The organism is Salmonella sp. SAL04214, assembly GCF_046550615.1.
In the GTDB taxonomy this organism is placed as follows: domain Bacteria; phylum Pseudomonadota; class Gammaproteobacteria; order Enterobacterales; family Enterobacteriaceae; genus Salmonella; species Salmonella enterica.
Genome location: NZ_JBGDXT010000002.1, coordinates 402,877 through 460,547, shown reverse-complemented (window position 1 = coordinate 460,547; position 57,671 = coordinate 402,877). Strand labels below are relative to the sequence as shown.

The following is a 57,671-nucleotide window of genomic DNA, read 5'->3' as shown; positions in this document are numbered from 1 at the left end:
TATTCACGGCGGTCCACGTAAAATCATCGCGACACTACAAGGGGAATGATAATGACCATTTCGGAATTACTGCAATACTGCATGGCAAAACCTGGCGCAGAGCAGAGCGTCCACAGCGACTGGAAAGCGACGCAAATTAAAGTGGAAGATGTACTTTTCGCGATGGTAAAAGAAGTTGAAGGACGCCCGGCAGCCTCTCTCAAAACCAGCCCGGAACTGGCAGAGTTGTTACGTCAGCAGCACAGCGATGTACGACCGAGTCGGCACCTTAATAAAGCGCACTGGAGCACGGTCTATCTGGACGGATCGCTGCCGGATTCACAACTCTATTATCTGGTCGATGCCTCTTATCAACAGGCGGTAAATGCGCTGCCGGAAGATAAACGCAAGCAGTTGCCGCAGTCCTGATTATAGCGCGCCGACCAACAACGCCAGGGCGATATCAATGAGGCGGATAACCGTAGACCGGATACGGCTGCCGAGGGCGATTTGCGCATTATTGGCGCGTAGCCTGGCGAGGTCCCGCTGTCCTTCCAGCAGAATAATCATATCATCGTCGTCCAGCCAGCCGCGAGCATGTTCCTGAAGCGCGCGGGCGATAAACGCGGCGGACTCGCGGATACCGTCGTCGCTGTCTTCTCTTGCCTGCTTATACGCCTGGATAAACTCGGCAATCGCCGAGGAGGCTACAGGATGTTCGGCCCGGGCGGTGGTCATCAGGTAATGTATTTCGTTAATAGACGCCATTTTCCTCTCCCTGACTGCAGCGGGCGCCCCAATGCAGACACTCGCCCTGTATGGCTAATTTCCAGACCTGATTATTTTGCTGTTGGTATCTCTCAGTCTGGATGTAAGTAAGTGGTTGCTTACGTTGCATAACCCGCGCATAAAGACGCAAATAGTGATTTTTCAGCAGCGCCAGATTATCGAGTCGGTGTTTATCCCCACCTTGACGGGCGACCCGTTCAGCCTGAAAAAATGTCTGGCGGATATCGCGGTCATCCTTGAGCAGTGTCTCTTTTTGCCACGGTATTCGCGCCGCGTCCTGCAGGAAGCGGGTTGAGCGCGCTTGTAATAGCGTCAGTTGTTGAAAAGCCACGGCGCTAAAGCGGTCAGGCAGCGTACAGGCGGATAAAAACAGGCACAGCAGTAGTGTGATTGCGTAGGGCAACTTCATGGTGTTTTCCATAACAGACCGTTTGCGCTATCACATGTCAGAGCGAGGCGGCACGCAAATCACAAATGCTCAACACGGATACAATGAGGTGGGATGAGGAAAAATGATGCCGCTTCCCGGCGAATCGGAAAGCGGCGTGAAGGTTATTTGAGCATAGGTTTAAGGAAGCGGGCGGTATGCGACGCCTCGCACTCCACCACGGTTTCCGGCGTACCGGAGACGAGAATTTCGCCGCCGCCGCTGCCGCCTTCCGGGCCGAGGTCGACAATCCAGTCCGCCGTTTTAATGACGTCCAGGTTGTGTTCGATCACCACGATGGTGTTGCCCTGATCGCGCAACTGATGCAGAACGTCAAGCAACTGCTGAATATCGGCAAAGTGCAGGCCGGTAGTCGGCTCGTCGAGAATATACAGCGTCTGCCCGGTGCCGCGCTTCGACAGTTCGCGCGCCAGCTTCACGCGCTGGGCCTCGCCGCCGGAAAGCGTCGTCGCCGACTGACCAAGACGGATATAGGTCAGCCCCACGTCCATCAGCGTCTGCAGCTTACGCGCCAGCGCCGGAACCGCATCAAAGAACTCACGCGCTTCTTCAATGGTCATATCCAGCACTTCGTGGATGGTCTTGCCTTTGTACTTAATCTCCAGCGTTTCCCGGTTATAGCGCTTGCCTTTGCACTGGTCGCACGGCACGTAAATATCCGGCAGAAAGTGCATTTCGACTTTAATGACGCCATCGCCCTGGCACGCTTCGCAGCGACCGCCGCGCACGTTGAAGCTGAATCGCCCTGGCGTATAGCCGCGCGAGCGAGATTCCGGCACGCCAGCAAAAAGTTCGCGAACCGGGGTAAAGACGCCCGTATAGGTCGCCGGGTTGGAACGCGGGGTGCGCCCGATCGGGCTCTGGTCGATATCGATCACTTTATCGAAATGTTCCAGCCCTTGAATATCCCGATACGGCGCCGGTTCGGCGATAGTCGCCCCGTTTAACTGACGCTGGGCGATGGGGAACAGCGTGTCGTTAATCAGCGTCGATTTACCGGAACCCGAGACGCCGGTGATACAGGTAAACAGCCCTACCGGTAGCGTAAGGGTCACATCTTTCAGGTTGTTGCCGCGCGCGCCGGTGAGTTTGAGCACTTTTTCTGGATTTGCCGGCACGCGTTGTTTCGGCACTTCAATTTTGCGTTTACCGCTCATGTACTGGCCGGTCAGCGATTCCGGTACCGCCATAATGGCTTCCAGCGGGCCTTCCGCCACCACCTCGCCGCCGTGAACGCCCGCGCCGGGGCCAATATCAATCACATGGTCGGCGGCGCGGATGGCGTCTTCATCGTGTTCCACGACAATCACGGTATTGCCAAGATTGCGCAGATGAATCAGCGTACCCAGCAGCCGTTCGTTATCGCGCTGGTGCAGACCGATGGACGGCTCATCCAGCACATACATCACGCCGACTAACCCGGCGCCTATCTGGCTCGCCAGACGAATACGCTGGGCTTCGCCGCCGGAAAGCGTCTCTGCCGAGCGGGAGAGCGTGAGATAGTTCAGGCCGACGTTCACCAGAAACTTGAGGCGATCGCCGATCTCTTTTAGCACTTTTTCGGCGATTTTCGCTCGTTGCCCGGAAAGCTTGAGATTAGTGAAAAAATCCATCGCATGGCCAATGCTCATATCGGAAATAGCAGGCAGCGGCGTATTTTCCACAAATACATGGCGCGCTTCGCGATTCAGTCGCGTTCCTTCACAGCTGGCGCAGGGGCGATTACTGATGAACTTCGCCAGCTCTTCGCGCACCGCGCTGGATTCCGTCTCTTTATAACGGCGCTCCATATTATGCAGCACGCCTTCGAACGGATGGCGGCGCACGGAAGTATCGCCGCGATCGTTCATATATTTAAATTCGATGTTCTCTTTGCCGGAACCGTACAGCACGACTTTGTGTACGTTGGCGCTGAGGCTTGCCCACGGCGCATCCACGTCGAACTTATAGTGTTCCGCCAGCGACTTGAGCATTTGAAAGTAGTAAAAATTGCGACGATCCCAACCACGAATCGCGCCGCCTGCCAGCGACAGGTCGGGATTCTGGATCACGCGGTCCGGATCGAAATATTGCTGAACGCCGAGGCCGTCACAGGTCGGGCAGGCGCCTGCCGGGTTGTTGAACGAGAACAGACGCGGTTCCAGCTCGCGCATACTGTAGCCGCAAATCGGGCAGGCAAAATTGGCGGAGAACAGAAGCTCCTCCGCTTTCTCATCGTCCATATCGGCAACAACCGCCGTGCCGCCGGATAATTCCAGCGCCGTTTCGAACGACTCCGCCAGGCGTTGGGAAAGATCGTTGCGAACTTTGAAGCGATCGATCACCACCTCAATGGTATGTTTCTTTTGCAGCTCCAGCTTCGGCGGATCGGAGAGATCGCAGACTTCGCCGTCAATACGGGCGCGAATGTAACCCTGGCTTGCCAGATTTTCCAGCGTTTTGGTGTGTTCGCCTTTACGCTCTTTAATAATCGGCGCGAGCAGCATCAGACGTTTGCCTTCCGGCTGCGACAGCACGTTATCGACCATCTGGCTAACGGTTTGCGCCGCCAGCGGCACGTCATGGTCCGGACAACGCGGCTCGCCCACGCGGGCAAACAGCAGGCGCAGGTAGTCGTGGATCTCGGTAATAGTACCCACCGTAGAGCGCGGGTTGTGCGATGTCGATTTCTGTTCAATTGAGATCGCGGGTGATAGCCCCTCAATATGGTCGACATCCGGTTTTTCCATGAGCGACAAAAACTGCCGCGCGTAAGCGGAGAGCGATTCAACGTAACGACGCTGCCCTTCGGCATACAGAGTGTCGAAAGCCAGTGAGGATTTGCCTGAACCCGAAAGCCCGGTCACGACAATCAGTTTGTCGCGGGGGATGACGAGGTTAATATTTTTGAGATTATGGGTGCGGGCGCCCCGAACTTCGATCTTATCCATTCACCTTTCCCGGTAGAGACTCGGATGCCTGGTTTGTTTGAAGGACAAACGGCAGAAACGGCTAATTATGACACAATTTAACCTGTTTGAATATACAGTATTGGAATGCATCTTCAGCTAAAGTATGCAACAATATGAGGTTCGCGCGAGTGACCTGGAACCTGCATCGCAGCTATTAAAATGCTACGTGGAAATGGTACACTCACGCGTTTACACTATTTATGAAACGTATTCAGGAGACTCAATTATGGCCAGCAGAGGCGTAAACAAGGTGATTCTCGTTGGTAATCTGGGCCAGGACCCGGAAGTACGCTATATGCCGAGTGGCGGCGCTGTCGCCAACTTAACGCTGGCTACTTCTGAATCCTGGCGCGATAAGCAGACCGGCGAAATGAAAGAGCAGACTGAATGGCACCGGGTGGTGATGTTCGGCAAACTGGCGGAAGTGGCCGGCGAATATCTGCGTAAAGGTTCTCAGGTGTATATCGAAGGTCAATTGCGTACCCGCAAGTGGACCGATCAGAGTGGCCAGGAACGCTATACGACTGAAATTAACGTTCCGCAGATCGGCGGCGTGATGCAGATGCTGGGTGGTCGCCAGGGCGGCGGCGCACCGGCAGGCGGTCAGCAGCAGGGGGGTTGGGGTCAGCCGCAACAACCTCAGCAGCCGCAGGGCGGCAACCAGTTCAGCGGCGGCGCGCAGTCGCGTCCACAGCAATCCGCGCCAGCGCCGTCTAACGAACCGCCAATGGATTTTGACGACGACATTCCGTTCTGATTTTTGGTAAAAAACTCAAAGCGTTATTTGCATTTTCGCTATAGTTCTCGTCTGCTGAAATGCCTGGTGTAAACCAGGCATTTTCTTACCTGGTATTATTGTCTTTGTATCCCTTTCAAAAAAGAGAAGCGCATATCTTACGGAAAAATGTCGCTTATCGCCTCTGGCCGACTCGCCTCGGCACATCATTATCCAGCCGAAGTTCATAAATGTACTGCAATAACCCGGATTGTCTTAAATATGAAAGAGAAAACTCATCTGCAAAATATATAATTTATAGCCATTTTTTGACAACAAAAAGATATTATAAAATAACGTTAGAGAATGGTCAGTATTATCAATAGTTAATTAAATGTTTGCTTTAGCTTGTGATGAGCTCAAATATGATATGTGCATCTTGCTTTATTTTTAATTGCTGAAGATAAAGTTGTTACTTATAGCTGGCTTTATATAAAAAATGGTTTTATTTGTGTGTGTTTTTACGCAATTCTGATTTTTTACTCTCCACTTATTATATTTTTAATAATTTAAGTTATATTGAAGTCCCTATGACCCTATGTTTTAATTGTGAAAATTCATTTTATCCTCTGGAGGCAAATTTATTAAATACGTATGGTTATAACGCGTATTAAAAAGAAATATGTCCTTAAAATGATTTAGAGTTTCAATGATTAGCTAACAAATCTATTTATCGGCGGGTGGTTTTAATTTGCTGATGACTATTTTTTATTTATGAGCTGAGAGCTTATGCGATACCTATTATTGAGGAAGATATAGTTAGTGCAATAATTGATGTCTACCTAATTAAAAAATGAAGAGTGTTTTTAATTAAAGCACTCATCTTTGTTGTGGGCGCATAAAAATGGCGTCGTTGTTTTTATTTTTCTGATTACGAGATGTAAGAAAACTGAAATCTATAAAGCGTATTGGTAGCAGGAAGCCAAGGGCGGTAGCGTTCACTTTCTGAATAAGTTGAGCATCCTTTATTCTTTCTAATCCACAAAAACATTTTATTCACAATGTAATATCAGGAGACAACATGGAAGACGAAAGTAATCCGTGGCCTAGTTTTGTTGATACATTCTCTACGGTATTGTGCATTTTTATATTTCTTATGTTGGTGTTTGCACTTAATAATATGATTATTATGTATGACAACTCAATTAAAGTTTATAAAGCAAATATAGAGAGTAAGACTAAATCTACTGCTCAAAATAGCGGAGCCAATGACAATTCAAATGCTAATGAAATAGATAATAAGGAAGTGAATACACAAGATGTGTCGGACGGAATGACTACAATGTCAGGTAAGGAGGTTGGAGTATACGATATCGCCGATGGTCAGAAAATTGATATAACATCTACAAAAAATGAGCTTGTTATTACGTATCATGGCAGGCTGAGAAGCTTTTCAGAAGAGGACACTCATAAAATAGAGGCTTGGTTAGAAGACAAAACCAATAGTAATTTATTGATAGAAATGGTTATTCCTCAGGCAGACATCTCTTTCTCTGACTCTCTACGACTGGGATATGAACGGGGAATTATTTTAATGAAAGAGATTAAGAAGATATATCCTGATGTAGTTATTGACATGAGTGTTAACTCCGCAGCATCAAGTACAACGAGTAAAGCTATTATCACGACTATTAATAAAAAGGTGTCAGAGTGAAATATATAAATCATTACCGCTATTTGTTTGTCTGTTTTTTCCTTGCCATACTCCCTTTTTTCGCTTTATCTTTTCCCGGTATAAGAGAGTATGTCTTTGATAACTTCATGGTTTCTGCAATTTACAATGGAGTCATTATTGCCATTTATATTACAGGTTCTTTGTGTGCATTATTCACTATTCTTAAAAACATTTCAGCAAAAGACATATTAATAGCTCAGGACGCCAGTAGAAAAAATAGCATTCTTTCTAACCTCAATCAGGTTTTGTTTGCCGGGGAGCCCAAACAGTGTGATTTCAATTTACTGATGGAATTAGATGACAATGTGTCTACCGCCCGTAACCAACGATTGTCATTTATTATGAGCTGTAGCAATGTGTCGACGCTTGTTGGCCTGTTGGGGACGTTTGCGGGTCTGTCTATTACGATTGGTTCAATCGGGAACTTATTGAGCTCGCCATCAGATGTTGGCGGTGATAATGCAAGTAATACACTCAATATGATCGTGACAATGGTAGCGTCGCTTTCTGAACCATTGAAAGGGATGAATACCGCATTTGTATCTTCTATCTATGGTGTTGTTTGCGCCATACTCCTGACCTCACAAAGTGTTTTTGTTCGCAGCTCCTATTCCCTTGTTTCTACGGAAATCAAAAAATTAAAAATCATAAGCAACAGATCCAATAATAAACAACGAAGCCTGCGGGTTGAATCAGAGACGCTTGTAGAATTTAAAGAGTTGTTTAAAGCGTTTTTTGATAACTACCTGACAGTTGAAAACTTACGGGCGCAGGATGAAGAAAAGAAACGAGTGATGCTATCAGATAGCTTTGTCACTTTGCAAAACCGAATATTGGATAACTCAGCAAAACTGGAACAACTTTCTACGCTGATTGATGGTTATCTGGTAAGCAGTAACGAAAATCTCAAAAAATTATCTGACGGTGTAATAACAATTACCTCTCGTTTATCTGAAGGTAATATCCTGCTTGCTGATAATAATGCACGACTGGAGGCAATGAGTACAATACAAAATATTATAGATAAAAAGAATGATTCAATAATGGCATCAGTTGATAAATGTTATCAGGAATCTCTTTCACATGGTAAGACCATAAACGATATTGCCGCTGGCAGTGCCGATATTTCCCATACTCTCGATGGGCTGAGAAAAGAAATGGATGAGGATATGAATAATGTTCATTTAGCGCTATCCGATCTATCGGCTACTGATAAAAAGATTATTACTAATACTAAAGAGATTAGTGCTGAAATGGTTAGCTACCGTGATACCTATATGCCATTAATGGAAAAAATAACATCTATGCATCAGGAAATAGTAAAGCAACGTTTGTTAAACAAGGAGGAAAAAAATGAAGATTAAGATGTTTTTTCTGACGACTGCTTTTATTACACAAAGCACATACGCCAGCGAGCTTCCGGTCATTCCTCTAAGAGATTTAGTTAATGCCGCATTAACACATCAGCCCTCTGTTGCTGTTTCATATTATGAGACTGAAAAGAAAAACAGTGACTTAGATCTTTCACGGGCAGCACTTTATCCTACCCTGGATCTAACATCTGGCCTTAATAATAACAGAAAGGAGTCGTCAGGTACCGAGAGGAACGTTGAAAATAAGGTGTCTTTATCATACCGAATAACGGATTTTGGAGTGAGGGGGGCTAATATCAGGAAATCTGAATATGAAAGAGATAATAGTAAAACTGACTATGAAAAAACAAAGAATATAGTGTCTCAGGAGGTTGTGACAACCTATTACAACATCAGTAAATATCGTGAAATGATTGATGGCGTAAATCTGGAGAAAGAGTTTTATAAAAAGATGCTGGAAACTTTTTCGTTGCTGGTATCTTCCGGTGTAGCGATGCAATCTGATATGCGTAAAGTACAAGTATCTATCGATGCATTAAATACCAGAAGCATTATGTATCAGTCGATGTTGGATGATGAAATGTATAAAATGCAGAATATGACTGGTCTGAATTTATCGCCAGTTCAGATTCAAAGCGATGAAAAATTCAACCTCTTCAAAAAATATATCTTTGTCGAAAGCCCTGAAAAACTTATGGACATGGTGATGAAATACAACGATGACTATAAGATGCTTGTCAATACCCGAAAAGCCGCGACCGAAGATATTAATGCCGCAAAATCATCCTATTTTCCGACTGTAGATCTCGTGTCCAGCTATGTACAGAATAACCCGAGCGGTAGTGCCAAAAAAAGTGATTATGAAGATGAATTTAAAACGGGTATCAATGTCAGTTTCAACATTTTTAATGGGTTCAGAAATTCAGCCCAGGAAAGAAAAATGGTGGCAAGTTACTCGCAGGCTAAGCTGCAAATTGACGATTTTTTGATTAAAACGCGTTATAACATTGATTCACAACTTTCAAGATACGCCGCTGCAAAAGAGACTTACTCAGTGGCGGAACGTTCACATACAAACGCGTTACAGCTTACTAAATTATATGAGCAGGAGTTTCAGTTAGGGCAAAAAAGTTTGCTTGATTTAATTTCAAGCCGTAATGAAGCATTTCAGGCATATGTAAGCATGATCGACAGCAAATATAGCCTGTATATTTTAAAGTTACAGCAACTCTCATTGATTTTTCATTTAATGGATTATTTAAAAGGAAATACTGAAAGTGAGTTAAATGTAATGAAATGAATAGAAGACAAAGCGATCATCTCATGATGATAATTATTTCTTTGACGATCTTAATTATTATCCTTACCTACTTTATAGAAATTAATTCAGTGGTTCATGGTCAGGGCGTTATCACTACTAAAGATAATGCTCAGTTAATATCTCTTTCTAAAGGAGGGACGATACAAGATATTTATGTGGCCGAGGGTGATACTGTAAAAAAAGGAGAACTCCTTGCAAAGGTCGTTAACCTTGATCTGCAAAAAGAATATCAAAGGTATAGAACTCAAAAAGGGTATCTGGATAAAGATGTTAACGAAATATCTTTCATTCTTGATAAAGAAAATGAGAGTGGGTTGATTACCCTGGATGGTACCCGTTCTTTAAGCAATAAAGAGGTAAAAGCGAATATTGAATTAGTGCATAGTCAGATAAGAGCTAAAGAGTTAAAAAAAACCTCTCTTGATTCTGAGATTAGCGGATTACAAGAGAAGCTGAGTTCGAAAGAAAAAGAACTTGCATTGCTTGCCGAAGAAATAAATATTCTTTCTCCACTGGTAAAAAAAGGAATTAGCCCATATACCAATTTTCTTAACAAGAAACAGGCGTATATAAAAGTTAAGTCTGAAATTAATGATATTGAAAGTAGCATCACTTTAAAAAAAGATGATATTGAGCTGGTTGTTAATGATATTGAGGCGCTTAATAATGAATTGCGCTTATCTTTATCTAAAATAATATCTAAAAATCTCCAGGAACTTGAGGTTGTTAACTCTACATTAAAAGTAATAGAGAAGCAGATAAATGAGGAGGATATCTATTCACCGGTTGACGGTGTAATTTATAAAATCAATAAAAGTGCCACTACTCATGGTGGTGTGATTCAGGCGGCAGACTTACTTTTTGAAATAAAACCAAAAGTAAGGACTATGCTGGCCGATGTGAAAATATTACCCAAATACCGTGACCAAATATATGTAGATGAAGCCGTTAAACTGGATGTGCAGTCAATTATCCAACCAAAGATAAAATCGTATAATGCGACTATCGATAATATTAGCCCTGATTCCTATGAGGAAAATACCGGAGGAACAATTCAGCGTTATTATAAAGTAATTATTGCATTCGATGTTAATGAAGATGATTTACGGTGGTTAAAACCAGGTATGACTGTTGACGCTAGTGTAATTACCGGAAAACACAGCATTATGGAATACCTGTTATCTCCCTTGATGAAAGGCGTGGACAAAGCCTTTTCAGAACCAGTTAATACTAAACGATTAGATACACCTTGAGAGTGAATATAATATTATGGGAAATAAAAGCATACAAAAGTTTTTTGCCGATCAAAATTCTGTAATTGATTTATCTTCTTTGGGTAATGCCAAAGGCGCAAAAGTTTCTCTTTCCGGGCCAGACATGAACATTACCACGCCGCGTGGTTCAGTGATCATTGTCAATGGCGCTCTTTATTCAAGTATCAAAGGCAATAACCTCGCTGTTAAATTTAAAGATAAGACTATTACCGGCGCTAAAATTCTGGGCAGCGTAGATTTAAAAGATATTCAACTGGAGAGAATTGACAGCTCATTGGTTGATTCTGCTCAGGTAGAAAAGAAAGGTAATGGCAAACGACGAAATAAGAAGGAAGAAGAGGAATTAAAAAAGCAGCTTGACGATGCTGAAAACGCAAAGAAAGAAGCTGATAAGGCGAAGGAAGAAGCAGAGAAAGCTAAGGAGGCTGCAGAAAAAGCGCTCAATGAAGCGTTTGAAGTACAGAACTCATCAAAGCAAATGGAAGAAATGCTGCAGGAATTTTTGGCTGACAATGTAGCAAAAGACAATCTGGCTCAGCAAAGCGATGCTTCCCAGCAAAATACACAGGCTAAAGCAACGCAGGCTTCTAAACAGAACGATGCTGAAAAAGTTCTTCCTCAACCTATTAATAAAAATACCAGCACTGGCAAAAGTAATAGCAGTAAAAATGAGGAAAATAAGCTCGATGCCGAGTCTGTTAAAGAGCCGCTTAAAGTCACATTAGCGCTTGCGGCCGAGAGTAACAGCGGTAGCAAAGATGATAGTATAACTAATTTTACCAAACCTCAGTTTGTAGGTAGCACTGCTCCCAATGCCACGGTTATTATTAAAATTAATGGTATTGCTGTCGGTCAGGCTGTAGCGGATAGTTTGGGTAACTTCACCTTTACAGCGCCTGAAACATTGACTGATGGAACATACAATCTGGAGGCAGAGGCCAAGACTGCTGATGGAAGCGGTAGCGCCAAACTTGTCATTACTATCGATTCCGTTACCGATAAGCCAACATTTGAACTTTCGCCTGAAAGTAGTGTGTCCGGTCATAAGGGCTTAACGCCGACCTTGACGCCTTCAATTGTTGGTACGGCGGAAGAGAATGCTAAGGTTGACATTTATGTAGATAATAAACTGGTTGCCAGCGTTGATGTCGATAAAGATGGAAACTGGAGTTATGAATTTAAAGATAATGAACTATCTGAGGGCGAAAATAGTATAAAAGTCGTTGCCGTAGATAAAGCAGGTAATAAAAACGAAACGACGGATAGTATCATAACCGACACCATTCCTCCGGAAAAGCCGACGATTGAGCTGGATGATAGTAGTGATTCCGGCATTAAAAATGACAACATTACTAATAGCACCCTGCCAACATTTATTGGTGTGGCGGAACCTGGTTCTACAGTCTCTATTTATCTTGGACTTAAACATCTTGGTGAGGTCATTGTTGCTAAAGATGGGACATGGAGCTATACGCTTACTACGCCGCTCAAGGATGGCGAATACAATATAACAGCAACTGCTACTGATATTGCCGGGCATACCTCAGCGACGGCAAATCTGCCTTTTACTATTGATACACGTATCAGCTATTTCAGCGCTGAGATTGAAACGACTGATGATAGCGGTATTGTCGGTGATAACGTTACTAACAATACTCGCCCAACCTTTACAGGTAAAACTGAGCCAAATGCTATTATCAGTGTCATAAATAGTGAGACTGGCGAAGAGGTTGTTTTTAAAGCGAATGACCAGGGTGAATGGACGTTCAATTTCACTTCAGACTCAGTGGAAGGGATTAACAATCTTACGTTCACTGTTGAAGATGTCGCTGGCAACAAAAAGGATTTTTCCTTTAGTTACGTTATTGATACTATTGCCCCTCTACCTCCGACGGTTTCTTTGGAAGATTATGTTGTTTTGCCGAATGGTATAATTTTATCAGGGAATGATTTACCGGCTTTAGTCGGTACGGCAGAGCCAAAGTCTACCATCTTATTGATGCGAGATGGTAAATTATATGACAGCATTGAGGTTGATTCAAACGGGACCTGGAATTATCAGTTTAGTAATAAATTTCTTCAGGGTGCCTATGATATTGAAATCATTTCTCAGGATGCCGCCGGTAATAAATCCTCTACTGTTAAATATTCTTTTACTATTCAAACTGAAGTTGTACCTCCAAAAGCGGAACTCGATGCCAGTGATGATTCCGGTGCAAAAGGCGACTGGATTACCAATAAACATAATGCTCTGACATTACTGGGAACAGCGGATAGGTTTGCTACCGTAAATATCCTTATCGATGGTAAAACGATAGGCGTGACGACTGCGGATGCAGACGGTAACTGGAATTTTGATATTTCCCGAAATCTGTCTGACAATGTTTATAAGATTACGGTTGAATCCATCGATCCTTTAGGAAGAACGTCATCTGTAGATTATCAGCTTACCATTGATAGCTTTACGCCGATCCCTACTGTTATGTTGCATGATAGCGCTGACTCTGGCGTTAAAGGCGATATGATTACTAAAATTAATACGCCGTTGTTTACCGGGATGGCTGAAGCTAATGCTAAGGTTTCCATCTATGTTGACGGTGTGTTAAGTGGCGAGGCTATTGCTGGCGATGATGGTGTATGGAATTTTCAATTTACCACAGCGTTATCCGATGGCTCGCATGACGTAACGGTAAAGGTAGAAGATATTGCCGGTAATACTGCCTCCTCATCAGCGTATAATTTCCAAATCGTAACACAAACGCAAAAACCAACAATAGAGTTGGTCAACGATACGGGGGTTGATAATACAGACCATATTATTAATGAAAAGAATCCTGCACTGACAGGGACCGCTGCACCCTATTCAACGGTTAAACTCTATGTTGATGGCGCACTGATCGCTGAGGTCAGAACAAATAAAGATGGCAGATGGGAGTATACCCTGAAAGCCGATCAAGGTTTGGTTGATGGCGATCATAGAATAACCGCTTCAGTTGAAGATATCGCTGGCAACATTGCCCATTCGGATCCTTTCTTAATTAGCGTCGATACTGCTATTTCAATACCGATAGTTTCATTGAGCCCGGATTCAGATTCGGGAATTTCAGATGATAATTTAACGAATATCGTTAAACCTACCTTGCACCTAAAAGATATTGATCCGGACATTATCAGTGTTCAGGTATGGGATGCCGCGTCTGATACGCAGATCGGTGTTGCCACGCAACAACCTGATGGTTCATGGGCCTATACCTTTACTTCAGATTTAACGGAAGGCTTGCATCAGGTTTATGTCAAGGTTGAGGACATTGCGGGTAATAAAGCGAACAGCGCGGTATTCGATTTTACTATCGATACCACAGTATCAACGCCGGTGATTTCCCTGCTTTCTAAGGATGATACGGGGGTTACAGGCGATAACCTGACCAACATCAATAAGCCAGGTTTTGCTATTTCCGGTGTTGATGCCGATGCGCATCGGGTCGTCGTACAGGTGATGCACAATGGCGTGAGCGAAGAGATCGAACTTTCCCACCACAACGGTAGCTGGTTATTTACACCAGGGAATACGTGGGCGGATGGCAGCTACACGTTAACGGTGAAAGTAGAAGATAAGGCAGGAAATACCAACTACTCAGCACCGCTGACGGTCGTTATCGATACCCAAATCGCCATTGATGGGGTGGAACTGGTCAACGATAGCGGCGTGAAAGGCGATAATATGACCAACGACGATCGTCCCCACTTTCGTGTGACGGTACCTACGGATGTCAATGAAGTCCGTCTGAGCATTGACGGTGGTAATTCGTGGGTTCAGGCAACTCCGGGCGTGGCAGGAAGCTGGGAGTATATCTGGCCGACAGACCTGGCAGATGGTCAATACACGCTAACGGTGGAAGCGACTGATAAAGCAGGCAATACCGTGACGAAGACCATCGATTTCGCGGTGGATACCACGCTGTCAGTGCCGGTCATCGTACTGAATAGCGCGGACGATACCGGTGTCCAGGGCGATAACATGACGAATCGCACCCAGCCGACATTTGCCCTGCAGCATATTGATGATGATGCCGTTCGCGTTACGGTCAGCGTGGAGCATGGCGGCGTCACCACCACATTTGACGCCACGAAAGGCACAGGCGGATGGACCTTTACGCCGCCAGCATTATGGGCGGATGGTGATTATACCCTGAGTGTGTCAGTCGAAGATAAAGCGGGGAACACCAGCCATTCTGCATCGCTGACGGTGACGGTGGACACGCAAATCGCCATTAATAACATTGAACTGGTCAATGACAGCGGTATTCCCGACGATAATCTGACTAATAATGTGCGTCCGCACTTCCAGGTGACGGTACCGACGGATGTTAACGAGGTACGCCTGAGCATTGACGGCGGCAAGACGTGGGTAACAGCGGCGCTGAAGGCAGCCGGGGTTTGGGAATATATCTGGCCGGATGATGTGACCGATGGCTCCCATACCGTGACGGTGGAAGCAATCGATGAGGCGGGAAATAAGGCAACACAGACGCTCGATTTCACCATCGATACCACTCTGTCTGTGCCGACCCTCTCGCTGGACAGCGCAGATGACAGCGGCATCGCGGGCGATAATATCACCAATGTTAAAACGCCGGGCTTTACCCTCAACAATATTGATACCGATGTCAGCCGGGTAACAGTGGAGGTAATGCACAATGGCATTAAACAGGAGGTGCCACTGGTTCAGACCGGCGGACAGTGGCGCTTTGCGCCGACCAGCGACTGGGCGGACGGCGACTATATCCTGACGGTGAAGGTAGAAGATAGGGCCGGAAATGTGAAGCAGTCCGCGCCGTTGACGGTGACAGTGGACACGCACATCGCCATTGACCGTATTGAACTGGTTAACGACAGCGGTATCCCCGACGATAATCTGACCAATGAAGCGCGCCCGCACTTTCAGGTGACAGTACCGGCGGATGTTAACGGTGTAAGACTGAGCATTGATGGCGGCAAAACGTGGTTTGACGCCACGCAGAGCGGGACGTCGGGCGTCTGGGATTACACCTGGCTGACGAATGTGGCTAACGGCCCTCACACCCTGATGGTGGAAGCGTCCGACAAGGCGGGAAACAAAACGACGCAGAAACTGGACTTCATCATCGATACCCTGCTGTCAGAACCGACGATTACCCTGGACAGTGCGGATGATAGCGCCGCTGGCGATAACATCACCAACGTTAAGATGCCAGGCTTTACCCTCGGTAATATCGACGCCGACGTGACCAAAGTGGTGGTGACGGTGGCGCATGATGGTAAGAACCAACAGATAGAGTTGATTAAGAACGGCGGTGTGTGGCGCTTTACGCCGGGCGCAGCCTGGACCGATGGCGACTATACGCTGACGGTAAAGGTAGAAGATAAGGCGGGTAATACAAATTATTCTGCGCCGCTGACGGTGACTATCGATACGCAAACGTCTATTGATCGCATTGAACTTCTTAATGACACGGGTATTGTTGGGGATAACCTGACCAATGAAGCACGTCCACAGTTTCATATTACGGTACCGACGGACGTGAACTCTGTGCAACTGAGTCTTGATGGCGGCATCAACTGGGTTAACGCAACGCTGACGTCTGACGGCGTTTGGGAGTATATATGGCCGACAGAACTGGTCGAAAATACGTATACCCTGACAGTGAAAGCAACCGATGTTGCAGGCAACACGGCGACGGAAACGCTCAATTTTACCATTGATACCACATTGTCGACACCGACCATCACGCTGGACAGCGCAGATGATAGCGGCACCGCCAACGATAATAAGACTAACGTTAAAACGCCGGGTTTTATTATCGGCGGTATTGATTCTGACGTGACTCAGGTCGTCGTGCAGGTGATGCGCGATGGTCACAGCGAGGAGGTGGAGCTGACGCAGACTAACGGGCAGTGGCGTTTTGTACCCGGCAGCGCGTGGACTGATGGCGACTATACGCTGACGGTAACGGTGAAAGATGAGGCGGGTAATATTCGCCACTCAGCGCCGTTGACGGTCACCATCGATACGCAAATCGCCATTGACCATATTGAACTGGTCAATGACAGCGGTATTCCCAACGATAATCTGACTAATAACGTGCGTCCGCAGTTCCAGGTGACGGTACCGACGGATGTCAACGTGGTGCGCCTGAGCATTGACGGCGGCAAAACGTGGTTTAACGCCACACAGAGCTCGACGTCGGGCGTCTGGGATTACACCTGGCTGACCGATGTGGCTAACGGTTCTCACACTCTGACGGTGGAAGCGACCGACGCGGCGGGAAACAAGGCAACACAGAACCTGGAGTTCAACATCGACACCCTACTGTCAGAGCCGACTATCGCTCTGGACAGCACGGACGACAGCGGAACAAAAGGCGATAACCTGACCAACGTGAATAAGCCGACGTTTATACTGGGCAATATTGACGCGGACGCACGGTATGTCACGGTTGAGGTACAGCATGGCGGCACGAAAGAGGTGCTGACGGCCACCAAAGGCGCGACCGGCATCTGGAGCGTGACACCGACCGGTATGTGGGCGGATGGCAGTCATACGCTTACGGTGAGGGTGGAGGATGATGCGGGTAACGTAAAATACTCATCGCCGCTGACGGTTACGGTCGATACCCAAATCACCATTGATGATATTGAACTGGTTAATGACAGCGGTACTAAGGGCGACAATCTAACTAACGACGCCAATCCACATTTCCGCATCACGGTGCCAGGGGATGTCAACGAAGTCAGTCTGAGCATTGACGGCGGTGTAACCTGGGTTAAGGCGATGCAAAGCTCGAAGTCGGGCGTCTGGAATTATACCTGGCCAAAGACATTGGCAGATGATGACTACACGTTAACGGTGAAAGCGACTGATAACGCAGGCAATACGGTGACCAGGACGCTCGACTTCACTATTGATACCACGCTGTCGACGCCGGTTATCGTACTGGATAGTGCGGACGATACCGGTGTCCAGGGCGATAACATGACCAATCGCACCCAGCCGACATTTAACCTGCAACATATTGATGATGATGCCGTTCGCGTTACGGTCAGCGTGGAGCATGGCGGCGGCGTCACCACATTTGACGCGACTAAAGACGCAGGCGGATGGACCTTTACGCCGCCGACATCATGGGGGGCGGGCGATTATACCCTGAGTGTGTCAGTCGAAGATAAAGCGGGGAACACCAGCCATTCTGCATCGCTGAAGGTCACTGTCGATACCCAAATCGGCATCGACAATATTGAACTGGTTAACGACAGTGGTATCCCCAATGACAACCAGACCAACAACGTGCGCCCGCAGTTCCAGGTGACGGTACCGACGGATGTCAACGTGGTGCGCCTGAGCATTGACGGCGGCAAAACGTGGTTTAACGCCACACAGAGCTCGACGTCGGGAGTCTGGGATTACACCTGGCTGGCTGATGTGGGAGAGGGGAAGCATACCCTGACAGTGGAGGCGACCGACAAGGCGGGAAACAAGGCAACACAGCAACTGGAGTTCACCATCGACACCCTACTGTCAGAGCCGACTATCGCTCTGGACAGCACGGACGACAGCGGAACAAAAGGCGATAATCTGACCAATGTGAATAAGCCGACGTTTATACTGGGCAATATTGACGCGGACGCACGGTATGTCACGGTTGAGGTACAGCATGGCGGCACGAAAGAGGTGCTGACGGCCACCAAAGGCGCGACCGGCATCTGGAGCGTGACACCGACCGGCACATGGGCAGATGGCAGTCATACGCTGACGGTGAGGGTGGAGGATGATGCGGGTAACGTAAAATACTCATCGCCGCTGACGGTTACGGTCGATACCCATATTGCCATTGATGATATTGAACTGGTTAATGATAACGGTATTCCCGGCGACAACCTGACCAATGACGTTCGTCCACACTTCCGCGTCACGGTGCCAGGGGATGTCAACGAGGTACGTCTGAGTATCGACGGCGGTAATACGTGGGTTCGTGCAACACAGGGCACGGCAGGGATCTGGGATTACACCTGGCCGAAAGATGTGACCGACGGGCTACATACCCTGACGGTAGAAGCGACCGATAAGGCGGGAAATAAGACGACGCAGACGCTCGATTTTACCATTGATACCCGGCTGTCAACGCCTACCATCACTATGGATAGCAGGGACGATACAGGCGCCATTGGCGATCATATTACGAGCGTCAAAACACCGGGCTTTACCATTGGCAATATTGACTCCGATGCGCACTCGGTCATTTTGCGGATCACGCAGGGCGGCAATAGCCAGGAAGTGAAACTGACCCAGGTCGGCGGTCAGTGGCGCTTTACGCCAGATGCTGACTGGGCGGACGGTAGCTATACGCTAACGGTAGAAGTCCAGGATAACGCGGGGAATGTCCGCCAGTCCACGCCGCTGATAGTGACGGTAGATACGCAAACCAGCATTACCGATATTACATTGGTCAATGATCATGGCGTGCCTGATGACAATCTAACTAACAGCACCCGTCCGCAGTTTGAGATCACGGTGCCGGCGGATGTGAATTCTGTGCAACTGAGCATTGATGGGGGCGCAAACTGGGTGAGCGCGGCGCAGGGTATCGAAGGCGTCTGGGGCTATACCTGGCCAACGGATATGGGCGATGGAAAACACACCCTTACCGTCATGGTCACCGACAGAGCGGGCAATACGGCGACGCAAACGCTTGAATTTTTCATCGACACCCGGTTGTCGACGCCGACCATTGCGCTGGATAGCACGGATGATACCGGTACGCCTGGCGATGATATGACCAATCGCACCCGACCGACCTTTATTCTGCAGAATATCGATTCGGATGTTATCAACGTTACAGTCAGCGTCACGCATAATGGAACGACAACCTCGTTTACCGCGACACAGGGGGCTGGAGGCTGGAGCTTTACACCGCCAGCGCCGTGGGGCGACGGTGATTATACGCTGACGGTGACAGTGGAGGATCGGGCGGGAAATACGCGTCCGTCTACGCCGCTGACGGTGACAGTGGATACGCAAATAGCCATTGATCATATTGAATTAGTCAACGATAGCGGCGTCCCTGGCGATAATGTGACAAAACATGTGCGTCCGCAGTTCCAGATCTCGGTACCGGATGATGTGGAAAAGGTTCTTCTGAGTATTGACGGCGGCACGACCTGGGTTACTGCAATCAAGAGTTCGACGGCTGGCATTTGGGATTACACCTGGCCGACGGATATGCCAGAGGGACAGCATACCCTGACCGTGGAAGTGACTGACGGTGCGGGTAATAAGATGACAGAGACGCTCAATTTCACTATCGACATCACGTTGTTAACGCCAACCATTGAGCTAGCGCCCGATCAGGATACCGGACAGAATAAGAACGATAATCTGACCAGCGTCACTCAGCCGGTATTTGTGTTGGGGAGTATCGATAAAGATGTTCGACACGTGGAATTGAGTATTGAGCATAACGGCACGTTTAAAACGGTGGTACTCACCGAATCAGCCGACGGCTGGCGCTATCGACCGGATGCTGCTTTGGCGGACGGTAGCTACACATTCACCGTGACGGTAACAGATGTGGCAGGCAACCAGCAAACATCCGCGCCTTTAAAGGTGACGATAGACGGTACGTTGACTACGCCGGTGATTGAACTGGCAGCTGGCGAAGATAGCGGTACTGTTGGCGATCGCCTCACCAAACACGATCGGCCTGTGTTCGACATACGCCAGGTTGATTCTGACGTTACGCGCGTGATGGTCAAAGTAACTTACAACGGTAAAACGCACGAGGAAGCGGCGGTATTCACCAATGGTCAATGGCGCTTTACGCCTTCTGCGAGCTGGGCTGATGGCTCATATCAGTTAGCCGTTGTGGTGGAAGATCTGGCGGGGAATGTAAAAGAGTCTGCGCCGTTAGAGGTGCGTATTGATACCACGACAACCATTAACAATATCGTATTGCTTAATGATACTGGCGTGCAGAATGATCAATTAACGAATGTTGCCAAACCGTCATTCAGAATTGACGTTCCCGGTGATGTCATCCAGGTACGCGTAACCCTGGATGGTGGCGCTAACTGGAATGTGATACGCAAAAATGCCGACGGACAGTGGATTTTTGAAAGTCCGAACACGTTGGGTGACGGTACTCATACCCTTCGCGTAGAGGCCACTGATGAGGCCGGTAATATTGCGAATAAAGATTTAGTATTTAATATCGATACTAATATACAGGTTCCGACTATTGCTTTAGACGCAGGACAAGATACCGGAGCGAATACCGCCGATAATATCACTAATATTTCACGACCCACCTTTACGATTGGTAATGTTGACCCCGATGTTATCAAAGTCGTGGTGACGATTGATGGTCATAATTATAACGCGACTAAGGTTGGGGCTGGTTGGCAATTTACACCAGGCAATGCCATTCCGGATGGTTCTTATAATATTACCGTTACGGTTGAAGATAAGGCAGGGAATACCGCGACATCGAAACCATTACCTGTTGTGATAGATACGACGGCTGAAATTGAAAGCGTCACGTTGGTTACAGATAGCGGCGATAGCGATGTAGATAACATTACCAAAGTCGACAAGCCGCAGTTTAGTATTGTTACCGCTGATGATATTACCCATGTGCGCGTTAAAATCGATAACGCCGCTAATTGGATTGAACTCACAAAAGGAGGGGATGGCCGCTGGATATTTAATGTCGGTTCGGCATTACCTGATGGGAAACACACTCTCTTGGTTGATGTGACTGATATCGCCGGCAACGTTGCGCAAGAAACGCTGCAGTTTACGATTGATACGACTCTGCGAGAGCCGACAATTGTACTTGATCCCACCCATGATACTGGTGATGATACTAATGATAATCTTACCAGGATTAACAAACCGGTGTTTATTATCGGTAATGTCGATAATGATGTATCACACATTGTGGTTCATATTGATGGTCGGGATTACACCATTGAAAACACAGGGGGGAATTTAACCTTTACGCCGGATCAACCGCTGTCTGACGGTCAGCATACGATCTCTGTTACCGTAACGGATATTGCTGGTAATACCAAAACATCGGCCGAACTGCAGATTGAAATCGACACGCAGGTTCAGATTGACAGTGTTACGTTAACAACAGATAGCGGCGTCAACGATCACGATAATGTCACCAATGCTACCCGTCCTTCTTTTGAAATTGCAACGCCTGATGATGTGACATCGGTGCTGGTTTCTTTCGATGGCGTAAACTGGACGCCCATCAGTAAAAATGCGGCCGGGCAGTGGCAATTTACTGCAGGTAGCGCATTGTCTGATGGTCATTATACTCTCCATGTCCAGGCGACGGATCGGGCAGGGAATACGGCAAATTCCACGCTGGGCTTCACCGTGGATACGCAGATTGACGGCCTGAGCGTCGTGATGCTGGACGACGCCGGAAAGGATTCTACGGATGGTATTACGAATATTACCTCTCCACGTTTTGAAATTTCAGCCAGAGAACCGCTGCAGAGCGTGACGGTAATTTTAAACGGGAAATCCAGCACACTGACTCAGGGGGCTGGTAATAAATGGCTATTTACCCCTGATACACCGTTAGTGGATGGAACTTACAAAATAGAAATAGTGGCTGAAGATATCGCAGGTAATAAAATTAGCAAAGAGGTATCATTCACAATAGACACTATTGTTTCTGATCCCAGTATTGATTTGCTGGATGCGGATGATACTGGCGAAAGCGCTGTTGATAATATTACGAGTGTCACTAAACCACGTTTCGTTATTGGCAATGTACCCGCCGATATTGATACTGTGGTAATCAGAATTAACGGCGTTTCTTATCCGGTTACGGCAAATGGCAATAACCTCTGGGAATTTCAGGTTCCCGTTGCGTTAAACGATGGCGTATACGAAGCCGTTGTTGTCTTCAGAGATATTGCCGGAAATACTTCTGAAACTAAGCTGCCCTTTACCATTGATACCACGACAAGCGTCAGTGTCAGAATGGAGCCAGCGTCTGATACCGGCAGCTCCAATAGCGATAACCTTACGAATAAGCAAAATCCCAAATTCGAAGGTACTGCGGAGCCTAATGCGAAACTGGTGATTACCATTGTTGACGATAAGTCAGGTCGGGAGGTTCTAAAACACACGATTACGGTTGGCGCCGATGGCAACTGGAGTGTGACGCCGAATATACTGCCGGATGGCATGTATACCATCAACGTCGTCGCAACAGATGTCGCGGGAAATACTGCGCAAACGCAGGAAAGATTCACTATCGATACGGTTACGATCGATCCCACCATTCGCCTTTCGGATCCATCTATTGATGATCAGCATGAAGCAACCAGCCTACGTCCTGAGTTCAAAGGGCTCGCCGAAGCGTTCTCGACGATTATGATTCAGTGGGATGGGAAAGTGGTCGGCTCGGCAAACGCCAATGCGAATGGCGAATGGAGTTGGACGCCGCCATCAGTATTAGCGCCAGGCTCCTATGTTGTGAGCATTGTTGCCAAAGATAAAGCGGGTAATGAATCGTCGCAGGTCGACTTTCCTGTAGTAATACCGGTTATTGATGTCACGCCTCCAACCATAAAGCTCAGCGAGGAGAGCGATAGTGGTGCCTTAGGAGACTTTACCACGAATAATAAAACGCCGACCCTGGTTGGGAACACGTTACCTAATGCGATTGTGAGTATTTATGTGGATGGCGTGAAGGTCGGCGAGGCGACAGCGGATACAGCGGGTCGATATACTTTCCAGTTATCGGAAATGAAAGATGGCCATTATGTCGTCCAGGTGGGTATCGTCAACCCTCGCGATAATAGCGAACTGCGTTCCACCGCCGTTGATGTCACTATCGATACCGAGGTTGCTGAACTGGTATGGAATATATCTGGAATGCATGAGGGCGGATATATCAATACGGTGACGCCGGAGATTGGCGGCACCAGTGAGCCAAACAGCAAAATCACTATCTTTGTGAATGGCGTTGAAAAAGCGATTGCTTATACGACAGGCGCAGGACACTGGGGCGTAGTATTACCCGCTTTGGGTAATGACGGTAATTATGAATTAACGTTTAAAGTTGAAGACGTTGCCGGCAATATCAGAGAGTTTGGTCCGCAGAATGTAATACTGGATACAGTAATTTCGCCGTTAACCGTGGTATTACGCGAAGCTGATGACAGTGGCAAAGTTGGCGACTGGATCACCAATAAATCTCATGTCACCATCGATGGTACTGCCGAAGCCGGAAGTACTTTAACCATCAGGAATCCGCAGGGGGTGGTTATTGCTACCCTGGTGGTAGGCAATGATGGTCGATGGAGCGCAGAATTAGATCTGCGTGAAGGTAGTAATGCCTTTGTCGTGGTATCGGAAGATAAAGCGGGCAACAGTCAACAAAAAGATATTCTGATAGAACATGATACGCAGATTGAAATCAGCGATATTTCATTAAGTCGGGATACTAATAGCGGTGATAAATATGATCTGATTACCAATAATAAGTCTCCGGTACTGGTTGCCATGACCGATCCCGGCGCGACGGTACAGGTTTATATTAATGGTGTGTTACAAGGCACAGTAGAGGCGAGTTCGTCAGGTAATATTAGCTATACCATGCCGGCAAATAGCGCCGACGGCGAGTATCAGGTGCAATTTGTTGCTACGGATACTGCTGGTAACCGGGTTGAGTCTGCGATTACAACCGTGACAATCGATTCTAAAATTGCTGTCTTTGACATTGATGAAGATTCATTACCGGCCCTCTCTAATAACCGGGCGTTGTCAGTCTCAGGTGTCGGGGAGGCTGGTTCTCAGGTCAGCATCTTTGTCGATGGTAAATTAGTCAACGTTGTTATGGTTGAGGCTGATGGCACATGGCGCGCGCCGATACTGCTGCAAGATGATGGTACGTTTAATATTCATTTCAGCATTACTGACGTTGCTGGCAACACTGAAGTGAGCAAGGATTATAGCGTGGATGTCGATTCATCAACCGCCTTCCCAACGCTCAACCTTGAAGATGCGAGCAACTCTGGTTCACTTGACGATCTGATTACTAGTCACAACAAGCCTGTGTTAGTAGGCACCGCAGAAGCGGGAGCCACAATCCATATTTATGTGGATGAAAAGATCGTGGCAAATGTGCTTGTGCTTGAAGATGGAACCTGGTCCTATCAGTTTGATAATGCGTTAAAAGATGGTGAATATTCTATCCGAGTGGTTGCCGAAGACCCGGCAGGTAATACGGCAGAATCGCCTCGCTTACTCGTCACGATAGATACCAGTACGTTTATCGATAATCCTGTTATGATGGCAGGTTCTGATAACGGTATTTTCAGTAATGATAGTATAACGAGTCAAACCCGGCCTGCGTTTAGTATTTTTGGAGAAATGAACCAGAGTGTTCAGATTTTCATTGATGGAGTGCTAGTCGATACGATCACGGTGACGGACAGAAATCAAGTTTATCGACCTGAGTCACCGTTGGGCGATGGTTCCCATAGCATTTATTATGTTATCACCGATAAAGCAGGCAACACGGCTACCTCGAAAACGCTAAACTTTACTATCGATACCTTTAATACGACGCCTGTCGCCATTGATTCTATCGGCGGACAAACGTTAGCAGAGATGACCGGTAGTGATGGCAAAATATATATAACGGACACGACACGTAACTTATTATTTAGTGGCAGTGCCGAGCCCAATAGCAAAATAGAAATCATCATTAATGGCTTAAATGTGGGGGAAGTTTGGGTTAATGACAAAGGCCACTGGCAGATGCCGGTGAACCCGCTTTATTTCACAGAAGGCCAGCTGGATATCAATGTTAAATCTACGGACCGTGCTGGTAACGTAAATCAGGAAAAGTATTCCATTTGGGTCGATACGCATATCCAGGTATTTACCAGCGAGCTTGATGACAATAAATCATCATCGAAAACGGACTGGTGGAGTAATAGCTCCACTATTACCATGAGAGGTATGGGGGAAATTGGCGCTACGGTATCATTAATCGTGGCAGGGGTCACGCTGGCAACCGCTGTCGTTGCGGCTAATGGGAAGTGGGAGTTATCGACCGATCGGCTTCCGGAAGGGAAATACGATATCACGTTGAGTATTGAGGATAACGCAGGCAACCGTAAGGAAGAGGTACATGAAATATTTATTGATCGAACGCCGCCAAACGCTCCGGTCGTAACTTATTCAGATATTGTCAACGATCTAATTATTATGCAGGGAACGGCGGAAGCCAAATCTCAGCTAATAATAACCGATAGTAATGGGAATACTTATACGTTAACCGTTCCTGATAATGGTAAATGGAGTATGGCGATCCCGTATCCATCGGAAGGGAAGTTTACCATTACGAGTGTGGATGCGATTGGTAACCGGAGTGATGATGTCCCTCTCGATATCATGAAAGAGACTCCTGTTATTTCATTATCTCCAGACTCAGACAGTGGTACGGCGGGCGATAATATTACGCGAGATAATCAGCCTACCTTTATTATCGGGAATCTGGAAAGCGATGTTGTGGTCGTTCAGGTCGATATCAATGGGACCGTATATAATGCTGAAAAAAATGCCGATGGCGTTTGGTTCTTTACGCCAGGTACACCGTTAGCTGATGGTTCCTACACGATATCGGTAATCGCAAGCGATGCCGCGGGTAATCAGAAAAACTCGTTACCCATTACCGTTACGATCGACAGTACGCTGACCGTGCCGGAGATTGCGCTGGCAGCAGGTGAAGACAATGGCGCTTCAGACAGCGATAACGTGACGAATCACAATCACACCCAGCCTAAGTTCACGCTGCAGCATATTGATGCTGATGTGACCGGGGTGACTGTAAACGTGACGCATAATGGCGTGACAGACATCTATCAGGCGACGCAAGGCGCGGATGGCTGGACCTTCACGCCGCCAGCCGCCTGGAATGATGGTACCTACACGCTGAGCGTGACGGTGGTGGATCGCGCGGGGAATTCACTGCAATCTGCTTCGCTGGAGGTGACGGTTGACTCAACGGTGACGGTAACAGCGGATAGCCAGCATGACGATGCGATCGATGACGCCACGGCAACAGCGGTTACTCCACCGGAGTCTGAAACAGTGAATGCCGAAAGCGCTACGCATCTCCGTACAGTGCCGTCTGCGGCGGAAGAAAGCGTGGTGAAGGAGACAGCCTATAGTATTACATTGTTAAACGCTGACTCTGGGGATGAAATAGATCGTTCAATTAGTCAGACACCTTCTTTTGAAATATCAGTACCTGAGAATATTGTTAATGTCAGTGTTATGTTTGAAGGAGAAGAGTTTACTCTGCCGATAACTAACCAGAAAGCAATATTCGAAGTTCCGCTATCTTTGGAAGATGGTGAATATACTATGGACGTGAAATTCATTGATAAGGACGATGATTTCCTGATTAAGGAAAAAACATTCTCAGTCGATCACTCCTCGGCAGATATTGTGAACGCAATGAATGCAAGAGGAAAGACCGAGGACGATATTAATGATTCCCCTTCCACGAGTTCTGTAGGGCACAACAATAACGGCGCTATTGATGTTTTCGCCGTTAATGAAGTTACGCTACCTGTAGATAATCAAGAAGAACACGCATAATAACGGAGACCCCTCACCTTTGGGTGAGGGGGTTTACTTATGGATAAAAAACTAGAACCTTATTATTTAAGTGCGGAAACGGCATTATCTATAGTGTCTAAAAAATTCAATATAAAAATTGACATCAAAGAGGATGATATAAATTTAAGATTTAAAAAATACGACAGAAATAACACTGATGACTCTATACAAATGAAGAATTTCTTTTTGTCGTTAGGGCTTTCTCTACAGGATATATTATTTAATAATGGTGAGGATTTACTAAATGAGCCTATGCCGATTTTACTATTAACACCAGAAATGAAGTGGATGGTGTGTGTGAGCGGCGGGCAAAAAATAAAGTTGGTAAACGCGCGCGGTGAACTCTGTTATGTTGAAATTGAAGATGAATATTTAAAAGAGTTATCTGCATTTAGCATACTACCTTTAAATAAAGTTGTTGATAGTATAAGAGTAAAAAATATCATAAAAAACTCTTTATCGATGAACAAGATTTTTTATACTAAATACTTCTTTTCATCTCTTTTTATGGCAATTTTTGCGTTAACTATCCCAGTATTTAGTAATCTGTTCTATGATAAGCTTGTTCCAAGTGCTTCGGTTTCATCTTTATTTGGCGTGGCTATAATTGTTGCTGTATTTATTGTTTTTGAGTTTATCCTTCGTACTTCGAAAGATATTTATCAGTCTATCACAGCAAGGCAGGATGACGTCGATATTGATATCGCATTTCTTGAAGCGGTACTTTATAGTAAAAAGAAAAATGGCAGATCCATGTCATCAGCATTTGTGCTATGGAATGAGTTTCAGAAAATTAAACCCGTTTTATTAAACTCGATCTTTCAACGTATAGCCGATATTCCAATATTTATTATATTTCTCATTGTTATATATGTAAATTTAGGTCTGGTCGTTATTGTACCTGTTACCATGTTTATCGTCTCTATTATTATTTCCCTCGTTAACCACCATTATACTAATGAGTTAATGAACAAACAAAAAGAAGGACAGAAGAACAGGAATATTTTTATCTCAGAAGTTTTCTTATCTATTAAAATGATCCATACCTTAAATAATCAAGGTTTACTTTTTGATTGGGTTAATACATCAAATGAACAGTCGTATCTTAACCTGAAGATAAGGAAATTAAATCTTATCTATCAATCTATATTGGGCAGCATGTCATCTGTTACCCAAATAACTATTATGGTAATAGCCTTTTTTATGGTAATCAAGGGGGATGTTACCACTGGCGCAATTGTTTCATCTGTCATTGTCTCTGGCCGTATTTCCGGGATCATTTCGAATTTTTCTTCTACATTAATCTCTATTTTATCAGCAGAAAAAACCGGTAAGGATCTGCTTTCTTTTTTTGATGAAGATCAGGCAGAAAAAACACCGGCATTACAGTCAATATCAAAGTGCAATGGCGATATCTCTATCCGGGGCGTGAGTTATCAGTATGATGCTCAATCTCCGATGATTATTAACCGACTGTCTATAGACATACCTGCGGGGCAACGTGTCGCGGTGGTAGGCGAATGCGGAGCAGGAAAAAGCTCATTACTGGGAATGCTATCTGGCTACCTTTCGCCAACAGACGGTGCCATTTTATATGATGGATATAACTTAGGACATTTATCGCAGAACTTTTTTTCTCAGCATTTAAGTGTGGTGACGACACATGATGTTTTATTCACCGGAACCATTGAAAGTAATTTCGCGTTAAAACCGCAAAACGACAGGGGCCGGGTACTCAAGGCGCTTCATCTGGCGAACTGTGGTTTTATCTTGCAACATCCTATGGGGCTGAAGTTTCCGGTGAATTTTATGGCTAAAAACCTGTCATCCGGACAGCAGCAGCAGTTATTATTAGCACGTAGTCTGAGCAGTAACGCCAGCGTCTTTTTATGGGATGAACCAACATCAAATCTGGATGAGAATACCGAGAAGCAAATTTTTGATAACTTAGATGAGTTTATTCATGGGAAAACGTTGATCATGGTGACGCATCGTCGATATCTGATAAAGTATTTTGACCGGGTCCTGGTAATGAAAGGTGGAAAAATAATCCGTGATTGTTCTCCGGATAAATTATTAATGTAAAATAAGCAGCGCTTGTCGCTGTTATCAGGTGGTACTGCTTAATAAAAAAGACCCGTTGCACAAACGGGTCTTTTTTGTCATTTAACGAGTCGGCAACGTCTTCAATAAGTTTAGCTCGATTCTGTTAGGGCTATTCCACTTGCCATTTTTGGATAACCACACCTGGCGGCCCTCATCAACGGCAATGCGAGGGACGTGATGGTTCGCAAGGCTGCCCCTGGCGCGCGATTCCGCGTTGAGATAACCGGTGGGCGGCTTCAGCGGCAGCGATAGCCTATCAGGTCAGCACCATCGGCCATTCTGGCGGGGTCTGGCTCATCGTTTCGACCATTACGGCTTCAATGTTATGCCAGATCGCAGCGAGATCCATCATGGTAATACCGAGTAAACCGGTGGCAAACCAGCAGGCGGATACCACGCCCAGACCGCTACTGATCACCGCCAGACCAATATAATCTGATTTACGGAAACGGATATTGAGCGTGCTGGCTAAAAACATGAGCACGGCGCTCAACAGTTGCCAGCGGAGAAGAACGACACCAGTGGTTATGGCAGCCATGAAACATTTCCTCTGAATAGACCTTTGTCCAGGACAGCTCGGTGTTGTTCCCGGGAAACGTGGGACATTCTGGCTATCAACGGACGTCACATCAACATCGAATGAAACATTGTTTCTATTTCATTGTTTTTGTGAACTATATCACAAAAACCAGCTTGTTCGCCAGATCGGCAATGTATTTTTTGTGCGTTTTATAACCGTATTTTTTGTGTGACTTCTACGCGTCCGTAGAGAAACTGCCGGAAAGCAAAGATGTATTATTACTACTCTTTTATTTTTTTCGTGAAATTCAGACCTGATAAAAATATCAAGTTATTTATCAAAAGAAAGGAGTAAAGATGTATACCCCATCGTTTACTTAGGTATAAATCTGATATTATCAAAAATATTTAGCGTTCTGCCTGGTATGCGAAAGAGATTGCGCGTAGTTATTAATGATAAATGTTGATCGGTAAAAGTCTGTTGCTAATATTGATAAATTCATGCACCGTAAACCTCCATTTGGTTCACGTCTTATTTTGCCAACAATAGTCACAAATAATGCAGGGAAATAGGCTGAAAATGAGTCAAAGCACACGACGCAAGGTGTTGAGATTTCTCGGAACGATCATTGTGGTGTTACTTCCTGTATTGCTGGCGATCTGGTTTGCTCATATCCGGGCAGTCTCTGAAACCAGAAATCAGTTACATTCATTTGCGCAGTTGGTATTAGATAAAACGGAGCGGGTTATCCTGCAAGCGGATTTAGCCCGCGATGCCGCTGAACAATATCAGGGGCAAGCCTGTACGCCAGTCCATCAACAGCGAATGCTGAATATTATCCGCGGTCGTTTGTACATTAATGAGTTGATTTATGCTAAGGGCCAGCGTTTTCTATGCTCTACGGTTATGACGCCAACAAGTCCTTATTTTATTCCCCGCGCTGACTATAAACGAAAGCCTGACATCGCTATTTATTACTATCGTGATACGCCTTTTTTCAACGGTTATAAAATGACATATATGCAGCGGGGAAACTATGTCGCGGTTATCAATCCCTTATCTTATAGCGAGGTGATGTCAGACGATCCGGCGTTGGCCTGGGGAATGTATGATACGGTGACCAACACCTTTTTCTCCCTGAGTGAACAGGCGCAGGCTGATCAGCTATTACCTTTGGTACGACGGAGTGAACCTGTGTTCCAACAGGGTGAGCGTTTTTATACTCTGGTTAAATCAGCAAAACGACCGGTTGCCGCGATTGTGTCAACCTCAAAGCAACGCTTTTACCAGAACCTCTTTCATCAGCTTACGTTAACGCTACCGTTAGGGATCATCTGTAGCATTATCGTCTTATTTATGTGGTCACGATCCCGGCAGGCATATTACTCACCGCGTCGATTGCTGCAACGGGCCATTACCAGGCACCAGCTTTGCCTTCATTATCAGCCGATCATTGATATCCGAAACGGGACATGTGTAGGTGCCGAAGCGCTATTGCGTTGGCCGGGCTATCACGGTCCGGTGATGAGCCCGTGCGAATTTATTCCGCTGGCGGAAAAAGAGGGGATGATTGAGCAGATCACCGATTATGTCGTCGAAGAGGTATTTAATGATTTAGGTGGTTTTCTGGCCTCGCACCCGCATCTTTATGTCTCTATCAATCTCTCTGCCGCCGATTTTCTCTCTTCCCGACTAATTGTGATGATTCATGAAAAAACGCGTCAGCATTCAGTGCTTGCGCAACAGATAAAGGTTGAAGTGACCGAGCGCGGATTTATTGATGTGCCTAAAATGACGCCGATTATTCAGGCGTTTCGCCAGGCGGGATACGAGGTGGCAATTGATGACTTTGGTACCGGCTATTCGAACTTGCATAACCTGTACTCATTAAATGTCGACCTTTTAAAAATTGATAAATCTTTTGTCGACACGCTAACCACTAATAGCGCCAGCCATTTGATTGTGGAACATATTATTGAAATGGCGCAAAGTTTGCGGCTAAAAATCATTGCTGAGGGGGTTGAAACGGCTGAACAGGTTAGCTGGTTGCTAAAACGCGGCGTTCAGTATTGTCAGGGATGGCACTTTGCGAAGGCGTTACCACCGCAGGAATTCATCTCCTGGCTACAACAAACGCCCGCGCCTCTGACGATACGCGGGCAGACGCCCTACAGGCGGTGACGGTAATCGCTGGGAGTGCGATCGAACTCGCGGCGGAATACACGCGAGAAGGTTTGCTGCGATACATAGCCCAGGTCCATCGCGATATCAAAAATCGGGCGCTCGGTCGTTCGTAGCTCAACGGCCGCCAACAGGAGACGGCGCTGGCGAATATACTCGCCTAATGTTTGATGCGTTACCGTACGAAACATCCGCTGCAAATACCACTTGGAGTAGCCCGATTTTTTTGCCACCACATCAATGTTTAGCGGTTGGTCGATATGTTCATCAATCCATTCGATAAGGGTCTGAATTATCTGCTGATGCGACATATTGTTGCCTCTTAAACAGTATTCGATTCGTCGTTTTGTCTGCGGGCGAGTATAATTCCTCAAGTTAACTTGAGGTAAAGCGATTTATGGAAAAAAAATCTCCCCGTTTAAAAGCCTTACTGACGCCGGGGGAAGTTGCGAAACGTAGCGGTGTTGCTGTGTCCGCCCTGCACTTCTATGAAAGCAAAGGGCTAATTACCAGTATCCGTAATAGCGGTAACCAACGGCGATATAAGCGTGACGTGTTGCGTTATGTCGCGATTATCAAGATCGCCCAGCGTATCGGCATCCCGCTGGCAACTATCGGCGACGCGTTTGGTATCTTGCCGGAAGGACATACGTTAAGCGCGAAAGAGTGGAAGCAGCTCTCCTCGCAGTGGCGCGAAGAGTTAGACCGACGTATTCATACGCTGGTGGCGTTGCGCGATGAGCTGGACGGTTGTATCGGCTGCGGCTGTTTATCGCGTAGCGACTGTCCGCTGCGAAATCCAGGCGACAGGCTTGGCGAACACGGGACGGGCGCCCGGCTACTTGAAGATGATTAACATGCACTCGGCCATCGGGCTGAGTTCACCTAAAACTAAAGCGCCGCTAAGGGCGCTTTAGTTTGTTTCCGGTCTTTGTCTTTCGCTCTATCCCGCTGATTACAGGAGGGTTTCCCCCGACGTCAACACCCCTCATATCGAGCACGTGGTGGAGGTTCCGGTTTGTGTTGATACTGTAAGTGTAAGCGACGACGCCCTGTTCGCCAGCGAAATGCTGATTTTTTAGCCGAAATTTTTACGGCAACTGCCATAATTTTCTATAGTTAGTTGGCATACCTTACAGGAGACAGCCATGCTGACGGTGCACCATTTAAATCAGTCTCGTTCGCAGCGCATCCTCTGGGCGCTGGAAGAGCTGGCGTTGCCTTACCGGATTGTGCGTTACCAGCGTGAAAAGACCATGCTGGCGCCGCCGGCATTGAAAAAAGTGCATCCGCTGGGCAAGTCTCCGGTTATCGAAGATCACGGTATGGTTATTGCGGAATCGGGCGCCATCCTGGAATATTTGCAGGACACTTACGACAGTATCGGACGCTTTAAACCTGCGGATGCGCAGGGGAAACAACACTATCGATTCTGGCTACATTATGCTGAAGGTTCGCTCATGCCCTTGCTATTGATGAGACTGCTCTTTACCTCTCTGGGTAAACCGCCGGTACCATTGGGCCTGCGAACGTTGGGCGGCGTTATCGGTAAGGGCGCGCAAAAAGCGTACCTCAATCCGCAACTGGAAACCCATGCGCGCTTTATTGACGGGCATCTGGCAAATCACCCCTGGTTTGCCGGAGAGCAGTTAAGTATGGCGGATATCCAGATGAGCTTCCCGCTATTTGCGCTGCTTGCCCGAGGTGGAATCGCTCATCTCGACCATATCAACGCATGGAAAGCGCGGGTAGAAATGCGTCCAGCCTGGCAGCGAGCGATTCAGCAGGGCGGTCCGTTTACCATTCCCGGCGGATAATGGCGTTTTTGTGAGCAGATTGCGCAACGTATTTGCTAACAGCGATGCGAAAAATTGTTGCTGGATTGCGCAGGGACGATAACGTTTGCGCATCGTCTGGCGATTTATTGAGCATACTAAGCAGAAAAGCATAAAAAGCGGCAAAGTTCAGTTGAAAAAGCGTTGATGATCGCTGGATAATCGTTTGCTTTTTTTTGCCACCCGTTTTGTATACGTGGAGCTAAACGTTTGCTTTTTTGCGGCGCCCCGATTGTCGTAAATGTAGCACAAGGAGATAACGTTGCGCTGTTAGTGGATTACCTCCCACGTATACCGACGAATAATAAATTCTCAGGGGATGTTTTCTATGTCTACGCCTTCAGCGCGTACCGGCGGTTCACTCGACGCCTGGTTTAAAATTTCACAACGCGGGAGCACCGTTCGCCAGGAAGTCGTTGCTGGCTTAACCACGTTTCTCGCGATGGTTTACTCCGTCATCGTGGTGCCAGGGATGCTGGGTAAAGCCGGGTTCCCGCCTGCCGCCGTCTTTGTAGCGACCTGCCTGGTCGCAGGCGTCGGCTCTATTGTTATGGGGCTATGGGCGAATCTGCCGCTGGCTATCGGTTGTGCTATCTCGTTGACGGCGTTTACCGCGTTTAGCCTGGTCCTGGGGCAGCATATTAGCGTCCCGGTCGCGCTTGGCGCCGTATTCCTGATGGGCGTACTGTTTACCGTTATCTCCGCCACCGGCATTCGTAGCTGGATTTTGCGTAACTTGCCGCAGGGCGTGGCCCACGGAACCGGTATCGGTATTGGCCTGTTTTTGTTGCTGATTGCCGCCAACGGCGTCGGCCTGGTCATTAAAAACCCGCTGGATGGCCTGCCGGTCGCGCTGGGCGATTTCGACACCTTCCCGGTGATTATGTCGCTTGTGGGGCTGGCTGTTATTCTCGGTCTGGAAAAGCTGAAAGTCCCCGGCGGCATTCTGTTGACCATTATTGGCATTTCTATTGTGGGTTTGCTCTTCGATCCTAACGTCCATTTTTCCGGCATTTTCGCCATGCCTTCGTTGAGCGATGAAAACGGCAACTCACTGATCGGCAGCCTGGATATTATGGGCGCGTTAAACCCTGTCGTTCTGCCAAGCGTACTGGCGCTGGTGATGACGGCGGTGTTTGATGCGACCGGAACGATCCGTGCGGTCGCAGGGCAGGCTAATCTGCTGGACAAAGACGGACAAATTATCGATGGCGGTAAAGCGCTAACCACCGACTCCCTGAGTAGCGTTTTCTCCGGCCTGGTCGGGGCGGCGCCAGCCGCGGTGTATATCGAGTCTGCGGCCGGTACGGCGGCGGGTGGTAAAACGGGCCTGACGGCGATTACCGTGGGCGTGCTGTTTTTGCTGATCCTGTTTCTTTCGCCGCTCTCTTATCTCGTTCCCGTCTACGCAACCGCCCCGGCGCTCATGTATGTCGGTCTGCTGATGCTGAGTAACGTGGCGAAAATCGATTTTGCTGATTTCGTCGATGCGATGGCGGGGCTGGTAACGGCCGTATTTATTGTACTGACCTGTAACATTGTCACCGGGATTATGATCGGCTTTGCCACGCTGGTCGTCGGGCGTCTGGTTTCCGGTGAATGGCGTAAGCTGAATATCGGAACTGTCGTCATTGCGGTCGCGCTGGTCGCTTTTTATGCCGGCGGCTGGGCTATCTAGTTCTGCCTTCATTCTGAAAAACGGGCGGCGTTGGCCGCCCGTTTTCATTTTCAGGACACATCACGTTACCTTTTGCGTTAATCTGAAGAAGGTGAAACCGAGGCATGATGCCTTTCTCCATCATAAAAAACATCGCAAACAGGGAACGCATGGAAATTTTCTTCACAATACTCATCATGACCCTTGTGGTCTCGCTGTCGGGGGTATTTACGCGTGTATTACCCTTCCAGCTTCCTTTACCCCTTATGCAGATCGCCATTGGCGCGCTGTTGGCGTGGCCGACGTTTGGTTTGCATGTGGAATTCGACCCGGAACTCTTCCTGGTGCTGTTTATTCCGCCGCTGCTGTTTGCGGATGGCTGGAAGACGCCGACTCGTGAATTTCTTGAGCATGGACGAGAGATTTTCGGGCTGGCGCTGGCGCTGGTCCTGGTAACGGTCGTTGGAATCGGCTTCCTGATTTATTGGCTGGTGCCCGGCATTCCGCTGATCCCCGCCTTTGCACTGGCCGCCGTGCTGTCGCCGACCGATGCGGTAGCGCTCTCCGGAATTGTGGGCGAGGGGCGCATCCCGAAAAAAATCATGGGCATTCTGCAGGGAGAGGCGTTAATGAACGACGCCTCCGGTCTGGTATCGCTGAAATTCGCCGTCGCGGTGGCGATGGGGACGATGGTCTTTACCGTCGGCGGCGCGACGCTGGAATTTTTTAAGGTCGCTATCGGTGGTATTCTGGCGGGTTTTGTGGTCAGTTGGCTGTATGGCCGCTCGCTGCGTTTTTTGAGCCGCTGGGGCGGCGATGAACCCGCGACGCAAATCGTCCTGCTGTTTCTGCTGCCCTTCGCGTCTTACCTGATTGCCGAACATATTGGCGTCTCAGGCATCCTGGCCGCGGTTGCCGCCGGGATGACCATCACCCGTTCTGGCGTAATGCGCCGCGCGCCGCTGGCAATGCGTTTGCGCGCGAACAGTACCTGGGCGATGCTGGAATTTGTCTTTAACGGTATGGTCTTTCTGCTGTTGGGACTGCAATTGCCGGGTATTCTGGAATCTTCGCTGGCGGCGGCGGAAGCTGACCCGAATGTCGAAACCTGGATGCTCTTTACCGATATCGTGCTGATTTATGCGGCATTGATGCTGGTTCGCTTCGGCTGGCTGTGGACCATGAAAAAGTTCAGCCTGCGCTTTTTGAAGAAGAAACCGATGGAGTTCGCCAGCTGGACGTCGCGTGAAATTCTGATTGCTTCCTTCGCTGGCGTTCGTGGGGCGATCACCCTGGCTGGTGTGCTCTCTATACCGTTACTTTTGCCGGATGGCAGCGGATTTCCGGCGCGTTATGAACTGGTATTCCTGGCGGCTGGCGTCATTCTGTTCTCGTTGTTTGTCGGCGTGATCATGCTGCCGCTGCTGTTGCAACATCTGGAAGTCGCCGATCATGCGCAACAGTTGAAAGAGGAGCGTATCGCCCGCGCGGCGACGGCGGAAGTGGCGATTGTCGCCATTCAGAAAATGGAAGAGCGTCTGGCGGCGGATACCGAAGAAAACATCGATAATCAGTTGCTTACTGAAGTAAGCTCACGTGTCATTGGTAACTTGCGTCGCCGTGCCGATGGGCGAAACGATGTCGAAAGCTCCATACAGGAAGAAAACCTGGAGCGACGTTTCCGTCTGGCGGCGCTGCGTTCCGAACGCGCCGAGTTGTATCATCTGCGCGCCACGCGAGAAATCAGCAATGAAACATTGCAAAAGCTGCTGCACGACCTGGATTTGATGGAAGCGCTACTGATAGAAAATCAGTAGTCCTTGTGGCCCGGTGGCGCCATGCTTACCGGGCCTACTTGTAGGCCGGATAAGGTGCTTGCGCCGCCATCCGGCAAGAGTTTTAACCCATGGTTTACGGTTGTTTCAGCCAAAACCCTTCGCAACAGGTTAACCATGCCCGGGCGCTGTGCGACAGATACACGCCCTCTCGCCAAATCATGCCTAACTGCCAGCGGAGATCGCTTTCCAGCGGTAGCCAGCGCAGCGTGGCCTTATCCAGACGCTGACAAATCGGCTCCGGCAAAATGGCGATACCGACGCCCGCTTGCACCATGGCGGCGAGAAAATCCCATTGCCCGCTGCGCACGGCAATCCGTGGTTTTACGTCATGCTGGCTAAATAAGGTCATCAACTGGCGGCTCAGGGCAAAGTCTTCGTTATAGATAAGAAGAGGATGCTCCGCCAGAGCTTCAGGCGCGATGGAGTCGCAGGTTGTCCACTGACCGGAACGGGGAACCAGCACGCACAGCGGATGACTGAACAGCGATAACGTCGTCAGCCCGCTCGCTTCTTCCACCGGGAGCGCGGTCATCGCAACATCCAGCTCGCCATTCATTACCGCCTGCTGTACCGTCAGGCCGCCAAACTCCGAAATTTTGAGTTCAACGCCAGGGTAGCGTTGTCGAAACAAACTGATTGGCCCGGCCATCAACATGCCGACCATCGGGGGAATACCCAGCCGCAGCACGCCCTTATTGAGATGGTTAATATCGCTCAACTCGGCCTCTAACTGGCGAAACTCAGCGAGGATCGCCAGTCCGCGTTCAAACACCACGCGTCCGGTATCGGTCAGCAATAACTTACGTCCGTCGCGGATCAGTAGCGTACAGTTAAGCTCATCTTCAAGATTTTTCAGCATTTTGCTAATGGTGGGCTGGGTGACAAATAACTTCTCCGCTGCGCGGGTGAAACTTTGCTGACGCACCACCTCGACAAAATAACGCAGCGTTCTGATATCCATGATTATTCCTTCCGACTATGCCTGCAATGATTTTAATTCATTTCTGCCCGTGACGGAGGTTCTCTATACTGGCGCTCCGTATTATTTTTCAGGACATTCCCTCATGGCTGTGGCGATAAGCCGCGTTACGCCTGCCGTTGTGCAACGACTCCAGGTACCGGTTCAGGTACTGCTCTATGCAGGTTTATTCATTTTTTCCCAATATCTTGTCTCCTGGCTGCACCTGCCGTTGCCCGCGAATCTGGTCGGCATGGTACTTATGTTGGCGCTGATCGTTTGCCGGATTATTCCGCTTAGCTGGGTACGCGCAGGCGCACGCTGGCTGCTGGCGGAGATGCTGTTATTCTTTGTTCCCGCCGTCGTGGCGGTAGTGAACTATGCCCATCTGTTACTGGTGGACGGCTGGCGCATTTTCTCGGTGATAGCGATCAGTACCTTAATGGTACTCGGCGCGACGGCGTGGGTGGTGGATAAAGTGTATCGCTATGAGATGAGTAGGCTAAACCGTGAATAACGTTCAGTTAAGCGTACTGTGCCTGGTGATTACGCTGGGAATTTACTTCGCCAATAAGCGTCTGTATCGCCGTTTTCGCAAATTGCCGTTGATGCCATTAGTGTTGACGCCGGCACTGCTGGTGTTAATGCTGGTGTTCGGTCATATCTCCTGGCAAAACTATATTGGCGAATCGCACTGGCTATTGTGGCTGCTCGGCCCGGCGACCATTGCCTTTGCGGTGCCGGTGTACGATAACCTCGCGATTATCAAACGTCACTGGATGTCGCTCACCGCGGGCGTAGTGACGGCGACGGTGGTGGCAGTCACCAGTTCCGTTTGGCTGGCGCGTCTGTTCACGTTATCGGATGAGATTCAGCGTAGTCTGGCGGTACGTTCCGTTACCACGCCGTTTGCGCTGGCGGCGGCAGAACCCCTGGGCGGGCAGCCGGATCTGGTGGCGCTGTTCGTGGTCGTCACTGGCGTGTTTGGCATGGCGGTCGGCGACGCGCTATTTTTGCGTCTCTCTATCCGGGAAGGCATGGCAAAAGGGGCAGGATTCGGCGCGGCGTCACATGGGGCGGGCACGGCGCGTTCCTATGAACTTGGTCAGCAGGAGGGCGTCGTCGCCAGTCTGGTAATGATGCTGTCCGGCGTGGTGATGGTACTGGCTGCCCCGCTGGTGGCGAGGGTAATGTTCTGATTTTCCTCCGACCCACAGGGCCGGAGGAAACGGTAAGATTAATGCGCACGCCCTTGTTGTACGCCGAATCCCGTTTGGGAGCGGATAAACTGAGCGCGGAACTGCTCACGTTCACGGTTGCCTTCTGCCGAGTTATCGGTGGCCGAGAAGAACCAGATCCCCAGGAACGCCACGCTGATAGAGAACAGCGCCGGATACTCATACGGGAAGATCGCTTTTTCGTGGCCGAGGATCTGCACCCAAATGGTAGGGCCAAGAATCATCAGCACCACCGCTGTCAGTAAACCTAACCAGCCGCCCAGCATAGCGCCGCGCGTGGTCAGTTTTGACCAGTACATGGAAAGCAGAATGATGGGGAAGTTGCAGCTCGCGGCGATAGCAAACGCCAGGCCCACCATAAAGGCGATGTTCTGATTTTCAAACAGGACGCCGAGGATAATGGCGATCACGCCCAGCACCAGGACGGTGATTTTCGACACCTTCAGCTCTTCACGTTCGGTTGCGCCTTTGCGGAACACGTTAGCGTACAAATCATGCGACACCGCCGATGCGCCCGCCAGCGTCAGACCGGCGACCACCGCCAGAATGGTGGCAAACGCCACTGCCGAAATAAAGCCGAGGAACAGGTTGCCGCCTACCGCGTTGGCCAGATGCACCGCCGCCATGTTATTGCCGCCAATCAGCGCGCCTGCGGCATCTTTATAGGCGGGATTCGCCCCCACCAGCATGATAGCGCCGAAGCCGATAATAAAGGTCAGAATGTAGAAATAGCCCATAAAACCGGTGGCATAGAACACGCTCTTGCGCGCTTCGCGGGCATCGCTGACCGTAAAGAAACGCATCAGAATATGCGGCAAGCCGGCGGTGCCGAACATCAGTCCCAGACCCAACGACAACGCCGAAATCGGATCTTGCACCAATCCTCCTGGGCTCATAATCGCCGTGCCTTTCGGGTGTACCGCCATGGCTTCGGTAAACAGATTATTGAAGCTAAAGCCGACGTGTTTCATCACCATAAAGGCCATAAAACTGGCGCCAAACAGCAACAGGACGGCTTTGATAATTTGCACCCACGTTGTCGCCAGCATCCCGCCGAACAGCACGTACATCATCATCAGTACGCCGACCAGCACCACGGCGATGTGATAGTTGAGGCCGAACAGCAGTTCAATCAGTTTACCGGCGCCGACCATTTGGGCGATGAGATAAAGCGCTACCACTACCAGGGAGCCACAGGCCGAAAGAATACGGATTGGCCCCTGTTTCAGGCGATAAGAGGCAACGTCAGCAAAAGTATAACGTCCCAGATTACGCAGGCGCTCGGCAATCAAAAACAGGATGATTGGCCAGCCGACAAGGAAGCCCAGCGAATAGATCAGCCCGTCATAACCGGAGGTAAACACCAGCGCGGAAATGCCGAGAAATGACGCGGCGGACATATAGTCGCCGGCAATCGCCAGGCCGTTCTGGAACCCGGTGATATTGCCGCCAGCGGTGTAGTAGTCGCTACGGGAACGTACGCGTTTAGAGGCCCAGTAGGTAATACCGAGCGTAAACACGACGAAAATCAAAAACATGATAATCGCCTGCCAGTTGGTGGGCTGGCGTTCAACCGCGCCGCTAATGGCATCCGCCGCATGAGCGGCGAAGGGGAGTGCGGCGGCGAGCGCCGTCAGAACTCTCTTCATAATGCTTTCACCTCATGCAGTACGGCGTTATTAAGACGATCGAATTCGCCGTTCGCCCGCCAGATATAAATTCCGGTTAACACAAAAGAAATCACAATCACCCCGACGCCAATGGGAATTCCTCGGGTGACGCTGGTTCCCGCATGTAGAGGCGTGCCCAGCCAGCCAGGCGCGAAGGCGATCAGTAAAATAAAGCTGATATAAACCGCCAGCATGATAACCGACAGAATCGTGGCAAACCGTTGCCGTTTTTCAACTAATTCCCTGAAACGCGCACTGTCTTCTATCCGCTGATAAATTTGGTCATTCATCACAGAGCTCTCCAGAGGTCCCCCTGCGTCTTTCGCGCTACAGGCGCGTTGGCCGCACTCGCGCGCCCCAGCCACATAGTGAACTATGCTGCTGGGGATGTGCTCGCTTGCCGCCTTCCTGTAACACGAAATCCTTTGGGGGAGGGTTTTTTTATATTTCCCTCTCCCGGTTTGAGAGAGGGCAGGGGTAGGGTCGTAGGCCGGATAAAACGCTTTCGCGTTGCCATCCGGCATTTATGGTTATGATGGCATCGCGATGGCCTGCTTCTCTTCGAGCAGTTTCTCCACCACGCCAGGATCGGCGAGAGTCGAAGTATCGCCCAGATTGCTGGTATCGCCCGCCGCGATTTTGCGCAAAATACGGCGCATAATTTTGCCGGAACGGGTTTTTGGCAGTGAGTCGGTCCAGTGCAGCACGTCCGGCGTCGCCAGTGGGCCAATCTCTTTACGTACCCAGTTGCGCACCTCCGCGTACAGTTCTGGCGACGGCTCCTCGCCGTGGTTGAGCGTCACATAAGCGTAAATCGCCTGGCCTTTGATAGCGTGTGGAATACCCACCACCGCCGCTTCGGCGATCTTCGGATGCGCCACCAGCGCCGATTCGATTTCCGCCGTACCCAGACGGTGGCCGGAGACGTTTAACACGTCATCCACGCGACCGGTGATCCAGTAATAGCCGTCTTCATCGCGACGCGCGCCGTCGCCGCTGAAATACATATTCTTAAAGGTAGAGAAATAGGTCTGCTCAAAACGTTCATGATCGCCGAACAGAGTACGCGCCTGGCCCGGCCAGGAATCGGTGATGACCAGATTGCCTTCCGTCGCGCCTTCTTGCGGATGGCCTTCGTTATCCACCAGCGCAGGCTGTACGCCAAAGAAAGGACGGGTGGCGGAACCGGCTTTCAGTTCGATAGCGCCCGGTAGCGGCGTGATCATAAAACCGCCTGTTTCAGTCTGCCACCAGGTGTCGACGACCGGACATTTTTCATTGCCGATCTTCTTCCAGTACCATTCCCACGCTTCGGGATTGATCGGCTCGCCGACGGAACCCAGAATGCGCAGTGAAGAACGGTCGGTGCCTTCAATGGCTTTATCGCCTTCCGCCATCAGCGCGCGGATGGCCGTCGGGGCGGTATAGAGAATGTTGACCTGGTGTTTGTCGACCACCTGGCACATGCGAGCGGGCGTTGGCCAATTCGGCACGCCTTCAAACATTAAGGTGGTCGCGCCGCAGGCCAGCGGGCCATACAACAGATAGCTGTGCCCCGTCACCCAACCCACATCGGCGGTACACCAGTAAATATCGCCAGGGTGATAATCAAAGACATACTTAAAAGTGGTCGCGGCGTAGACCAGATAGCCGCCGGTGGTGTGCAGCACGCCTTTCGGCTTGCCGGTGGAGCCGGAGGTATAAAGGATAAACAGCGGATCTTCGGCATTCATCGCTTCAGGCTGGTGCTCAGGGCTGGCTTTTTCAATCAAATCGCGCCACCACAGGTCGCGGCCTTCTTGCCAGTCAATGTCGCTGCCGGTGCGCTTCAGGACGATCACATGCTCAACGCTAGTGACATTCGGGTTTTTCAGCGCGTCATCGACATTCTTTTTCAGCGGGATACTGCGTCCGGCACGTACACCTTCGTCAGCGGTGATCACCAGCCGCGAGCTGGAGTCGATAATGCGTCCGGCGACGGCTTCCGGCGAGAAGCCCCCGAAGATCACCGAATGCACCGCGCCGATGCGGGCGCAGGCCAACATTGCCACCGCCGCTTCCGGCACCATCGGCATATAAATCGCTACCACATCGCCTTTTTTAATGCCCAGATCCAGCAGTGTATTCGCGAAACGGCAGACATCGCGATGCAGTTCGCGATAAGAGATATGTTTACTCTGCGACGCGTCATCGCCTTCCCATATAATGGCGGTGCGATCGCCATTTTCCTGCAAATGGCGGTCAAGACAGTTCGCCGCCAGATTCAGCGTGCCGTCCTCGTACCATTTAATCGACACATTGCCTGGCGCAAAGGAGGTGTTTTTCACTTTTTGGTACGGCGTGATCCAATCGAGAATTTTTCCCTGTTCGCCCCAAAACGTATCGGGGTCGTTAATAGACTGTTTATATTTAGTCTCATACTGCTCTGGATTTATCAGGCAACGATCCGCAATGTTGGCGGGAATGGCGTGTTTATGTGTTTGGCTCATGCTGTTGTTCTCCTTGTAGGATGTTAATAATATGTCGCATAAACGTTAAATGTAGGGTCTTAATAAGTTTTGTTTAGTATTTGGGCGACAGATCACGCAAAAAGGGAACTGTGCAAATAAGCAGCAATCTATTTTTTGATTGTGTCCCGCAAAATTAGATAAATTTTCGGGATAACATGACGTTATATGAAATTTTTTAAAAAAGTGATCCGTGTCCGGAAATCAGAAATAGAGAGGGAGTTTTGTCCAGGTTACTAACTCTAAAGTGGTATTTTACATACACTTACAATTGATTAAAGACAACATTTTGAGTGTGGTTATTTGTTACACATAGAGGAGATCAATGTAATAACAGTATTTGTGCGGTTGCTGTTATGGAAAACGATAAAAAATCGCCATTAAAGATAATGGCGCAATCTGGATGAGACCTCTATGGCAAGGAAAACACTACGCGCACGCCGTTTCTTCAGCCTTATATTTCCTTTTTTCTTCATTACCTCTGTTTACGCTGAGCAAACGCCTGTATCCGCAAAAACCGTTACTGTTGAAGCGAAAAATGAAACGTTCGCGCCTCAACACCCCGACCAATATCAGTCATGGAAAGCGACGTCAGAACAGTCTGCCCGTGAAGATGCGCTGGCGGAAGACCCTCGTCTGGTGATCCTGTGGGCGGGCTATCCCTTCTCCCGTGACTACAACAAACCACGCGGCCACGCGTATGCGGTAACTGACGTGCGCGAAACACTGCGTACCGGTGCGCCAAAAACGGCGGAAGACGGCCCGCTGCCGATGGCCTGCTGGAGTTGTAAAAGCCCCGATGTCGCGCGCCTTATCCAACAAGAAGGCGAAGACGGCTACTTCCATGGCAAATGGGCGCGAGGCGGCCCGGAAATTGTCAACGATTTGGGCTGTGCCGACTGTCATAACACCGCGTCGGACGATTTCGCCCAGGGGAAGCCAGCATTAACGTTGTCGCGCCCCTATGCCGAACGGGCGATGGAGGCTATCGGCAAACCGTTTGATAAAGCGGGACGGTTTGATCAGCAATCGATGGTCTGCGGTCAGTGCCACGTGGAGTACTACTTTGACGGTAAAAACAAAGCCGTTAAGTTCCCGTGGGATGAGGGCATGAAGGTCGAAAATATGGAGCAATACTACGACACTATCGCCTTCTCTGACTGGACTAACTCTCTGTCCAAAACCCCAATGCTCAAAGCGCAGCACCCGGAATATGAAACCTGGAGCGCGGGCATTCACGGTAAGAACAACGTGACCTGTATCGACTGCCACATGCCGAAAGTACAGAACGCCGAAGGCAAGCTCTACACCGACCATAAAATCGGCAACCCATTCGACAATTTCGCGCAAACCTGCGCCAACTGCCACACCCAGGACAAAGCGTCCCTGCAAAAAGTGGTCGCCGAGCGTAAACAGGCGATTCATGACCTGAAAATCAAGGTTGAAGATCAGCTGGTACATGCGCACTTCGAAGCGAAAGCCGCATGGGATGCGGGGGCGACAGACGCGGAAATGAAACCGATTCTGAACGATATTCGCCACGCGCAGTGGCGTTGGGATCTGGCGATTGCGTCACACGGTATTCATATGCATGCCCCGGAAGAAGGTCTACGGATGTTAGGCAGTGCGATGGATAAAGCCGCGGATGCCCGTACTAAACTGGCGCGACTGCTGGCGACCAAAGGCATTACCCATGAAATTCCGCTGCCGGATATTTCGACGAAAGAGAAGGCGCAGAAAGCGATTGGTTTGAATATGCAACAAATCAACGCGGAGAAGCAGGACTTCCTGAAAACGGTCGTACCGCAGTGGGAAGATCAGGCGCGTAAAAACGGTCTGTTAAGCCAATAACCCCATTCCGCCCCGTAAGGGGCGGATAACTCAACGGAGTGAATATGAGCGTATTACGTTCGTTATTAACTGCTGGGGTGCTGGCGTCAGGCCTGTTCTGGAGCCTGAGTGGAATCACTGCCACGCCAACGCAGCAGGAGTCGGATCAACGCTGGACGGTCACCCAGCAGCGTAATCCGGATGCTGCCTGTCTGGACTGTCACAAGCCGGACACCGAAGGTATGCACGGTAAACATACGGGCGCTATCAACCCGAACAATAAATTGCCGATAACCTGTACCAACTGCCACGGTCAACCGTCGCTTCACCACCGTGAAGGGGTGAAAGATGTGATGCGTTTTAACGACCCGATGTATACGGTAGAGCAGCAGAACAGCGTCTGTATGTCCTGCCACTTGCCTGAACAACTGCAAAAAGCGTTCTGGCCGCACGATGTTCATGTTACTAAAGTGACCTGCGCCAGTTGCCATTCCCTGCATCCGCAGCAAGACACGATGCAGACGCTAAGCGAGAAAGGGCGGATCAAAATATGCGTGGATTGCCACAGCGATCAGCGTACTAACCCGCACTTTAATCCGGCGTCCGTTCCGTTGCTTAAGGAGCAGCCATGAGTTGCACCCGACGTCAATTTATTACCCGCGTCGGCGCGCTGGCGGCGGTCAGTGGGATGGCAGGACGCGTTGTAGCGAACACGTTGAATATTAACGGCGTGCGTTATGGCATGGTACACGATGAGTCATTATGCATCGGCTGCACGGCCTGCATGGATGCCTGTCGGGAAGTCAACAACGTGCCGGAAGGCGTATCGCGCCTGACGATTATTCGCAGCGAGCCGCAGGGGACGTTTCCTGATGTGAAATATCGCTTCTTCCGCCACTCGTGCCAGCATTGCGACCATGCCCCCTGCGTTGACGTCTGCCCGACCGGCGCATCATTCCGCGATGCCGCCAGCGGTATTGTCGACGTGAACCCGGACCTTTGCGTCGGCTGCCAGTACTGCATTGCCGCGTGTCCCTACCGCGTGCGCTTTATCCATCCGGTCAGTAAGACGGCGGATAAATGCGATTTCTGCCGGAAAACCAACCTGAAAGCGGGCAAACAGCCCGCCTGCGTTGAGTCATGCCCGACGAAGGCGCTGACGTTTGGTAATCTGGACGATCCCAACAGCGATATTTCCCGTTTGTTGCGGCAGAAAACTACCTATCGTTACAAGCTGGCGCTGGGCACAAAACCGAAGGTCTACCGCGTTCCCTTTAACTATGGGGAGGTGAGCCAATGACATCCGCTTCTGCATTTCATTTTGCATCACTGGTGTGGGACTGGCCCATCGCCATCTATCTGTTTCTGATTGGCATCTCCGCCGGACTGGTTACGTTGGCGATTCTGCTGCGCCGCTTCCATCCGGAGGCGGGTGGTTCGGACAGCACGCTGCTACGCACCACGCTGGTGTTAGGGCCGGGGGCGATTATTCTTGGTCTGCTGATTCTGGTCTTCCACCTGACGCGCCCGTGGACCTTCTGGAAGCTGATGTTTCACTACAGCTTTACCTCGGTGATGTCGATGGGGGTGATGCTGTTCCAGCTCTACATGGTGGTGTTAGTGCTGTGGCTGGCAAAAATCTTTGAAAAAGAGGTGATTGCCCTGCAGCAGCGTTGGCTGTCGCGGTTAGAGATCGTGCAGAAAGTGTTGGCGCTAATAACGCCGTTTCATCGCGCGCTGGAGACGTTAATGCTGGTACTGGCGGTTTTGCTCGGGGCGTACACCGGCTTTCTGCTGTCGGCGCTGAAATCCTATCCGTTCCTGAATAACCCGATCCTGCCGGTGCTGTTCCTGTTCTCCGGCATCTCCTCCGGCGCGGCGGTGGCGCTGATCGCTATGGCGTTACGCCATCGTAGCAACCTGCACAGCACCGAGGCGCGCTTTGTACATCGCATGGAAACCCCGGTGGTATGGCTGGAGATCTTCCTGCTGGCGGCCTTTTTTATCGGGCTGGCGCTGGGCGATGACGGCAAAATGCGCGCGCTGGCGGCGGCGCTGGGCGGCGGATTCTGGAGCTGGTGGTTCTGGCTTGGGGTCGTAGGGCTGGGATTGATTATCCCGCTGTTGCTGAAACCCTGGGCAAACCGTAGCGTCACGTTTCACGGCGTGCTGGCCGTTTGCGGCGCCAGTTTGACCGGCGTGCTGTTGCTGCGCTTTTTCATTCTTTATGCGGGACAGCTAACGGTTGCATAATCTGGACATCTTCCTTCCTGAAGCCGGATTTCTGGCGCTGTTGTTGAGTCTCGGGGTCAACGTGCTGACCCCGCTGGCGACGTGGTGCGGGATGGGGCTGCACTGGCGCGGCGTCATGCGCCTGACGACCTGCGGCGCGTGGACGGCGTTCACGCTGCTGCTACTGGCGTTTGCGATTCTGGTTAGCTGTTTTCTGACCAGCGATTTTTCGGTCGTTTATGTTGCGCAGCATAGCCATAGTCAGTTGTCATGGGGACTGAAACTGGCGGCGGTATGGGGCGGTCATGAAGGCTCGCTCCTGCTGTGGGCGCTGCTTCTTTCGGGGTGGACGGCGCTATTCGCCTGGCGCTCCCGGCATGAATCTGACGCGCTTTTTCCGCTGACCCTGAGCATCTTGTCCCTCATTATGGCTTCGCTGCTGCTATTTATTGTGCTGTGGTCCGATCCGTTCCTGCGTATTTTCCCTCCTGCCATGGAAGGGCGCGACCTTAATCCCATGCTGCAACATCTGGGGCTGATCTTACATCCGCCACTGCTCTATCTGGGTTATGGCGGCCTGATGACCGCGGCGAGCGTAGCGCTGGCCTCGCTACTGTGCGGCGGCTTTAACGCGGCAACCGCCTGGGTGTGCTGGCGCTGGGCGTTACCCGGCTGGTGCGCTCTGACGCTGGGGATCATTCTCGGATCGTGGTGGGCGTATTGCGAACTGGGCTGGGGCGGCTGGTGGTTCTGGGACCCGGTGGAAAATGCCTCGTTGTTGCCGTGGCTTGCCGCCAGCGCCTTGCTGCACAGTCTGTATGTCAGCCGCCAGCGCGGGAGCTTCCGTCACTGGTCGTTGCTGCTGGCGATACTGACGCTGATCCTCTCGTTGCTGGGAACGCTGATTGTGCGTTCCGGCATTCTTGTTTCGGTACATGCCTTTGCGCTGGATAACGTGCGCGCGGTGCCGCTGTTTATCCTTTTTGCCGCGTTAAGTCTGGCATCGCTTGCTCTGTACGGCTGGCGGGCGCGGGAGCCGTATCCGGCGACGCGTTTGGACGGCGGAAAGTGCGAAACGCTCATTCTGGCGACGCTGCTGCTCTTTAGCGCCGTCTTGTTGATCGTGCTGGTCGGGACGCTCTATCCCATGATTTATGGTTTGATGGGCTGGGGAAGGCTTTCGGTGGGCGCGCCCTATTTTAATCGCGTCACGCTGCCGTTTGGCCTGCTGATGCTGGTGGTTATCGTGCTGGCGACAATCAGAAGCCGCAAAGTCTCTGTGCATCGTCAGCTTCCGGCGTTGCTGGCGCATACGGGCGTATTTATCTTCGCCGCCGGGATCATGGTTTCCAGCGGCAGTCGGCATGAAATCAGCCTTAACCTCAGCCCCAGTCAGCAGGTAGTACTGGCGGGCTATACCTTTCGTTTCGAGCGTCTGGATCTGGAAGCCAAAGGCAACTACACCAGTGAAAAAGCGCGGATCACGTTGTGGCGGAATGAAAAACGCATTGGCAGCCTGCAGCCTGAAAGGCGCTTCTATGCCGCGCGTCGTCAACAGATGATGGAGCCGGGGATTCACTGGAACCTGCTACATGACTGGTACGCGGTGATGGGCGAAAAAACCGGAGCGGATCGTTACGCCATGCGCTTATACGTGCAGACCGGCGTGCGCTGGATCTGGGGTGGGGGATTGTTGATGGTGTGTGGCGCGCTGCTGAGCGGATGGCGGGGGAGGAAGCGTGATGCGTAAATTACTCACAGCGTTGCCGGATGGCGGCGTAAACGCCTTATCCGGCCTACAGGATGCGCAAACCGTAGGCCGGATAAGCGTAGCGCCATCCGGCAGAAAGTTTTTACTCTTAACGATCGTCCTGTTTTTAATCACCTTCGCCACCCACGCCCAGGTGGTGGATACCTGGCGCTTTGACAATCCGCAACAGCAGGAAAAAGCGCTGTCTATTGCCAGTCAACTGCGCTGTCCGCAGTGTCAGAACCAGAATTTGTTGGAATCCAATGCGCCCGTGGCGGTCAGTATGCGCCATCAGGTTTACAGCATGGTTGCCGAAGGTAAAAGCGAAGCGGAAATCACCGCCTGGATGACCGACCGCTATGGTGATTTCGTGCGCTACAACCCGCCGCTGAATGAGCAAACGCTGCTGTTGTGGGCGCTGCCGTACCTGCTGTTATTGCTGGTGGGCGTGGTGGCCTGGCGGGTGAGAAAGCGTCAGCACGCAGGAGAGGGGGAACAATGAGCCAGTCTGAACACTCCACTGCGCCGTTACGTCCCATGCCTGTAAAGCGTCTGGCGGCTGCGGCGGTGTTGATGGTGGCTGCCTGTGTCGGCGGCTATCTGTTGACGCCGAAATGGCAGGCTGTGCGTAGCGAACAACAGCGTCTGGCCGATCCGCTACGTGACTTTACGAACCCGCAAACGCCAGAGGCGCAGCTTTCCAGGCTGCAAGAAAAAATTCGCGCCAATCCGCAGGATAGCGAGCAATGGGCGCGGCTGGGCGAGTATTATCTCTATCGCAATGCGTATGACAATGCGCTGCTGGCATATCGTCAGGCGTTGCGTCTGCGAGGCGATAACGCGCAGCTTTTCGCCGCGCTGGCAACGGTGCTGTATTACCAGGCCGGGCAACATATGACGCCTGCGACGCGTGAAATGATTAATAAAGCGTTAGCGCTGGATGCGACAGAAGTGACCGCGCAGATGTTGCTGGCGGCGGATGCGTTTATGCAGGCGGATTATGCGCAAGCCGTGTCGCTGTGGCAAACCTTACTGGATGCTAACTCGCCGCGAGTGAATCGCACGCAGCTGGTAGAGGCCATTAATTTGGCTAAATTGTTACAAAATCGGCAGAAATAATTTTTTCTTTTTTGTGACTTTTGTCATGTGTGCTGTTTAAAAAAACGGCGAATGAGACACAAGTAAAAATTAATTACCTCAGTGTATTATTCGTTTTTGACGAAGTAAAAAACTTTCCATAACAAATAGTTATTCATCATTAACGCCATAAACTCGCGTTATTATGCATAAAAACAGCCAAAAGCCCTGTTATGAAAGGGTTGCGCAAGACGCTATGCAAATGATACTGATTATGCGCGTTAAAAAACTCTACAAACCAACGCAACACAAATCATACCCTTTCAGTATGTATTGCTCTCATGCTTTCGGCGGAGAGCAACGCTTCATCGAGGAAGTCTGTTGTTATGAAAAATTTGAAAGTCAGCCTGGCCTGGCAAATTTTGCTGGCTATGGTGCTGGGCATTCTGTTGGGCAGCTATCTGCATTATCACAGTGACAGTCGTGAATGGCTGATTGCCAACCTGCTGTCGCCTGCTGGCGATATTTTTATCCATCTGATTAAAATGATCGTCGTGCCGATCGTGATCTCGACTCTGATTGTCGGCATCGCCGGCGTTGGCGATGCAAAACAGCTAGGCCGTATCGGCGCCAAAACCATTCTCTATTTTGAACTGATCACCACGGTGGCGATTATCCTCGGCATTACGCTGGCGAATGTCTTTCAGCCAGGCTCAGGCATTGATATGTCGCAACTGGCGACCGTCGATATTTCGAAATACCAGAACACCACGGCGGAAGTACAAAGTCATGCGCATGGACTGATGGGGACGATACTGTCGCTGGTGCCGACCAACATCGTCGCGTCGATGGCAAAAGGCGACATGCTGCCGATTATCTTCTTCTCGGTACTGTTCGGTTTAGGTCTGTCTTCTCTGCCGGCAACTCACCGCGAGCCGCTGGTAACGGTATTCCGCTCTATCTCCGAAACCATGTTTAAAGTCACCCATATGGTGATGCGCTATGCGCCAGTGGGCGTTTTTGCGCTGATCGCCGTCACGGTAGCGAATTTTGGTTTCGCGTCGCTGTGGCCGCTGGCGAAACTGGTGCTGCTGGTACACTTTGCCATTATCTTCTTTGCGCTTGTAGTGCTGGGCATCGTGGCGCGCCTGTGCGGGTTAAGTATCTGGATTCTGATTCGCATTCTGAAAGATGAATTGATTCTGGCGTACTCGACCGCCAGCTCCGAGAGCGTGCTGCCGCGCATTATCGAGAAGATGGAAGCTTACGGCGCACCAGCCTCTATCACCAGTTTCGTGGTACCGACCGGTTACTCATTTAACCTCGACGGCTCCACGTTATACCAGAGCATCGCCGCCATTTTTATCGCGCAGCTATACGGTATCGACCTGTCGCTGTGGCAGGAAATTGTACTGGTGCTGACGCTGATGGTGACGTCGAAAGGGATTGCCGGCGTGCCTGGCGTTTCCTTCGTGGTGTTACTGGCGACGCTGGGCAGCGTGGGCATTCCGCTGGAAGGGCTGGCGTTTATCGCCGGTGTCGACCGTATCCTCGACATGGCGCGTACTGCGCTAAATGTGGTGGGGAATGCGCTGGCGGTGCTGGTGATCGCCAAGTGGGAACACAAGTTTGACCGCAAAAAAGCGCTGGCCTACGAGCGCGACGTGCTGGGCAAATTTGATAAGACCGCCCAATAACGGATTGCCGGATGGCGCTTTGCTTATCCGGCCTACAGCGAAAGAGAATGTAGGCCGGATAAGGCGTTCACGCTGCCATCCGACAACCTGCTCCGGGTTGCCTGATGGCGCTACGCTTATCAGGCCTACAACGACTACGTTCATCAGGCAATAAACATCAGCCATTCGTTAGCGTTTCGAACTCTTCGCAACCGGTATCAAACCCTTCCAGACAGCTTAGATTAAACCAGTGCAACGCCTTCTGCTTATTCTTTTCAATAAAGCCCGGTTCACCGTTTAAAAACATCATTCCCGCCCAGTATTCTGAATAGCCGGTACGGGAAATGGCGGAACTGCGTTTGAAATACCAGGCGGCTTTTTCATCATCGGCGGCAATGCCCACGCCGTTGGCGTAAATCAGGCCAAGCAACATTTGCGCATCCACCGCGGAGTCGTTATCCAGATCTTCAGAGGCCTTTTGCAGCAGCGAGATGGCTTTTGGGTAGTCCGGGCGCCCGGCCTGGGTGTTGACCAGGATCCGCGCCAGCGTAATTTCTCCCGCTTTACTGCCCGCGTTAGCCGCCTTTTCAGCCAGCTTTTTCGCGTCGGGATAATCCAGGCTTACCGGATTAGTGATTTTGATTTGCGCCAGTAGCGCGCAGGCGTCGGCGTCGCCACTGTCGGCGGCTTTTTGCGCCCAGTATTCAGCTTTGTTCAAATCGCCATAGCTCAACCAACTGTCGGCCAGAAAATATTGTGCGCGTCTGTCACCTGCCTCTGCTGCCTGCAAATACTGGCTACCCGGCTCAGGATCTGCGGCATGGGCAAAGAATGTCATAAACAACATCAATGCAAGAAGTAGTTTCATTTTGAGTTTTATTTAGGGTACGGAAAAGACAGTATAAAGAGATCGTATGGATAAAAAAACAGCCTCCGGGCGGAGGCTGTTATAGGGAAAATGCCTGATGGCGATGCTAATGCATCTAATCAGGCCTACAGTAGACGCAGGCCGAATAAAGCATTCTGATGCCGCCATCCGGCAGATCAACCCATTGCGCTTTCGCGCAGGCGGGTTTTCAGCTTGTTGTACTCATCAATCACATACTGCTCGGCGGCTCGCTGATCGGCGATCGGCTCAACGCGTACGGCGCAGTATTTGTACTCCGGCGTTTTGGTAATCGGGCTGAGGTTTTCAGTCACCAGCTCGTTACAGGCGCCAATCCACCACTGGTAGGTCATGTAAATCGCCCCTTTGTTTGGGCGATCGCTGACCTGCGCGCGGGTGATGATTTTGCCTTTGCGCGAATGAACCCACACCAGCGCTTCATCTTCAATGCCCAGACGCGCGGCGTCGGCGGTATTGATTTGCGCATAGCCCGGTTCATCGGCCAGCGCGGCCAGCGCCGCACAGTTACCGGTCATTGAGCGGCAGGAGTAGTGGCCGACTTCGCGCACCGTCGACAGTACCATCGGGTACTCTTCGGTGAGTTTATCGATAGGCGCTACCCAGTCGCAGGTGAAGAACTGCGCCAGACCGTTGGGGGTATCGAACTTCTCTTTAAAGAGGTACGAGGTTCCCTGATCGGCATCCGACGTGTCGCGGCATGGCCACTGGATATAGCCCAGCTCGCCCATTTTCTCGTAAGTGGCGCCGTAGAAATCCGGGCACAGATGACGCAACTCATCCCAGATCTCCTGGGTATTGTTGTAGTGCATCGGATAGCCCATCCGGGTGGCGATTTCACTGATAATCTGCCAGTCGGTTTTCAGGTCCCACTTCGGTTCAACGGCTTTAAAGAAGCGCTGGAAGCCACGGTCAGCCGCAGAGAAGACGCCTTCATGCTCGCCCCAGGAGGTGGAGGGTAAAATCACATCCGCCGCCGACGCGGTTTTGGTCATGAAGATATCCTGCACGATGACCAGTTCCAGATCCTCAAACGCTTTACGTACCGCAGAGAGCTCCGCATCGGTTTGCAGCGGATCTTCACCCATAATGTACGCCGCGCGCACTTCGCCATGCGCCGCACGGTGCGGCAGCTCGCTGATGCGATAGCCGGTATGCGCAGGCAGACTTTCTACGCCCCAGGCTTTAGCGAACTTCTCGCGGTTTTCCGGGAACTTAACGTACTGGTAGCCTGGATAAGTATCCGGCAGCGCGCCCATATCGCACGCGCCCTGAACGTTGTTCTGGCCGCGAACCGGGTTAACGCCCGCGCTTGGCTTGCCGAGGTTACCGGTCAGCATCGCGAGGCTGGTCAGTGAACGCACGGTTTCCACACCCTGATAGAACTGGGTGACGCCCATCCCCCACAAGATCGCTGCGCTTTTCGCGCTGGCATACATCCGCGCCGCCTGACGAATTTCCTGTGCGCTCACGCCAGTGATCTCTTCGACGGACTCCGGCGTATAGCCTTCGACAATCTTACTGTACTCTTCAAAACCTTCGGTACGGCTGGCGACAAACGCTTTGTCGTACAGGTTTTCTTCAATAATGACATGCCCCATTGCGTTGAGCAGCGCGATATTCGAGCCGTTTTTCAACGCGATATGCATGTCAGCGATGCGCGCGGTTTCAATTTTGCGCGGATCGCAGACGATAATTTTCGCCCCGTTGCGTTTAGCGTTAATCACATGATTCGCCACGATAGGGTGGGAATCCGCCGGGTTATACCCGAAGACGAACACTAAATCAGTGTTATCAATTTCGTTAATCGCATTACTCATTGCGCCGTTACCGACCGATTGGTGCAGACCTGCAACCGATGGGCCGTGTCAGACGCGAGCGCAGCAGTCAACGTTATTGGTGCCAATAACGGCGCGTGCGAATTTTTGCATTACATAGTTGGTTTCATTTCCGGTACCGCGAGAGGAGCCGGTTGTCTGGATTGCATCCGGACCGTACTTCGCTTTGATGGCGCTCAAACGTTCAGCGACGTAATTGAGCGCTTCATCCCAGGAAACAGATTCCAGTTTGCCGCCACGCTGGCGACGGATCATTGGGGTTTTCAGGCGCGGGGTCAGGATCTGGGTATCATTAATAAAATCCCAGCCGTAGTAGCCCTTCAGACACAGGGTACCCTGGTTGGTTTTCCCCTGCGCCGCCTCAGCCCGGACGATTTTGCCGTTATCGACCACCAGATTGATTTTGCAACCTGATGCGCAATACGGGCAAACCGTGACGACTTTTTTCATCGGTTTCGCTCCAGTTAATCAAATCGCGCATACGCGCTGTCGCCCTCAGTATGCATGTTTTATGCCACTTTTTTAGTATGGGCTTTCCCTGATATTACGGGCGAATTTTGTTCAAAACCCTGACGAAAAACAGGCTATCGTCAGTTTTGACGTGTCGAAAGAAAATGCCGCATGACATTTATTATGGGGAGAAACGCTGAGCGCGGGCCAGATAGGGCGGAGCCGCCATCCGGCAATCTGCTCTGCCTGAAGTGGGGGGTTTTTAATAAATTGTCCGGATGGATAGACTCAAGGCCAGGGAACGCGTTGAGACTAACGCCAGGATAGAACGGGCCGCGGCAGGCAGTTCCATACCGCGGCCCGGCTTCAGAGGAGGCTGAAAAGGATTATCGCGGCAAAAATAGCGGCAATAACGAGATATTTCAGCGCGTAATAGAGAGTGCGGTTTTTCTTTTTCAGCCGTTGCCCGGCATCGCGTGCTGCGTGAACGTATTTAAAGATGCGATTAATCGCACCGGTGCGATCGTTCTCGTCGTTTGGCGAACTGGCGGCGGACATCAACGATGCGCCGACCCAGTGGTTTACGCTCTGCGCCCAGCGCCATTTCATTGGACGCTCAATATCGCAAAAGAGGATAATACGCGTCTGCTCAGTTTTATTTTCCGCCCAATGAACGTAGGTTTCGTCGAAGATGACGGCTTCGCCGTCGCGCCAGCTATGGCGCTGTCGATCAACTTCAATAAAACAGCGGTCGTCATTCGGTGTGCTTAATCCAAGATGGTAACGTACTGAACCGGCATAGGGGTCGCGATGTTTTCCCAGATAGGCCCCGGGAGGCAACTCGGCGAACATCGCCGCTTTAATAGAGGGGATGCTGTTGACCAGCTTTGTCGTTATCGGGCATAACGTTTCCGCCGACGGGTGGGCATCGGAATACCATTTAAGGTAAAACCGTTTCCAGCCGCGCTTGAAAAAGGTGTTGAATCCGGCGTCGTTATTGGCCTGCGCGGCTTTTATGTGATGCTGAAGCCGTAGCGCCTCTTCACGAATCACCTGCCAGTTTTCCGTCAGCTTCTGCAGCTCTGGAAATGCCGTGGTATCAAAGTACGGCTGCTTTGCCGGTAACGTTGAGAAGCGAGTCATGAACATATTGATCGGCGCCATAAACGTCGAGTGGTCAAAGAGCTGACGGGAAAGTTTTTGTTTTTCCACCCCGCGTGAATGCGCATAAATGACGCTGATAATAAAAATACCGATAATGATTGCTGCGAACATAACGTCACTGTCCTTCTAAGAAAACCTCATCCCGGGATTTTCAGGCAACCCTCCCGGTGATGCCAAAGAGAAAAGTGTAGTTCGTTGACAATAAATTTACATTTCTACAACTTAAAAGGGCCATTTTTGCTAAAGAAGCGAGTCAGCCCGTTTAACCTTTATCCAGGCTTGTCGACAGTAGAATTGAGATGACTCCGCTACTTCACCCGGTGACGGCTGATTACGTTATGCCTTATCTCCCGATGACGGCTGCCCGATCACAATGCTTTCGTAAACCGAAAATGACTTTGCTTGTAACCTTCGCGAAGATAAAAACGGTGTGCATCGCGGCGTTTAATATTTGTGGAAAGCTCCGTTAGCTCGGCGCCAGCCTGACGTGCTTCTTCTTCTGCCCAGGCCAGAAGCTGACTGCCAATTTTTTGTCCCCGCATCGGCGGTAATACCACCAACTCCTGAATTTCGCCAATCCAGTTGGCATGATGGAGATGAAACTGCATATGCAGGCTGATCATGCCGACTACCTCTCCGTTGCGCAGCGCTAAACGATAATGAACGTTGGGGTCCAGTAAATTAGCGGCAAATCCATCCCTGAAAGCCTGATAATCAAGCTCATTTTTAAGTAACTCACAGATAAGCGCGTAAATAGAATCGGTATCCTCTGTTGTCGCGTGGCGTAATTCACAGACTGGCATAATGTCCTCCCGACGCTTCATCAGGATCAACCATCTTTCGCCAGACTGTAGCAAACTACCGTCATGATTTATTCTATGACAGTTAAACGGCGGATAACGTACAGCCAAAGATCACTCTGATGGCAAGGGGGAGGGCGATCCTCCCGGGGAGTT

General features: G+C 49.9%; 36 protein-coding genes and 1 pseudogene (2 of these 37 only partly in view). 23 read left to right on the top strand and 14 right to left on the bottom strand.

Features of this window, described 5'->3' with window-relative positions; all coding sequences use genetic code 11:
• A protein-coding gene (locus ACLJQD_RS05340) for a secondary thiamine-phosphate synthase enzyme YjbQ (RefSeq protein ID WP_000270392.1) crosses the window boundary here: on the top strand, positions 1-49 show its 3' end. 368 nt of this gene lie to the left of the window's left edge; 49 of the gene's 417 nt are visible here — the last part of the coding sequence; its start codon lies beyond the left edge, outside the window; the stop codon is at positions 47-49.
• A 2-nt stretch (positions 50-51) separates the two neighbouring features.
• The gene (locus tag ACLJQD_RS05335; protein WP_000155665.1) at positions 52-408 is read left to right on the top strand and encodes an MmcQ/YjbR family DNA-binding protein; all 357 of its coding nucleotides are present in this window, start codon (positions 52-54) and stop codon (positions 406-408) included.
• Here the strand turns inward: ACLJQD_RS05335 and ACLJQD_RS05330 are convergent, their stop codons facing one another.
• From ACLJQD_RS05330 to uvrA, 3 genes are all read right to left on the bottom strand, one after another.
• Positions 409-747, bottom strand: a complete 339-nt coding sequence (locus ACLJQD_RS05330) for a hypothetical protein (protein ID WP_000146597.1) — start codon at positions 745-747, stop codon at positions 409-411.
• Entirely contained in the window at positions 734-1,189 is a 456-nt protein-coding gene (locus tag ACLJQD_RS05325; protein WP_017441252.1) for a hypothetical protein, read from the bottom strand. Before ACLJQD_RS05325 ends, ACLJQD_RS05330 begins: the two co-directional genes overlap by 14 nt.
• 131 nt (positions 1,190-1,320) lie before the next feature.
• Positions 1,321-4,146 (bottom strand): excinuclease ABC subunit UvrA, encoded by a 2,826-nt coding sequence (uvrA, locus tag ACLJQD_RS05320; RefSeq protein ID WP_017441251.1) that lies wholly within the window; start codon positions 4,144-4,146, stop codon positions 1,321-1,323.
• A 247-nt stretch (positions 4,147-4,393) separates the two neighbouring features.
• On the opposite strand from uvrA, the gene ssb1 reads away from it, so the two are divergent.
• The 7 genes from ssb1 to siiF all read left to right on the top strand — a co-directional run bounded on the left by ssb1 (position 4,394) and on the right by siiF (position 29,369).
• Entirely contained in the window at positions 4,394-4,924 is a 531-nt protein-coding gene (ssb1, locus tag ACLJQD_RS05315; protein ID WP_000168322.1) for a single-stranded DNA-binding protein SSB1, read from the top strand.
• A gap of 1,039 nt (positions 4,925-5,963) precedes the next feature.
• Complete coding sequence (gene siiA, locus ACLJQD_RS05310; RefSeq protein ID WP_017441250.1) at positions 5,964-6,596, top strand: SPI-4 type I secretion system auxiliary protein SiiA; 633 nt, start codon at positions 5,964-5,966, stop codon at positions 6,594-6,596.
• A complete protein-coding gene (locus tag ACLJQD_RS05305; protein WP_017441249.1) occupies positions 6,593-7,981 on the top strand; it encodes a MotA/TolQ/ExbB proton channel family protein in 1,389 nt (462 codons plus the stop codon). The genes siiA and ACLJQD_RS05305 overlap by 4 nt, the downstream gene beginning before the upstream one ends.
• Positions 7,971-9,290, top strand: a complete 1,320-nt coding sequence (gene siiC, locus ACLJQD_RS05300; protein WP_023242873.1) for an SPI-4 type I secretion system protein SiiC — start codon at positions 7,971-7,973, stop codon at positions 9,288-9,290. The genes ACLJQD_RS05305 and siiC overlap by 11 nt, the downstream gene beginning before the upstream one ends.
• A complete protein-coding gene (gene siiD / locus ACLJQD_RS05295; protein ID WP_001081935.1) occupies positions 9,287-10,564 on the top strand; it encodes an SPI-4 type I secretion system protein SiiD in 1,278 nt (425 codons plus the stop codon). Before siiC ends, siiD begins: the two co-directional genes overlap by 4 nt.
• 16 nt (positions 10,565-10,580) lie before the next feature.
• Entirely contained in the window at positions 10,581-27,263 is a 16,683-nt protein-coding gene (gene siiE / locus ACLJQD_RS05290) for a non-fimbrial adhesin SiiE (protein ID WP_017441247.1), read from the top strand.
• Positions 27,264-27,302: 39 nt separating this feature from the next.
• A complete protein-coding gene (siiF, locus tag ACLJQD_RS05285) occupies positions 27,303-29,369 on the top strand; it encodes an SPI-4 type I secretion system protein SiiF (protein ID WP_017441246.1) in 2,067 nt (688 codons plus the stop codon).
• A gap of 277 nt (positions 29,370-29,646) precedes the next feature.
• Here siiF and ACLJQD_RS05280 read toward each other — a convergent pair whose 3' ends face one another.
• Positions 29,647-29,928 (bottom strand): YjcB family protein, encoded by a 282-nt coding sequence (locus tag ACLJQD_RS05280; RefSeq protein ID WP_000719058.1) that lies wholly within the window; start codon positions 29,926-29,928, stop codon positions 29,647-29,649.
• Positions 29,929-30,489: 561 nt separating this feature from the next.
• Here ACLJQD_RS05280 and ACLJQD_RS05275 point away from each other — a divergent pair.
• The gene (locus ACLJQD_RS05275) at positions 30,490-32,091 is read left to right on the top strand and encodes an EAL domain-containing protein (protein WP_017441245.1); all 1,602 of its coding nucleotides are present in this window, start codon (positions 30,490-30,492) and stop codon (positions 32,089-32,091) included.
• Here the strand turns inward: ACLJQD_RS05275 and soxS are convergent.
• Complete coding sequence (gene soxS / locus ACLJQD_RS05270) at positions 32,079-32,402, bottom strand: superoxide response transcriptional regulator SoxS (RefSeq protein ID WP_000019483.1); 324 nt, start codon at positions 32,400-32,402, stop codon at positions 32,079-32,081. The genes ACLJQD_RS05275 and soxS overlap by 13 nt on opposite strands.
• Before the next feature lie 86 nt (positions 32,403-32,488).
• On the opposite strand from soxS, the gene soxR reads away from it, so the two are divergent.
• The 4 genes from soxR (at position 32,489) to ACLJQD_RS05250 (ending at position 37,400) form a co-directional block, all read left to right on the top strand.
• Positions 32,489-32,947: a redox-sensitive transcriptional activator SoxR gene (gene soxR / locus ACLJQD_RS05265; RefSeq protein ID WP_000412686.1), complete on the top strand. Its 459-nt coding sequence runs from the start codon at positions 32,489-32,491 to the stop codon at positions 32,945-32,947.
• Positions 32,948-33,239: 292 nt separating this feature from the next.
• Positions 33,240-33,908 carry a glutathione S-transferase family protein gene (locus ACLJQD_RS05260; RefSeq protein ID WP_000958582.1) on the top strand — a complete coding sequence of 223 codons (669 nt, stop codon included), beginning with the start codon at positions 33,240-33,242 and terminating at the stop codon, positions 33,906-33,908.
• Between the two features lie 346 nt (positions 33,909-34,254).
• Positions 34,255-35,604 carry a guanine/hypoxanthine transporter GhxP gene (gene ghxP, locus ACLJQD_RS05255; protein WP_000106907.1) on the top strand — a complete coding sequence of 450 codons (1,350 nt, stop codon included), beginning with the start codon at positions 34,255-34,257 and terminating at the stop codon, positions 35,602-35,604.
• Between the two features lie 149 nt (positions 35,605-35,753).
• Complete coding sequence (locus tag ACLJQD_RS05250) at positions 35,754-37,400, top strand: Na+/H+ antiporter (RefSeq protein WP_000402189.1); 1,647 nt, start codon at positions 35,754-35,756, stop codon at positions 37,398-37,400.
• Between the two features lie 94 nt (positions 37,401-37,494).
• Here ACLJQD_RS05250 and ACLJQD_RS05245 read toward each other — a convergent pair whose 3' ends face one another.
• Positions 37,495-38,382 (bottom strand): LysR family transcriptional regulator, encoded by an 888-nt coding sequence (locus tag ACLJQD_RS05245; protein WP_000354962.1) that lies wholly within the window; start codon positions 38,380-38,382, stop codon positions 37,495-37,497.
• Between the two features lie 103 nt (positions 38,383-38,485).
• On the opposite strand from ACLJQD_RS05245, the gene ACLJQD_RS05240 reads away from it, so the two are divergent.
• Together ACLJQD_RS05240 and ACLJQD_RS05235 are read left to right on the top strand one after the other, a co-directional pair.
• Entirely contained in the window at positions 38,486-38,896 is a 411-nt protein-coding gene (locus ACLJQD_RS05240) for a CidA/LrgA family protein (protein ID WP_000257347.1), read from the top strand.
• Positions 38,889-39,578, top strand: a complete 690-nt coding sequence (locus ACLJQD_RS05235; protein ID WP_001067096.1) for an LrgB family protein — start codon at positions 38,889-38,891, stop codon at positions 39,576-39,578. The genes ACLJQD_RS05240 and ACLJQD_RS05235 overlap by 8 nt, the downstream gene beginning before the upstream one ends.
• Before the next feature lie 38 nt (positions 39,579-39,616).
• Here ACLJQD_RS05235 and actP read toward each other — a convergent pair whose 3' ends face one another.
• The 3 genes from actP to acs form a co-directional block, all read right to left on the bottom strand.
• Complete coding sequence (actP, locus tag ACLJQD_RS05230) at positions 39,617-41,266, bottom strand: cation/acetate symporter ActP (protein ID WP_000832536.1); 1,650 nt, start codon at positions 41,264-41,266, stop codon at positions 39,617-39,619.
• Positions 41,263-41,577: a DUF485 domain-containing protein gene (locus tag ACLJQD_RS05225; RefSeq protein WP_000999620.1), complete on the bottom strand. Its 315-nt coding sequence runs from the start codon at positions 41,575-41,577 to the stop codon at positions 41,263-41,265. The genes actP and ACLJQD_RS05225 overlap by 4 nt, the downstream gene beginning before the upstream one ends.
• A 240-nt stretch (positions 41,578-41,817) precedes the next feature.
• Positions 41,818-43,776: an acetate--CoA ligase gene (acs, locus tag ACLJQD_RS05220; protein WP_000083878.1), complete on the bottom strand. Its 1,959-nt coding sequence runs from the start codon at positions 43,774-43,776 to the stop codon at positions 41,818-41,820.
• Between the two features lie 432 nt (positions 43,777-44,208).
• Here acs and nrfA point away from each other — a divergent pair, with 432 nt between their 5' ends.
• The 7 genes and pseudogenes from nrfA (at position 44,209) to gltP (ending at position 52,380) form a co-directional block, all read left to right on the top strand.
• Complete coding sequence (nrfA, locus tag ACLJQD_RS05215; RefSeq protein ID WP_000101786.1) at positions 44,209-45,645, top strand: ammonia-forming nitrite reductase cytochrome c552 subunit; 1,437 nt, start codon at positions 44,209-44,211, stop codon at positions 45,643-45,645.
• Between the two features lie 44 nt (positions 45,646-45,689).
• A complete protein-coding gene (gene nrfB / locus ACLJQD_RS05210) occupies positions 45,690-46,256 on the top strand; it encodes a cytochrome c nitrite reductase pentaheme subunit (protein ID WP_017441244.1) in 567 nt (188 codons plus the stop codon).
• Positions 46,253-46,924 (top strand): cytochrome c nitrite reductase Fe-S protein, encoded by a 672-nt coding sequence (gene nrfC / locus ACLJQD_RS05205; RefSeq protein WP_001278025.1) that lies wholly within the window; start codon positions 46,253-46,255, stop codon positions 46,922-46,924. The genes nrfB and nrfC overlap by 4 nt, the downstream gene beginning before the upstream one ends.
• Positions 46,921-47,877 (top strand): cytochrome c nitrite reductase subunit NrfD, encoded by a 957-nt coding sequence (gene nrfD / locus ACLJQD_RS05200; protein ID WP_017441243.1) that lies wholly within the window; start codon positions 46,921-46,923, stop codon positions 47,875-47,877. The genes nrfC and nrfD overlap by 4 nt, the downstream gene beginning before the upstream one ends.
• A pseudogene (gene nrfF, locus ACLJQD_RS05195) lies at positions 47,870-50,108 on the top strand (heme lyase NrfEFG subunit NrfF). Before nrfD ends, nrfF begins: the two are co-directional and overlap by 8 nt.
• Positions 50,105-50,725, top strand: a complete 621-nt coding sequence (gene nrfG / locus ACLJQD_RS05190) for a heme lyase NrfEFG subunit NrfG (RefSeq protein ID WP_000083233.1) — start codon at positions 50,105-50,107, stop codon at positions 50,723-50,725. The pseudogene nrfF and the gene nrfG overlap by 4 nt, the downstream one beginning before the upstream one ends.
• A 344-nt stretch (positions 50,726-51,069) precedes the next feature.
• Positions 51,070-52,380, top strand: coding sequence for a glutamate/aspartate:proton symporter GltP (gltP, locus tag ACLJQD_RS05185; RefSeq protein ID WP_017441241.1), 1,311 nt, complete (start codon positions 51,070-51,072; stop codon positions 52,378-52,380).
• Between the two features lie 157 nt (positions 52,381-52,537).
• Here the strand turns inward: gltP and yjcO are convergent, their stop codons facing one another.
• The 5 genes from yjcO to yjdN all read right to left on the bottom strand — a co-directional run.
• The gene (gene yjcO, locus ACLJQD_RS05180; RefSeq protein ID WP_017441240.1) at positions 52,538-53,227 is read right to left on the bottom strand and encodes a Sel1 family TPR-like repeat protein YjcO; all 690 of its coding nucleotides are present in this window, start codon (positions 53,225-53,227) and stop codon (positions 52,538-52,540) included.
• Between the two features lie 176 nt (positions 53,228-53,403).
• A complete protein-coding gene (locus ACLJQD_RS05175) occupies positions 53,404-55,551 on the bottom strand; it encodes a formate dehydrogenase H subunit alpha, selenocysteine-containing (RefSeq protein WP_011233236.1) in 2,148 nt (715 codons plus the stop codon).
• Between the two features lie 366 nt (positions 55,552-55,917).
• Positions 55,918-56,826, bottom strand: coding sequence for a lipid A hydroxylase LpxO (lpxO, locus tag ACLJQD_RS05170; RefSeq protein WP_000457029.1), 909 nt, complete (start codon positions 56,824-56,826; stop codon positions 55,918-55,920).
• Positions 56,827-57,083: 257 nt separating this feature from the next.
• Positions 57,084-57,518, bottom strand: a complete 435-nt coding sequence (gene phnO / locus ACLJQD_RS05165; RefSeq protein ID WP_017441239.1) for an aminoalkylphosphonate N-acetyltransferase — start codon at positions 57,516-57,518, stop codon at positions 57,084-57,086.
• A 151-nt stretch (positions 57,519-57,669) separates the two neighbouring features.
• A protein-coding gene (gene yjdN, locus ACLJQD_RS05160; RefSeq protein WP_017441238.1) for a VOC family metalloprotein YjdN crosses the window boundary here: on the bottom strand, positions 57,670-57,671 show a 2-nt sliver of it. It continues 442 nt past the right edge of the window; only 2 of the gene's 444 nt are visible here; its start codon lies off the right edge, out of view — the gene reads right to left on this strand; only part of the stop codon is in view: it crosses the right edge, with 2 bases visible at positions 57,670-57,671.

Excerpts from the sequence above, each read along its gene's own strand:
- ACLJQD_RS05275 (WP_017441245.1), top strand. The coding sequence starts at position 30,490 with ATGAGTCAAAGCACACGACGCAAGGTGTTGAGATTTCTCGGAACGATC.
- nrfG (WP_000083233.1), top strand. The coding sequence starts at position 50,105 with ATGAGCCAGTCTGAACACTCCACTGCGCCGTTACGTCCCATGCCTGTA.
- uvrA (WP_017441251.1), bottom strand. The coding sequence starts at position 4,146 with ATGGATAAGATCGAAGTTCGGGGCGCCCGCACCCATAATCTCAAAAAT.
- gltP (WP_017441241.1), top strand. The coding sequence starts at position 51,070 with ATGAAAAATTTGAAAGTCAGCCTGGCCTGGCAAATTTTGCTGGCTATG.
- nrfC (WP_001278025.1), top strand. The coding sequence starts at position 46,253 with ATGAGTTGCACCCGACGTCAATTTATTACCCGCGTCGGCGCGCTGGCG.
- siiC (WP_023242873.1), top strand. The coding sequence starts at position 7,971 with ATGAAGATTAAGATGTTTTTTCTGACGACTGCTTTTATTACACAAAGC.
- yjcO (WP_017441240.1), bottom strand. The coding sequence starts at position 53,227 with ATGAAACTACTTCTTGCATTGATGTTGTTTATGACATTCTTTGCCCAT.
- nrfD (WP_017441243.1), top strand. The coding sequence starts at position 46,921 with ATGACATCCGCTTCTGCATTTCATTTTGCATCACTGGTGTGGGACTGG.
- lpxO (WP_000457029.1), bottom strand. The coding sequence starts at position 56,826 with ATGTTCGCAGCAATCATTATCGGTATTTTTATTATCAGCGTCATTTAT.
- ACLJQD_RS05250 (WP_000402189.1), top strand. The coding sequence starts at position 35,754 with ATGGAAATTTTCTTCACAATACTCATCATGACCCTTGTGGTCTCGCTG.
- ACLJQD_RS05245 (WP_000354962.1), bottom strand. The coding sequence starts at position 38,382 with ATGGATATCAGAACGCTGCGTTATTTTGTCGAGGTGGTGCGTCAGCAA.
- siiD (WP_001081935.1), top strand. The coding sequence starts at position 9,287 with ATGAATAGAAGACAAAGCGATCATCTCATGATGATAATTATTTCTTTG.
- siiF (WP_017441246.1), top strand. The coding sequence starts at position 27,303 with ATGGATAAAAAACTAGAACCTTATTATTTAAGTGCGGAAACGGCATTA.
- ACLJQD_RS05325 (WP_017441252.1), bottom strand. The coding sequence starts at position 1,189 with ATGGAAAACACCATGAAGTTGCCCTACGCAATCACACTACTGCTGTGC.
- ACLJQD_RS05225 (WP_000999620.1), bottom strand. The coding sequence starts at position 41,577 with ATGAATGACCAAATTTATCAGCGGATAGAAGACAGTGCGCGTTTCAGG.
- phnO (WP_017441239.1), bottom strand. The coding sequence starts at position 57,518 with ATGCCAGTCTGTGAATTACGCCACGCGACAACAGAGGATACCGATTCT.
- ghxP (WP_000106907.1), top strand. The coding sequence starts at position 34,255 with ATGTCTACGCCTTCAGCGCGTACCGGCGGTTCACTCGACGCCTGGTTT.
- ACLJQD_RS05260 (WP_000958582.1), top strand. The coding sequence starts at position 33,240 with ATGCTGACGGTGCACCATTTAAATCAGTCTCGTTCGCAGCGCATCCTC.
- ssb1 (WP_000168322.1), top strand. The coding sequence starts at position 4,394 with ATGGCCAGCAGAGGCGTAAACAAGGTGATTCTCGTTGGTAATCTGGGC.
- acs (WP_000083878.1), bottom strand. The coding sequence starts at position 43,776 with ATGAGCCAAACACATAAACACGCCATTCCCGCCAACATTGCGGATCGT.
- siiE (WP_017441247.1), top strand. The coding sequence starts at position 10,581 with ATGGGAAATAAAAGCATACAAAAGTTTTTTGCCGATCAAAATTCTGTA.
- ACLJQD_RS05335 (WP_000155665.1), top strand. The coding sequence starts at position 52 with ATGACCATTTCGGAATTACTGCAATACTGCATGGCAAAACCTGGCGCA.
- ACLJQD_RS05280 (WP_000719058.1), bottom strand. The coding sequence starts at position 29,928 with ATGGCTGCCATAACCACTGGTGTCGTTCTTCTCCGCTGGCAACTGTTG.
- ACLJQD_RS05330 (WP_000146597.1), bottom strand. The coding sequence starts at position 747 with ATGGCGTCTATTAACGAAATACATTACCTGATGACCACCGCCCGGGCC.
- soxS (WP_000019483.1), bottom strand. The coding sequence starts at position 32,402 with ATGTCGCATCAGCAGATAATTCAGACCCTTATCGAATGGATTGATGAA.
- nrfA (WP_000101786.1), top strand. The coding sequence starts at position 44,209 with ATGGCAAGGAAAACACTACGCGCACGCCGTTTCTTCAGCCTTATATTT.
- nrfB (WP_017441244.1), top strand. The coding sequence starts at position 45,690 with ATGAGCGTATTACGTTCGTTATTAACTGCTGGGGTGCTGGCGTCAGGC.
- siiA (WP_017441250.1), top strand. The coding sequence starts at position 5,964 with ATGGAAGACGAAAGTAATCCGTGGCCTAGTTTTGTTGATACATTCTCT.
- soxR (WP_000412686.1), top strand. The coding sequence starts at position 32,489 with ATGGAAAAAAAATCTCCCCGTTTAAAAGCCTTACTGACGCCGGGGGAA.
- actP (WP_000832536.1), bottom strand. The coding sequence starts at position 41,266 with ATGAAGAGAGTTCTGACGGCGCTCGCCGCCGCACTCCCCTTCGCCGCT.
- ACLJQD_RS05240 (WP_000257347.1), top strand. The coding sequence starts at position 38,486 with ATGGCTGTGGCGATAAGCCGCGTTACGCCTGCCGTTGTGCAACGACTC.